The organism is Marinobacter oulmenensis (assembly GCF_014201735.1).
Classification (GTDB): Bacteria; Pseudomonadota; Gammaproteobacteria; order Pseudomonadales; family Oleiphilaceae; genus Marinobacter; species Marinobacter oulmenensis.
In genome coordinates this window covers 456058-513728 of record NZ_JACHFE010000002.1, presented here as the reverse complement: position 1 = coordinate 513728, position 57671 = coordinate 456058, and the positions used below count along the sequence as shown (strand labels likewise).

Sequence of the window (57671 nt, the reverse complement as noted above, 5' to 3'; positions counted from 1 at the left end):
ATTCCATGAACTGGAGGTTCAGATCGACCTGGGGATACTCCCGCCGGAATCGTCGTAACCAGTCGGGCAGGTGGTGCAGGCCGATGTGGTGGCTGGCAATCGCATGCAATTCCCCGCCGACGGTTTCGTTATTGGCGGTAATGGAATGACGGGCGTTGTGTATTTCATCGAGGATCTTCCGGGCATGGGGCAGCAGTCTGGCGCCCGCGTCGGTCAGGCGGATTTCCCGGTGGCTGCGATCCACCAACCGGGTGTCTAGCTGGTTTTCCAGGGTCGCCAGACGCTTGCTGATGGCCGGCTGGGTCAGGTGCAGGATTTCGGCCGCTTCCGAGAATGAGCCCTGGTCCACAATGCATAGAAACGCTTTTAGCGAGTTGGAGTCCATGTTTTCTTTACCTGTGAGTTGCCCTGATGCTCGTTAGCCTGCCAGCTTGGCGATAGTCGCGGTCTCAGGGGCCTTCTCCCAAAAACCGCTACGAGCACGTCCATGTGCGCTTCTCTCAGGCCATCCATGGCCTTCGAAATTTTTGGGAGAAGGCCCCTGAAACCGCTTGTCGCGCTTGGGTAATAGCGCACCGTTGCCGGGATAGTATTGAAGTCATGTAAGTCAGGCCTTCTGATACCAATCTCACCTCCAGTGAAGGATTAGAAAGTTTGGAGACGAGAGCGTTTTGCGCAATCGCCCAAGAGCGAGTTGGTGGGGATGCCTTGCCAAAAGTTTTGAGGGCCAGGGATGGCCCGAAACAAGCGCCCATGGACGGCTCGAGCGTCTTTTGGCAAGGCATCCCGCCGACTCGCGTCCGGCACGGAGCTGCAGTTAACCTGGCTTTGAGTCTCAAAAGAACAATGAAGAATTCCGGAATGGAATGCAATGAATAAAAAACATGAATTGAGGTTATCAAGCATGGGCGGGTAAACTTCAGGAAGTGCCATAAAACAGAACCCCCAAAAGAGTGAGAGAGCATCATGGCGGGCAAGACCTTATACGACAAATTGTGGGATGACCATCTGGTCAAACAGCGGGACGACGGTTCCGCGCTGATTTACATCGACCGGCAGTTGCTGCACGAAGTCACCTCGCCGCAGGCGTTTGAAGGCCTGCGTCTGGCCGGTCGTAAACCCTGGCGCATTGACGCCAATATCGCCACCCCGGACCACAACGTGCCGACCACCGACCGTGAGCGCGGTATCGACGGCATTGTTGACCCGGTGTCCCGGACGCAGGTGGAGACTCTCGATAAAAACTGCGACGAGTTCGGCATCCTGGAATTCAAGATCAAGGACATGCGTCAGGGCATCGTGCATGTGATCGGGCCGGAGCAGGGCGCGACTCTGCCGGGTATGAGTATCGTCTGTGGTGACTCCCACACCTCTACCCATGGCGCCTTTGGCTGTCTGGCCCACGGTATCGGCACTTCCGAAGTCGAGCACGTTCTGGCCACCCAGTGCCTGGTCCAGAAAAAGATGAAAAACATGCTGGTCAGGGTCGATGGCAAGCTGGCGCCGGGCGTGACCGGCAAGGACGTGGTCCTGGCCATTATTGGCAAAATCGGTACCGCCGGCGGCACCGGCTATGCCATTGAGTTTGGTGGCGAGGCGATCCGCGGCCTGAGCATGGAAGCCCGCATGAGTATCTGCAACATGTCCATCGAAGCCGGTGCCCGTGTCGGGATGGTGGCCGTGGATGACACCACCATTGACTATGTCAAAGGCCGTCCGTTTGCGCCCAAGGGCGAAACCTGGGACAAGGCCGTGGCTTACTGGAACACGCTGCACAGTGACGTTGATGCCGAATTCGACAAAGTCGTCGAGCTGGACGGTTCCGCCATTCAGCCGCAAGTAAGCTGGGGAACCTCTCCGGAAATGGTCACCGGTGTTGAAGGCAAGGTACCGGATCCGGAGCAGGAAGCCGATCCGATCAAGCGCGAAGGCATTGTCCGCGCCCTGAGATACATGGGGTTGAAGCCGAACCAGAATATCACCGACATCCAGCTGGATCGGGTGTTCATCGGTTCCTGCACCAACAGCCGCATTGAGGATCTGCGTGAAGCCGCCGCCGTGGTCAAGGGCCGCAAGGTATCCCCGAGCCTCAAGCAGGCCATGGTGGTGCCGGGTTCGGGTCTGGTGAAGGCCCAGGCGGAGCAGGAAGGTCTGGATAAGGTTTTCATCGAAGCCGGTCTGGAATGGCGTGATCCGGGTTGCTCCATGTGTCTGGCGATGAACGCCGATAAACTGGGGCAGGGCGAGCATTGTGCCTCTACGTCCAACCGGAACTTCGAGGGTCGTCAGGGCTTCGGTGGCCGTACCCATCTGGTAAGCCCGGCCATGGCAGCGGCAGCGGCCGTTACCGGCCATTTTATTGATGTCCGCGAATTGATGAACTGATCCACAGGAGAGACACCATGCGCGCATTTACGCAACATCAGGGCGTTGTCGCCCCCATGGACCGGTCCAATGTGGATACGGACATGATCATTCCCAAGCAGTTTCTGAAGTCGATCAAGCGCACCGGCTTCGGCCCGAATCTGTTTGACGAACTGCGTTATCTGGACGAAGGCAAGCCGGATCAGGATTGCTCCCAGCGCCCGATCAACCCGGATTTCGTGCTTAATCAGGATCGCTACAGGAACGCCAGCGTGCTTCTGGCCCGCTCCAACTTCGGTTGCGGCTCCAGCCGTGAGCACGCGCCCTGGGCGCTGGATGATTTCGGCTTCCGGGTGATTATCGCTCCGAGCTTTGCCGACATATTCTACAACAACTGCTTTAAGAATGGCCTGTTACCTATTGTTCTTAAAGAAGATGTGGTCGATAAACTGTTTCTTGAGACCGAGGAGAATGACGGCTATCAGCTCTCGATCGACCTGGAGGCAAAGACGGTGACCACGCCATCTGGCGAGTCTTTCAGCTTCGAGGTGGACGACTTCCGCCGTCATTGCCTGCTCAATGGTCTGGACGACATCGGTGTCACCCTGGAAGATGCCGGCCTGATCCGCGACTATGAAGAAAAACGCAGGCAGACCGCTCCCTGGCTGTTCAATTCCGGAAACTGAGAACAAGGAAATGATGATGTCCCGTACTGTATTGATGCTGCCAGGTGATGGCATTGGCCCGGAAATCGTTGCCGAAGCCGAAAAGGTGCTGAACCGTGTGAATGAAAAATTCTCGCTCGATCTGCACTTTGAGTCCGCCCTGGTTGGCGGTGCCGCCATCGACGAAACCGATTCGCCTCTGCCTGACGAGACCCTGTCCAAGGCGGAAAAAGCGGACGCTATCGTGCTGGGCGCGGTGGGTGGTCCGAAATGGGACAGTCTGCCGATGGCCAAACGGCCGGAGAAGGGGCTGCTCGGGCTGCGTTCAAACCTGGAACTGTTCGCCAACCTGCGTCCGGCCATTCTGTATCCGCAACTGGCCTCGGCATCGTCTCTGAAACCGGAAGTGGTGTCCGGCCTGGATATCATGATCGTGCGTGAACTGACTGGCGGTATCTACTTCGGCCAGCCCCGGGGTGTGCGTAATCTGGAGCACGGTGAGCGCCAGGGTTACAACACCTATGCCTATACCGAATCGGAAATTCGTCGTATCGGTCGGGTCGCCTTTGAAACCGCCCAGCAGCGCGGCAAGAAACTGTGCTCCGTGGACAAGGCCAATGTGCTGGAAGTCACTGTTATGTGGCGCGAAATCATGGAAGACCTGAAGCGGGAATATCCGGATGTGGAGCTGTCACACATGTACGTGGACAACGCGGCCATGCAACTGGTCCGGGCGCCCAAGCAGTTTGACGTGATTGTGACTGGCAACATGTTTGGTGATATTCTTTCTGACGAAGCGGCAATGTTGACCGGTTCTATCGGTATGCTGCCATCCGCGTCGCTGAACTCGCAGAAACAGGGTATGTACGAGCCCTGTCACGGTTCGGCACCGGATATTGCCGGTAAAGGCATTGCCAACCCGCTGGCCACCATTCTGAGCGCCGCGATGATGCTGCGTTACAGTCTGGAAGAGGAAGAGGCTGCCCTGGCAATTGAGGCAGCGGTCAGCGAAGTGCTGGATCAGGGCCTGAGAACAGCCGACATCATGTCGGAGGGCGCCACCCGTGTCAGTACCCGGGAAATGGGCGATGCTGTTCTCAATGCGCTTTAAAGACGGTTCCTGACCGGCAAACAAGACCCGACAGCGGCGGGACGCAGCCGCTGCGGGATCACCCATCCTGTCCCTGCCAGCGATAACGGTAGCGGGCGGGCATAAAACAACGAGGTTCAAAGGTCGCCCATGAAGCGAGTTGGACTTGTAGGCTGGCGTGGCATGGTTGGTTCCGTGCTCATGCAGCGCATGCGTGAAGAAAACGATTTTGCCGACATCGATCCGGTGTTCTTTTCCACTTCCCAGACCGGGAAGCCGGCTCCGGACGTAGGCAAGGACGGCGTTCCGCCACTGCAGGACGCGTTCGATATCGACACCCTGAAAAGCATGGATGTGATCGTTACCTGCCAGGGTGGCGATTACACCGGTGAGGTGTATCAGAAACTGCGTGACGCAGGCTGGGAAGGCTACTGGATTGATGCCGCCTCAACGCTGCGGATGGTTGATCACTCTGTGATCGTACTGGATCCGGTCAACCGTAACGTCATCGATGACGCTCTGAACCGGGGCGTGAAAGACTATATCGGCGGTAACTGCACTGTAAGCCTGATGATGCTGGCGCTGGGCGGACTGCTGGAGCAGGATCTGGTGGAGTGGGTCACGCCCATGACCTATCAGGCGGCGTCCGGTTCCGGTGCCAAGCATATGCGTGAACTGCTGAACCAGATGGGCGCGCTCAATGGCGCCGTGAAAGCGGAACTCGATGATCCGTCTTCCGCGATTCTGGATATTGATCGCAAGGTGACTGACACCATGCGTTCAGGTGATTTTCCGACTGACAACTTCGGCGTTCCGCTGGCAGGCAGCCTGATTCCGTTTATCGACAAGCCGCTCGATAACGGCATGAGCAAGGAAGAGTGGAAGGCGGGCGTTGAGACCAACAAGATCCTGGGTCGAAGCGACAACCCGATTCCCATCGACGGTCTGTGTGTCCGGATCGGGGCCATGCGCTCCCATAGTCAGGCGCTGACCATCAAACTCAAGAAAGATCTTCCGGTTTCCGAAATCGAAAGCATCCTGGCCAAGGCCAATGACTGGGTGAAAGTGATTCCCAACGAAAAGGATGCCACCATGGAGGAGCTCACGCCGGCGAAGGTAACCGGTACGCTGGGTATTCCCATTGGCCGGATCCGTAAGCTGACCATGGGGCCGGAGTATATTTCGGCGTTCACCGTGGGTGACCAGCTGCTGTGGGGTGCCGCCGAGCCCCTGCGTCGTATGCTGCGGATCCTTCAGGAGCGCTAAGGCCGGGGTTCAGGGGGCAGATTAATGCCAACTGTGTCCGGTTTTTGGAAGGCCAACAGGGGCGGATGCTGATTTCAGGGTCCGCCCCTGTTATTTTTCATAGAGTTAATAAAACTGCCATGAGTTTCGTAGGTTACTTAGGAAGTTCCGGCTAATTATTGAAAAGGCAGTGAAAGGATTGCAGCTGTGTGATTGATAAAAGGGATGTTATCAACAATACTTGCCAGATCTAACAGTATCTTTGCGACACAGGCGCAGGAAGAACAAGACGGTAGATAGCCAACCTCGTCCGATTCTGTCGACACACGGCAGTCAGGAATAACGGAGACTGGAAAGGAAGAAGCATGAAGGTACGCAAGCTTGCGGTTGCCCTGGCGCTGGCAGGAGGGCTCGGTTCCGGAATGGCGCATGCCCTCGGACTCGGGGAAATGGAGCTGCAATCGTGGCTGAACGAGCCTCTGGATGCCGAAATAACGCTGCGCCAGAGTCGGGGAATGACGCCGGATGACGTCATCGTCAACGTGGCGCCGGAAGCGGCCTATCGGCGGGTTGGCCTTGAACGGAACCAGTTTCTCAGTAATCTGAAATTTGAAGTGGTAACCGGTGCCGACGGCAGCCTGGTTATCGATGTCTCCTCCCGTGAACCTGTCCGCGAACCCTATCTCAATTTCCTGCTGGAACTGACCTGGCCCAATGGCCGTCTGCTGCGTGAATACGCAGTGCTGGTTGATCCGCCCGTTTACGCGGAGGAATCCGGCGTTGAGGAGCCGGTCCAGGCACCGGCGACGTCTTCCCAGCAGGCTGCGGCCCCGGAACGCTCCGCCGAATCCCGTCGTCGTCAGGCGCAAGCCGAGGGCTCGCTGTCCCGCAGCACCGGGCCGCGTACACTCGGGCCGACCGGCCCATCCGACACGCTCTGGGGCATTGCCGAGCAGGTGCGTCCGGATAGTTCCGTTTCCATTCCCCAGGTTATGCTGGCGATTCAGGATGAAAATCCCGACGCGTTTATGGGGGGCAATATCAATCGCCTGAAACGCGGCGAGGTGTTGCGTGTTCCCACGATGGAGCAGATGCGCAGCCGCAGCCGTGCCGAGGCCAGCAGACTGTTTGCCCGCCAGAATGAAGAATTCCAGTCCCGTCAGACTGTCGACGCGACGGCTACGGCCCAGTCCGGTGCGCCTGCCGGAGAGGCCGCCGGGGACGATAGCGAACTGAAGCTACTGGTTGCTGATAACGAAAGCGAGACGTCACGTTCTGCCGAGGAGGGCGGCTCCGCCGGTGGTGATGGTCAACAGCCTGGTGGTGCTGACGCCGGTTCGGCTGTGGCAGCCGAAGAGCTGGATGCGATCCGCCGTGAGAATGAAGAGCTCAGTAGCCGGATGGAAGATCTGCAGGACCAGGTGGAAACACTGCAGCGCCTGCTTGAGCTTAAAAACACGCAACTTGCTGACATGCAGAACCAGGCCGCCCAGGACGATGCGGTTGCCACCGACGCGCCTGCGGCCGAAGGCTCTGGCGGCCAGGATGCAAGCAGCACTGATTCAGAATCCCTGCCGTCAGAAGAGTCGGCCACGACTGAGGCCATGGATTCCGACGACGCCAGTGCCTCCGAAACCGTGGAGTCGACAACGCCCGAAGCGGGAGCTGCCCAGGCAACGGGTTCTGAACAGGACAGCGCTTCCGGCGAGTCTGAGACTGGTGACGCAGCTCAGGGTGAAGGCGATACCCAGTCCCAGGACGACGCTGAACCGGTTGCCGCCGAAGAGCCGGCGGCAACCGATGCCGTGGCTGAAGCTGAGCAGCCCGCGGCCATCGAGCCAGAACCAGAGCCGGAAGCCGAAGCGCCTGCTCCGGTACAGCAGGATCAGGAGCCGCCCCGTGAGAGATCTTTCCCGGGCAATATCATTGGCATGATCCTCGATAATCCGATGTATCAGATTGCCCTGGGTGGCGGGCTGGTACTGCTGCTTCTTGTGCTGATGCTGGTGATGCGTCGCCGGGCCCAGCAGGAAAAGGCGTTTTACGAGCAATTCACCAATGATGAGGACTCCGAGGTTGAGTCCGGTACGGGCGGCTTTGATCTCAGTCTCGATGGCGAGACCGACGAAGAAAAACCGGACGGTGGCGATCCCATCGCTGAAGCGGACAACTACCTGGCGTATGGCCGCAACGAACAGGCGGCCCAAGTGCTCGAAGAGGCCATTTCCCGGGAGCCGAGCCGCTCCGACCTGCGTCTGAAGCTGCTTGGCGTGTACGCCGACAGCCAGGATCGTGAGGCCTTTGAGCGGCAATACGGTGAGCTGGCAGCTTTTGAGGATGATGACGTGACAGCACAGGCGGATGAGCTGAAGCGCCGCCTGGACGAAGCCGAGGCCACGCCCAGCATCGATGACCTGGAGTCCCAGTTGCGCTCCGAATCCCTGGCAGGCTCAGGCTCCGATGAAGCTGAAGACGACTTGTCCTTCGACGATCTGCCGTCTTCCAGTGATGACCTTGAATCCGATGAATTTGAATCGGCGTCTGAAGAGTCTCTGGCACATGAGTTCGGAGAGCCAGCTTCAGAGGGCTCCGGGACGACCGATGCCCGCGATGAGGCCATCGAGTTCGATCTGTCCATGGATGATCTGGATGAGTCGACGGATGATGCGGGCGGTGAAAATGCGTCACCGGATGAAGGGTTCGATTACGACACTCTGGATTTCGACCTCGAAGATGGCAACGGCGATCAGGCTTCGACATCCGGAGGTGAAATAGAGAAGGATGACCTGGATCTGGGCGATACGCTGGATCTCGATATTGACGATAGCGAAACGCCGGAAGAACCTGTCGAAGGAGAGGATAAATCGGAATCTGATGACGAGCTGTCTCTCTCCGGCGAGGGCCTGGATGACTCCTTCCTTGATGACCTGGACTCGGAGCTGGACAAGGTCACGGGTGATGAAGGGTCGGTATCGGATGACGACGAGTCCGTCGTTGATGAGCTGGATGTCGATCTGTCCGAGGAAGACCTCGCGTTAATGAATGAATTCTCAGAAGGTAACGGCGGTGTTGATTCCGAGCCCGATGCAGAAGCGGAGCCGGATGATACCGAGATACCTTCTCTGGACGAGGAAGTGACGTCTCCGGATCTGCCAACCGAAGAGGCTGCAGAAACCGGCGACTCCACCGAAGCTCCACCCGAGGCGGCGGAAACCGGAGATCCTGCGCCTCTGGATCTGGACGAGGCGGATCTTGGGGATGACGACGACTTCGATTTCCTGGCAGGCACCGACGAGGCGGCCACCAAACTGGATCTCGCCCGGGCCTACATCGAAATGGGCGACAGTGACGGCGCCCGGGATATTCTCGAGGAAGTCTCACTGGAGGGTGACGACCAGCAGAAAGCGGAAGCCGAGGAGCTTCTTAAAAATCTGTCCTGATCCGTTATAATCCCACCAACCCAGAAAGAGCGCCGGCCACGTGGGCCGGCGCTTGTTTTTCAGGACACCATCAATAACGGATCGCAACTTGTTTCTCGAACCCCAGCCTCTGACGACGGACAACGCTATCGGCAATGGTCGCGTCGTTATTGTTTTTGAATACGATGGTCGCGGTTTTCATGGTTGGCAGTTCCAGAAGAGCGGGGTGCGTTCGGTCCAGGAGCAACTGGCCAAGGCCGTAGCCCGTGTGGCGAATCACCCGGTGGATCTGGTGTGTGCCGGCCGGACCGACGCGGGCGTTCACGCCAGTTTCCAGGTTGCGCATTTCGAGACGCCGTCAGTCAGGAATCTCCGGTCCTGGGTGATGGGCATCAACACAGCGTTGCCGGATGATATTGCGGTCCACTGGGCCGGCAATGGCGTTGGTGATTTCCACGCCCGTTTTTCTGCTGTCTACCGGCGTTACCGCTATGTGATTTTCAACCACCCGGTGCGTCCGGGCATTCAGCGCGGGCAGGTCAGTTGGACGTTCCGGCCGCTGGATGCTGAAAAGATGCATGAGGCGGCTCAGGCCCTGGTGGGTGAGCATGACTTTTCATCGTTCCGGGCGGCCGGTTGCCAGTCAAACACGCCGGTGCGTTTCATGGAGCGCATCAAGGTAACCCGGTCCGGTGATTTTGTCGTAATAGACGTCCAGGCCAATGCCTTTGTTCATCACATGGTCCGGAATATAGCCGGTGCCCTGATGGCTGTCGGGGCAGGGCAGGTGCCGGTTCAATGGGTGGCTGACGTACTGGCGGCGAGGGACAGGAGACAGGCCGGTGTGACCGCGCCGCCCCATGGGCTCTATCTGGTGGATGTTGGATTCCCGGGCCATTTCGGTATCCCCCGCGCCCTGTGCGGGCCAGCGTTCGTTGCTCCCTGGTTCAGCCGGGAGGATAATACGCCCATTGAACCCAGCCATATTCACCAGAAATCCAGGACAGCGACGTCGTGATTACCCGAGTCAAAATCTGTGGTCTGACCCGCCCCGAAGATATCAATGCGGCAGTCTCGCTGGGTGCGGATGCCGTCGGTCTGGTGTTTTATCAGCCGAGCCAGAGGTCGGTCACACTGGAAAGAGCTCATGCATTGGCCCGGCGGGTTCCAGCCTTCGTGTCCCTGACCGGTCTGTTTGTGAACCCGGAGCCCGAAGAGGTGGAGCGGGTTCTGCAGACGGTGCCGCTGGATCTTTTGCAGTTTCATGGTGATGAAACCCCGGAATTCTGCGCCTCTTTTGGTCGTCGCTGGATCAAGGCGATACGTGTGAAAGAAGCCGGGCAGGTCGAGCAGGCGTTCATGGACTACTCGGATGCCTCCGGACTGCTGGTCGATGCCTGGGATCCCGACCGCTATGGCGGCACCGGACGCTCGTTCAACTGGTCACTGATCCCCGCTGAGCGGCCCATGCCGCTCATATTGGCCGGGGGTCTGTCATCTGCTAATGTTGCTGGCGCTATCGAGCAGGTCCGTCCATGGGCCGTGGATGTCAGCGGTGGTGTGGAATCCGGCAAAGGCGTGAAAGACGCCAGCAAACTATCTGAATTTTTCAAAGAGGTACGCCGTGTCTGTAAAACTGACTGAAGATATGTTGAAGGCGTTTCCGGATGCCCGTGGGCATTTTGGTGACTTCGGGGGACGGTTTGTGTCAGAGACCCTGATGGATTCTCTGATGACCCTGGAGAAAGAGTATCTGCGCCTGAAGGAAGACCCGGAATTCCAGGCGGCCTTCGACAAGGATCTGGCCGATTATGTGGGCCGCCCCAGCCCCCTGTACTTCGCGGAACGCCTGACCGAGGAAACCGGTGGCGCCCAGATCTGGCTCAAGCGGGAAGACCTCAATCACACCGGCGCCCACAAGGTGAACAACACCATTGGTCAGGCCCTTCTGGCCAGTTTCCTGGGCAAGAAACGCATCATTGCCGAAACCGGAGCCGGTCAGCACGGTGTTGCCACTGCTACCGTGTGCGCGCGCCTCGGGCTCGAATGTCATGTCTTTATGGGCGCCGAGGACGTCCAGCGCCAATCCCTCAATGTATTCCGCATGAAGCTTCTTGGAGCCACCGTCCATGCCGTGGAGAGCGGCACGCGGACCCTCAAGGATGCGATGAACGATGCCATGCGGGACTGGGTAGCCAATGTGGACGACACTTTCTACATCATCGGCACCGTGGCCGGTCCTCACCCGTACCCGCTGCTGGTCCGGGATTTCCAGTCGGTAATCGGTCGCGAGACCCGTCGCCAGGCACTTGAGAAAACCGGTCGCCTGCCGGACGCACTGGTCGCCTGTGTCGGCGGTGGATCCAACGCCATCGGCATGTTCTATCCGTTCCTGTCTGACGAAACCGTGCAGCTGTACGGGGTGGAAGCCGGTGGCCTGGGCATCGATACCGGCCAGCATGCCGCGCCACTTTGTGCCGGCCGTCCTGGCGTACTTCACGGCAACCGTACTTACCTGATGGAAGATGAGAATGGCCAGATTGCCGGAACCCATTCGGTCAGCGCCGGTCTGGATTATCCGGGCGTAGGGCCTGAACACGCCTGGCTCAAAGATATCGGGCGTGCCAACTACGTGTCGGTGACCGATGATGAAGCCCTGGACGGGTTCCGTAAGCTGACCCATGTGGAAGGCATCATGCCTGCGCTGGAAACGGCTCATGCCGTTGCTTATGCCATCAAGCTCGCGGCTACCATGGACAAGGACCAGATGGTTGTTATCAACGTCTCCGGACGGGGTGACAAGGACATTCACACCATTGCCCAGTTGGATGGCATCGGGATCTGAAAAGGGCAGGAGCAGGCATGAGCCGAATTGAAGCCGTACTGAAAAATCTGAAATCCGAGAGTCGCAAGGCGCTGATTCCTTACATCACCGCCGGCGATCCGGCACCGGACCAGACTGTTGCTCTTATGCATACCCTGGTCAGGGCCGGTGCTGACATCATTGAGCTTGGTGTGCCGTTTTCCGACCCGATGGCGGATGGGCCCGTGATTCAACTGGCCTGCGAACGGGCGCTCAAGCATGGCACCTCGCTGAGGCAGGTGATCGCCATGGTTCGCGAGTTCCGTGAGACGGATACGGATACGCCGGTGGTGTTGATGGGGTACCTCAATCCCATGGAGGCCATGGGCTATGAGGCGTTTGCAGACGCTGCCGCCGATGCCGGTGTGGACGGTGTCCTGACTGTTGATCTGCCGCCCGAGGAAGCGGATCAGGTAGCCCCGCTGTTTGCGGAGCGGCAACTGGATCCGATATTCCTGCTGGCGCCGACCACCACCGACGAACGCATTCGTGCCATCAGTGAGCATTCCTCCGGTTACGTGTACTATGTTTCCATCAAGGGGGTGACCGGCTCTGCGTCCATCAATGTGGAGGAAGTGGCCTCCAAGGTGGCACACGTCCACGAGTTGACGGCGCTGCCCGTCGGTGTCGGTTTCGGTATTCGTGACGCGAAGACTGCCGCTGCAGTTGGCAGAGTATCCGATGGTGTAATTGTTGGCAGTGTGCTGGTCGATACAATAGCCCGAAATCAGGCAGATCCCGAGGCACTGAACCAGGCACTGACGGATCTGCTTCATCCGATGCGCGAGGCCCTGGATAGCCTGGCTCAATGAGCGTGGAAAACATCCGGACGTCAAAGAACAGGACGAAAGCATGAGTAACTGGCTGGATAAAATCATGCCGAGCAAAATTCGCTCGGAGTCAAAGCAGCGTACCGGCGTGCCGGAAGGGCTCTGGAAGAAGTGCCCGAAATGCGGCGCCTTTTTGTATAAGCCGGAGCTGGAGAAGAATCTGGATGTCTGCCCCAAGTGTAACCACCACCTGCGCGTAGGTGCGCGTCGGCGGCTCGATATTTTCCTGGACAAGGATGGCCGTGAGGAAATCGCCGCGGAACTCGAGCCCTATGACCGCCTCAAGTTCAAGGACAGCAAACGCTACAAGGACCGCCTGTCAGCCGCCCAGAAGACCACGGGTGAAAAAGATGCCCTGGTTGCCATGCAGGGCACCACCATGGGTGTTCCGCTGGTTGCCTGTGCCTTCGAGTTCAATTTCCTGGGTGGTTCCATGGGCCAGGTGGTCGGCGAGAAATTCGTCCAGGCCGCCAACGTGGCCCTGGAACAGCGGATTCCGCTGGTCTGTTTCTCCGCCAGTGGCGGTGCCCGGATGCAGGAAGCGATTCTGTCCCTGATGCAGATGGCCAAGACCTCGGCGGTGCTTGAGCGGTTGAAGCAGGAAGGCGTTCCCTACATTTCGGTGATGACAGACCCCGTGTTCGGCGGTGTATCTGCCAGTCTCGCAATGCTCGGTGACCTCAATATTGCCGAGCCCTATGCGCTGGTTGGTTTTGCCGGCCCCCGGGTTATCGAGCAGACCGTTCGTGAGAAACTGCCGGAAGGCTTCCAGCGCAGTGAGTTTCTGCTTGAGCACGGTGCCATCGATATGATTCTGCATCGTCACCAGATGCGTGAAAGGGTCGCTCATCTGCTGGCCAAGTTCAGTGGCCAGGAAAAACCGGGGATCGAGGAACCCATTGAGTTTGAAATCACTGAAAAACCGGATGCCGATGAATCCGAAGAGCAGTGATGCCACTCCCGCGCCGGCGAAAGCTCCTCTCGCCGGCGCGCCGGTCAACGACTGGCTGAATTATCTCGAAGCGATCCATCCCACCGAAATCGATCTCGGTCTTGACCGCGTGCTGGTGGTCCTGCGCAGGCTGTTTCCCACCCGCCCGCGCAGCCGCATCATCACGGTGGCCGGCACGAATGGCAAAGGCTCCACGGTTGCAGCCCTGGAGCGGTTGCTACAGGCTTCCGGACGCACCACTGGCGCTTACACGTCGCCGCACCTGGACCGGTATAACGAGCGGGTCAGGATCAATGGTGCCGATATCCCGGATGATTCGCTGGTTCGTGCGTTTGAGGCGGTGGAATCCGCCAGGGGCAGTGTTTCGCTGACCTACTTCGAGTTTGGCACCCTGGCGGCCTTCGTCGCCCTGGCGGAAGCCGGGGTGGAGGACTGGATCCTGGAAGTTGGCCTGGGTGGCCGACTGGATGCGGTTAACGTGCTGGATGCCGATTTCGCGATTATCACATCAATCGATATCGATCATGTCGGGTTTCTCGGGGACAACCGAGAGGTGATTGGCTACGAAAAAGCGGGCATCCTTCGCCCTGGCATTGATGCCGTCTGTGCCGACCCGCAACCGCCAGCTTCTGTAATGCAGCAGGCAGGGGCACAAGCGGTCCGGCTCCGGTTGACCGGCAGGGATTATCAGCTTACCCGGCAGGGCGCCGGCACGATGTCGCTGTCGCTGGGTGATGAAACCATTGAGTTACCCGATGGCCCGCTGCCGCTTGAGAGTCTCGCGGCAGCGGTGGTGGCCTGTCGGCACCTGGCGCCGGCGTTGTCGCCGTCACAGATCACCGGGGTTGTCGAGATGCTGGAACTGGCAGGGCGCTTTGAAACCCTCAGGAAACAGCCGCTGACGCTGGTTGACGTCGGGCACAACCCTCACGCCGCCCGCTGGCTGGCTGATCGTCTTGCCCGGAAACGTCAGCCAGGCGGACGGGTGTACGGTATATACGGCGCCCTGGCCGATAAGGATGTCGAAGGGGTGGTGGCTGCCATGGCTCCGGTCGTTGATCACTGGTATCTGGCCGGTCTCGCGGTACCCCGCGGGTTGTCTGCGTCCGGGCTTGGTGAGCGGGTTGCCGGGGCAGGTGTTGATGGTTTCGAGACCTCGACCACAGTTGCCGAAGCCCTTGAAGGGGCGCTGGCAGCGGCCAGCCCCGACGATATCATCATTGCTTTCGGCTCATTCTTTACCGTTTCCCAGGCCCGGGCGGCAAGCCTAACAGCCTGTTAACCCGCCGGCCTTTGTGTTCTTGAAGTGACACCGCTAGTATCATGCTGAATGCGACTTTGAACGGGGGCCTGTTCAGGTGGATGGATTGAAACAGAGAATTATCGGGGCACTGGTTCTGGTGTCGCTTGCGGTGATCTTCGTGCCGATGATTTTTGACGAGCCTCACTCGGAACGCCAGTCCACACCGATCAATATTCCCGAAGAACCGCCGTTCCCGGAAGTGGAAATGTCAGCCGACGAGCCATCAACTGCCACGGCTCCGGAGCCGCAGGGTGCCGATGATGTCGCGCCTGTGGCGGACAACCAAAGCTCCGAAGGGGAAGGCTACCGTATTGTCGAGGAGCCGGCCGAGGCTGAAGCCGCGGCAGCGCAGCCGGAATCCGAACCCGAACCCGAATCGACGGTGACAGACACCGGCCAGGGCAGCACAGACGCCGGTGACGAGACCGCCTCAGCGCCCGGGCAGACTTCGGAAGATGCCACCACTCCGGACGCCGGTCAGAAAGCGGATTTCTCGGATTCGCTGGCTGGAGCCTGGGTTGTCCAGCTGGGCAGCTTCGGTAAGGAAGATAACGCCCGTCGCCTGCGTGATAAAGTGGTCGAGATGGGCTATGGCGGTCACCTGCAGCAGGTGGGCGATGGCGAGTCCCGGCTGACCCGGGTGTTCAGTGGTCCCTTTGTCGACAAGTCCGACGCCCAGAAAGCCAAGGCACGCCTGGACGAGGCATTCGGCCTCAATAGCCTGGTAACCAGCGGGGACCGGGTTGCCGGTCAGTAAGCTGCGTGTCCGTCACAGGTATAATGCCCGGGCGGTTTGGCGGCGCCCGGTTTCCTGTTAGAATCCGCGTTTCCTTTTTGCTGCCGGGATATTCATGGAAACGCTGATCTGGATTGACTGGGTCATCATTGCCCTCATTACAGTTTCCACACTGATCAGTCTCAAGCGGGGTTTCGTCAAGGAAGCCCTGTCGCTGGTTACGTGGATCGGCGCGTTCATCATTGCCCGCACCTTCCATCCGCAGATGCAGGGACTCCTCGAATCAACGGTGGAAACGCCTCTGGTTCGGCTGGTTGCAGCCTTCGCCATTCTGTTTTTCGGAACTCTGATCGTCGGCGCCATCATCAACAACATGATCGGTCACCTGGTACGGGCCACTGGCCTGTCGGCAACGGACCGGGTCCTGGGAATGGGGTTCGGGCTGCTGCGGGGGGTGGTGGTTGTGATTGTGGCAATTGCTTTTACCCGCTATACGCCGCTGGCTCAGGACACCTGGTGGCAAACCTCAGTGATGATTGACCGCCTGGCGGTGGTCGAGGATTGGTCACGGCGAACGTTTGGGGACGAGTTTGGCCGTTGGCTTGGTCCGGCGCAGGAGACCGCCGAAGGATAACGGCAGGAGCGCGGATTACGGAGTGGCGTGGAACCCGCGCCCTGAGCCCGTTAACATTCAGTTTTACACTCGGAGAACTATCCACTCATGTGTGGCATTGTCGGTATTGTCAGCAGTTCAAACGTCAACCAGCTTCTCTACGATGCCCTGACGGTGCTACAGCACCGGGGGCAGGATGCGGCCGGTATCGTGACCTACCAGGATAACCGGTTCTTCCTGCGCAAGGACAACGGCCTGGTTCGAGACGTGTTCCATACCCGCCATATGCGCCGCCTGGTTGGCAATGTTGGGATTGGCCATGTCCGTTATCCCACGGCCGGCAGCTCCAGTTCGGCGGAAGCCCAGCCGTTTTATGTCAACAGCCCGTACGGCATTACACTGGCTCACAACGGTAACCTGACCAACGCCGATGAGCTCAGCAGCCATCTGTTCCGTACCGATCTGCGGCATATCAATACCAATTCTGACTCCGAGGTCCTGCTGAACGTCTTTGCCCACGAACTGCAGAAGCAGGGCAAACTCAACCCCACCAAGGATGAGATCTTTGAGGCCGTGCGGGCGGTCCATAAACGCTGCCGTGGGGCCTATGCCGCCATCGCGATGGTGACCGGTTATGGCATCGTCGGCTTCCGTGATCCCCATGGTATCCGCCCGGCCTGTTACGGTGTACGGGAAGGGGAGAAAGGCGAGAAGGAATACATGATCGCCTCCGAGAGTGTGGCCCTGAATGCCGCCGGTTTCACCGTGGTCCGGGATATCGCCCCGGGCGAAGCGGTGTACATCGAGACCGATGGCACACTCTACACCGAACAATGCGCGGAAGATCCCAAGCTTTATCCCTGCATCTTCGAACACGTTTACTTTGCCCGCCCGGATTCCATTATGGACAAGGTGTCCGTCTACAAGGCGCGACTGCGCATGGGTGAGGTCCTGGCGGACAAGATTCTCAGAGAGCGCCCGAATCATGACATTGATGTGGTGATCCCGATTCCGGACACCAGTCGGACATCGGCCATGCAGCTGGCCTATCACCTTGGCGTGAAGTACCGGGAAGGCTTTATCAAGAACCGCTACATTGGCCGGACCTTCATCATGCCCGGTCAGAAAATGCGCAAGAAATCGGTTCGCCAGAAGCTCAACCCGATCGATCTGGAGTTCCGTGACAAGAACGTGATGCTGATCGATGATTCCATTGTTCGCGGTACCACCTGCGAGGAAATCGTCGAGATGGCACGGGATGCCGGCGCCCGCAACGTGTATTTTGCGTCCGCGGCGCCGCCTGTCCGTTATCCCAATGTGTATGGCATCGACATGCCGTCGGCGAACGAGCTCATTGCCCATAACCGGTCGGTGGAGGAGGTTCAGAACCTCATCGGCGCCGACTGGCTGGTCTATCAGGATCTGGAAGACCTGATCAGCTGCGTGAACGATGTGAATGACGAGATCAACGACTGGGAATGCTCCGTGTTTACCGGCAACTACATTACCGGCGACGTTGACGAGGCCTATCTGACGCATCTCGAAGAACTGCGAAACGACGGTAAGCGCACAGAGGCGGCTATCCAGAGTGGCACCGACAATGCGATTATCGATCTGCACAATGACGAAGACTGACCGCTGGAGAGCCTGATGACATTCGGCCGTGACGAGCAAACCTGGATTCCCGAATCGGACCTTGAAGGCATGTCCCTGGAGACCCTGGCGGTCAGGGCGGGGCAGATCCGCACCGGACAGCTTGAACACAGTGACGCCATATTCCCGACCTCGAGTTTTGTCTACGGCAGCGCCGCCCAGGCGGCGGCACGGTTCGGCGGCGATGAGCCGGGCAATATATACTCCCGGTTCACCAATCCCACCGTGCAGGCATTCGAGTCCCGGATGGCAGCGATGGAGGGGGGTGAGCGAGCCGTTGCCACGGCCTCCGGCATGGCGGCGATTCTGAGCACCTGCATGTCGCTGCTCCAGGCCGGTGATCATGTGGTCTGCTCCCGGGGCGTGTTTGGCACCACCAATGTGCTGTTCCAGAAATACATGGCGCGCTTTGGCGTGGAAACCAGCTTTGTCAGCCTGACCCGGATGGACGAATGGCAGCAGGCCGTTCGCCCGGAAACCCGGATGCTGTTTATCGAGACACCGTCCAACCCACTGTGTGATGTGGCGGACATGGCGGCGCTGTCAGCACTGGCAAAAGCCAATGACGCGCTGTTTGTGGTGGATAACTGCTTCTGTACGCCGGTTCTGCAACGCCCGCTTGAGCACGGGGCGGATCTGGTGGTGCACTCGGCGACCAAATATCTGGATGGCCAGGGCCGTTGTGTCGGAGGTGTTGTTGTCGGTCCATCCCGTTACCTGGATGAAATCTACGGATTCATCCGTTCGGCGGGCCCAACCTTGAGTCCGTTCAATGCCTGGGTATTCCAGAAAGGCCTGGAAACCTTACCGATCCGTATGCGTGCTCACTGCGACAATGCGTTACAGTTGGCCCGCTGGCTGGATGCGCAGCCGACCGTGGCGCGGGTTTTTTACGCCGGTTTGGAGAGCCATCCCCAGCATGAACTGGCCAAGAAACAGCAGGACGGATTTGGTGGCGTTGTCTCATTTGAACTCGTTGGCGGTCGTGAACAGGCCTGGCGTTTCATTGATGCAACCCGGATGATTTCCATCACCGCCAACCTTGGTGACGTCAAGACCACCATTACCCATCCGGCGACCACAACCCATGGTCGTCTGTCCCCGGAAGTCAAAGAAAGGGCCGGCATCACCGAAGGCCTGATCCGTCTTTCTGTGGGCATTGAGGCCATTGAGGACCTTAAAACCGACCTCGGTCGGGGATTTGAGGCGATCGGCAACGAAACTCACTGACGGTTTTTGCATTCATGGCGGAATCAGGCAAAGCGACCAACACCACTGCTGAGATGACAGAGCAACAGCAACGCTTTCGCCGTCTGATGGCCCAGGGCGCCCGGGAGGGCGCGGTGCTGGCGCTGATTGTGTTATGCATCTATCTCGCCATGGCCCTGTTTACTTTCAGCACCTCCGATCCTGGCTGGGCCAGTATTGGCCATGATACCCAGGTCAACAACTACGCCGGGCGAACCGGCGCCTGGATCGCCAGCCTGCTGATGGATCTTTTTGGTCAGGTGGCCTGGCTGTTCCCAGCCATGGTGGCGGGTTATGCGCTATTGCTTGTGCGCCGCCGCAACCAGTCGTCGGATCTCCACTGGCCGTTGCTGCTGGTGCGTCTGGGCGGGTTTGTGCTGATTCTGCTGTCGGCCACCAGCCTGCTGTCGCTGTATTCCGTGTTCGGTCTTGGCGCGTCCTCCGGGGGGGTGCTGGGCACCGCGGTCTCCGAGGCGATGGTGCGTTTTTTCAACCTGCCGGCAACCACGCTGCTGCTGATCGCCATTTTCCTGTTCGCGTTGACGGTGACCACCGGCCTGTCCTGGTTCTGGCTCATGGACCAGGTAGGTGGTGTGGCCATGCAGGTGGCCCGGAAGGCCCAGGGCCTGTTTGCCCCCGGGAAGGCGAAGCCCGAGACAGCGAGCAAGGCAGCGCCCGGGCCGACGCCGCCGGTGGTCAAGGACCGGGTGGCAGAGTCCGAAGACAGCAAACCTGGCCTGCTCAAGCGCCTGTTCGGCCGGCGGAATAAGCCGGAGACTCATGACGATAAAGCGGACCGCAAACCCCGCCGGGAACCGGCCCTTGAGGCGCCGGCGAAGAAAATTCCGGAATCTGAGCTCGAGCCGATGGAAAGTTTCGGTGCCACCGATGACGATACCGTGGTGCCTGCCAAAACGGAGAAAAGTCAGGCTCGCTCGGTAAAGATCTCGCCGTTCCAGCGTAACGAAGAGAAATCCTCACCGAAAAAGTCGAAAGAAAAGCAGGGGTCGTTGCTGGAGGATATCGAAAGCGCGATTCCGCCGCTGTCACTGCTGGATCCCCCCGAGCAGAACAAGCAGATGGGCTATTCGGAGGAATCCCTTGAGCACATGTCGCGCCTGCTTGAGGAAAAACTGGCGGACTTCGGGGTCTCGATTGAGGTCGTCGAGGTTAACCCGGGCCCGGTAATCACCCGCTTCGAGATCAAGCCTGCCCCCGGTGTGAAAGTCAGCAAGATCTCCAACCTGGCGAAGGATCTGGCCCGCTCCCTGGCGGTACTGAGTGTCCGGGTGGTGGAAGTAATCCCCGGTAAATCCGTGGTGGGTATCGAGATTCCCAACGAGAGCCGGGACATTGTCCGCCTCAGTGAAGTGCTCGGTGCCCGTGTCTTTACCGATTCCTCGTCACCACTGACCCTGGCGCTGGGCAACGACATCGGTGGCAACCCCATGGTCGCCAATCTGGCCAAGATGCCGCACCTGCTGGTCGCCGGTACCACCGGCTCCGGTAAATCGGTGGGTGTGAATGCCATGCTGCTGAGCATGCTGCTGAAAACCACGCCCGAGGAAGTCCGCTTCATCATGGTGGATCCGAAGATGCTGGAGCTGAGCATCTATGAAGGCATCCCCCATTTGTTGGCACCGGTGGTGACTGACATGAAAGAGGCGGCCAATGCCCTGCGCTGGTGTGTCGCCGAAATGGAGCGCCGCTATCGCCTGATGGCCGCACTGGGTGTACGGAACATCGCCGGTTACAACAAGAAGGTCCGAGACGCCCGCGCCGAGGGTGAGCCCTTGCTGGACCCGCTATGGAAACCGGATGACCATCTGGCCAACGATGAGCAGGAGCGCCCGGAACTCGAGACGCTGCCGTTCATCGTGGTGGTGATAGATGAGTTTGCCGACATGATGATGATCGTCGGCAAGAAAGTGGAAGAACTGATTGCCCGGATTGCCCAGAAGGCGAGGGCAGCGGGTATCCATCTGATCCTCGCGACCCAGCGGCCATCGGTTGATGTGATTACCGGCCTGATCAAGGCCAACATCCCGACCCGGATTTCCTTCCAGGTTTCCTCCAAGGTGGATTCCCGGACGGTTCTGGATCAGGGTGGGGCGGAGCAGCTGCTTGGGCATGGTGACATGCTGTATCTGCCACCGGGCTCAGGGCTGCCGGTCCGGGTTCACGGGGCGTTTGTGGATGACGATGAGGTCCATCGTGTGGTGGAGGCCTGGAAAGCCCGGGGCGAACCCGAGTACGTCGATGATGTCCTCAACGGGGCAGAAGGGGAAAACCTGCCTGGCGTGCCGACCCTGTCCGATGGTGGCGGCGGTGGTGACGAGGGCGACGCCCTGTTCGACGAAGCGGTGGCCTTTGTCACCGAGAACCGCCGGGTGTCCATCTCCTCGGTCCAGCGTAAATTCAAGATCGGTTATAACCGCGCCGCCAATCTCGTGGACGCCATGGAAGCCGCCGGGGTGGTTAGCCCGGCCGGCCATAACGGTGCCCGGGAAGTCCTGGCGCCACCGCCTCCAAAAGACTAGGAGACGTTTTATGATCAGGCATGCCGCCTTCACCCTGTTTGCCGTGCTCTTGTCGATGGCTGTCATCGCCGGGCCGGCCAGTGCCCAGTCAGCATCCGAAAATGCGGCGCAGGAACTGACAGGGATTCTGCAGGACTACGAAACCTATCAGGCCGATTTCATCCAGATTCTGGTCAACGACAGGGGGCACCAGGTACAGGAGACCACAGGCCTTCTGAAAGCCAAGCGTCCCGGCTGGTTCTACTGGGAAACCGGTAACCCGCTGCCCCAGTATATTGTTAGCGATGGCGACAAGGTCGAGGTCTATGATCCGGACCTCGAACAGGTCACCATCCAGAGCCTTGATGAGCGGGTACAGAGTACGCCAGCCCTGCTGCTGACCGGTGAAGTGGACAACCTGAACGAAATGTACGAGGTCACCGAGAAGGATACATCGGTGGACGGGTACCGCGAGTTCACCCTGGTACCCAGGGCGCCGGATTCGCTGTTCACCTCGCTGCGTCTGAGCTTTCGGGAAGGGCAGTTGTCTGAAATGCGGATGGAGGACTCGCTGTCACAGCTCAGCATTCTCAGCTTTGACAATGTCCGGCTGAATGAACCCGTATCCGATGACGCCTTCCGCCTGGATTACCCGGAGGGCGTGGATATCATCCGGGACGGTCTCTGATGCAGGACAGCCTGTTTGAGTCGGAGGCCGGTTTTCAGCCGCTGGCCGCGCGCATGCGCCCGGAAACCCTGGACCAATACGTTGGCCAGGCACACCTGGTGGGGCCGGGAAAACCTCTTCGGCGGGCGGTGGAGCAGGGGCAACTGCACTCCATGATTCTCTGGGGGCCGCCGGGCGTTGGCAAAACCACCTTTGCCCGGTTGCTTGCCAATGTGGGGGACCTGTCTTTTGAAACCATCTCCGCCGTGCTCAGTGGCGTCAAGGAAATCCGGGAGGTGGTGGAACGGGCCCGCAACCGCAAGCACAGCCAGGGCCGCGACACCCTGCTGTTTGTGGATGAGGTGCACCGTTTCAACAAAAGCCAGCAGGATGCCTTCCTGCCTCACATTGAAGACGGCACCTTCATTTTCGTGGGCGCGACCACCGAAAACCCCTCGTTTGAGCTCAACAGCGCATTGCTGTCACGTACCCGCGTCTATGTCCTGAAAAACCTGGACACCGCCGATATCCTCGATCTGCTACGGCGGGCGCTGTCCAGTGAACAGGGCTTTGCCGGCCGCCTTGGGGTGGATGAGGATGTGCTCGAAACCATTGCCACTGCGTCTTCCGGCGATGCCCGGCGTGCCCTCAATATTCTGGAGGTGGCGGCGGATCTTGCCGAGCCGGATGCCGACGGTCAGGACAGGGTCGACGCCAGCACCCTTGAGCAGGTATTGCAGACAAGCCTGCGGCGCTTCGATAAGGGCGGCGATGTCTTCTACGACCAGATTTCCGCACTGCACAAATCGATCCGCGGCTCGAGTTCCGACGGGGCGTTGTACTGGCTGTGCCGGATGCTGGATGGTGGCTGCGATCCGCTTTACGTGGCCCGGCGTCTGGTGCGTATTGCCAGTGAGGACATTGGCAATGCCGACCCCCGTGCGCTTCAGATAACCCTGCAGGCCTGGGATGCCCAGGAGCGACTGGGCTCCCCGGAGGGCGAACTGGCCCTGGCCCAGGCGGTGACTTACCTGGCGCTGGCACCGAAGAGCAACGCCGTCTACAAGGCCTATAACCAGTGCATGGCGGATATTCGTCAGGACCCGGACCACGAGGTCCCGGTGCATCTGCGAAACGCGCCCACCAAACTGCTCAAAAGTATGGGCCATGGCGAGGAATACCGGTACGCCCACGACGAGCAGGACGCCTACGCCGCCGGGGAAGTGTACCTGCCCGAAGCCATCGCCGACCGGCGTTATTACCAGCCGGCGCCGAGGGGCCTGGAAATCAAACTGGGCGAAAAGCGCCAGCGGCTGGAAGCCCTGGATGCAGCAAGCGACCGCAAACGCTACACCTAGTGCCGCGCCGGGTGGCTTGCGCCGTCATGGCAGGTATAATGCCCCGATACACTCACTTGCTACCGTAGATTCAGGAAGAACATGCTCGACCCCAAACGTGTCCGTACAGAAACCGATGACGTCGCCCGCCGACTGGCGGTCAAAAACTTCGACTTTGATGTTGCCACTTTTGAATCCCTGGAACAGCGCCGCCGGGAAATCCAGGTGCGTACGGAATCACTGCAGAGCGAGCAGAACAAACGGTCCAAATCCATCGGCAAGGCCAAGGCTGCCGGGGAAGATATCAAACCGTTGCTGGATGAGGTCGAGAGCCTGAAGCAGCAGCGTGCCGACGCGGAAGAGGAACTGCGCTCGGTGCAGGAGTCCCTGAACGCCTTTTTTGCCGGCATTCCCAATATCCCGGACGAGGACGTGCCCGCTGGTGAGAGTGAGGACGACAACGTCGAGACCCGGGTCTGGGGTGACCGTCCTGAATTCACCTTTGAAGCCCGGGACCATGTGTCCCTGGGTGAGCAGCTGGGTGGACTGGACTTCGAGAAGGCCACCCATCTGGCTCACTCCCGGTTTGCGGTGATGCAGGGCCAACTGGCGCGCCTGCACCGTGCGCTGGCCCAGTTCATGCTCAACCTGCACACCGGGGAGCATGGTTATACCGAGGCCTATGTGCCGTACCTGGTCAATGCCAACACCCTGTTTGGCACCGGCCAGTTGCCCAAGTTCGAGGAAGACCTGTTCCGTACCGTGGGCGACAATCCGCTTTATCTCATTCCGACCGCGGAAGTGCCGGCCACCAACCTGGTGGCAGACACCATTCTTGACGACCGTGAACTGCCGCTGCGCATGGTCTGCCATACTCCGTGTTTCCGCAGCGAAGCGGGCTCCTATGGCCGGGATGTCCGGGGCATGATTCGCCAGCACCAGTTTGACAAGGTCGAACTGATCCACGTGGTGCGCCCGGAAGAGTCCGATCAGGCACTCGAGGAACTGACCGGCCATGCCGAGAAGGTCCTGCAGATGCTTGAGTTGCCGTACCGGGTGGTGACGCTCTGTGGTGGCGACCTCGGCTTTGCTGCGGCAAAAACCTATGACCTGGAAGTCTGGCTGCCGGGGCAGGGTAAATACCGGGAGATTTCCTCCTGCTCCAACACCCGGGATTTCCAGGCTCGCCGCATGCAGGCCCGCTGGCGCAATCCACAGACGGGCAAGCCCGAGCCGGTTCATACCCTCAACGGTTCCGGCCTTGCCGTGGGCCGTGCGATGATTGCGGTGATGGAAAACTATCAGCAGGAAGACGGCAGCATCCTGGTTCCGGACGTACTCAAACCCTACATGGGCGGCATTGAGCGCATTCAATGAGCGATGAGGAACGGGCGTTAGCGGGGCCGGATTCCACTGGCCCTGACGCGCCACCGAAGGACAGCCCCAACCCCGTAACCGGCAATCGCAATGATTCTGCCGGGGAGGTCGCCCTTGTGGGTGCCGGCCCGGGGGATCCGGAGCTGTTGACACTGAAAGCCCTGCGCCTGATCCAGTCCGCGGAGGTGGTGTTTTACGACCGCCTGGTGTCGCCGGAGATTCTTGCACTGATTCCTGACAGTGCCGAACGGGTTCACGTGGGCAAGGCTCGTTCCAACCACTCGGTTCCCCAGCCGGAAATCAACCAGATGCTGGTTGATCGGGCCCGAAAGGGGCATCGCGTGGTACGCCTGAAAGGCGGTGACCCGTTCATTTTCGGCCGTGGTGGCGAGGAGCTTGAAACCCTGAGCGCCGCTGGCGTCCGGTTTCAGGTGGTGCCGGGCATCACCGCTGCATCCGGCTGCGCCGCCTATGCCGGCATTCCACTGACCCATCGGGATTATGCCCAGTCAGTCCGTTTTGTGACCGGGCATCTGAAGAACGATACCTGCGATCTGCCCTGGCAGGACTTCGTCCAGAACAACCAGACGCTGGTGTTCTATATGGGGTTGGTGGGTCTGCCAATCATCTGTCGGGAGTTGATGGCCCATGGCATGTCTGTGGGCATGCCCGTGGCGCTGGTCTCGAAAGGAACGACACCGGAGCAGCAGGTCGTCACCGGCACGCTGGAGAGCATTACGGCAAAGGTTGAGAGCAGTGGCGTGAAGGCGCCAACGCTGGTGATTATCGGGCAGGTAGTGTCCCTTCGTGGCCAGTTGGACTGGCTGGGGGGCGATGCCGCCAGACCTTAGAGTCTGACGGCCGGCAGTCGGGACCCGAACCGGGACTGGTCGGGCCCTTTCCGTGTTATTTCACTCGCTTGGGCAGTACGTCCTTGAGCTTTTCGCGCATATCCCGCACGGCCTTTTCCGTGGTTTCCCAGTCAATGCATGCATCGGTGATCGAGACACCGTACTGCAGATCTTCCAGGTTGTCCGGAATGGACTGATTGCCCCAGTTAATATGGCTCTCCACCATCAGGCTCTGAATGGAGGTATTGCCTTCGAGGATCTGGTGGGTCACATCCTGCATGACCAGCGGCTGGATGGCCGGATCCTTGTTGGAGTTGGCATGGCTGCAGTCAATCATGATGGACTTGCGCAGTTTGGCCTTTTCCAGGGCCTGCTCGCACAGTGCCACGCTGACGGAATCGTAGTTGGGCTTGCCGCCACCGCCGCGCAGAACTGCATGGCCGTAGTCGTTGCCTTTGGTGCGGATGATCGCAACTTTGCCCTGCTGATCGATGCCCAGGAAGCTGTGAGGGTGCGAGGCGGATTTCATGGCGTTGACAGTCACATCCAGGCTGCCATCGGTGCCATTCTTGAAGCCAATGGCCATCGACAGACCACTGCTCATTTCCCGGTGAGTCTGGGATTCTGTGGTCCGGGCGCCGATGGCGGACCAGGCGATGGTGTCCTGCAGGTACTGGGGCGAGATCGGGTCGAGAGCTTCTGTCGCGGTTGGCAGGCCCAGTTCGTTGATGTCCAGCAGCAGGCGACGGCCGATGTGCAGGCCTTCCTCGATATTGAAGGTATCGTTCAGGTAGGGGTCGTTGATCAGCCCCTTCCAGCCAACCGTGGTTCTCGGTTTTTCGAAGTACACGCGCATGACCAGCAGGATGGTGTCACTGACTTCGTCCGCCAGTGCTTTCAGTCGATGGGCATAATCCATGGCGGCATCAACGTCGTGAATGGAGCAGGGGCCAATCACCACAAACAGCCGGTGATCCTTGCCGTCCATGACGTCGTAGATGGCCTGCCGGCCGTCGGCGACTGTTGCTGCGGCCTTGTCGGACAGCGGCATTTTCTCCTTCAGAGCTTCAGGCGTGATCAGTGCTTCCTGACTGGCGACGTTCAGGTTTTCCAGTTTGTTGCCGGACATTTCGTTGTGCTTCCCCGAAATCATGTTTCTATGCCTTCGGAACGGAAAGGATGATCCGTACCGAGGGGTGCGTGTAGACTCTCTCGAATGGCGCCGGTGCCCCGTTGCGGCAAACCCCGGCGAGTTGGTTATACTGCGTTATTTGCAGGCCCTTTTCAACGCTTCAGACCAGTGGGTACCGGATGACTCCAGCCGATGGGAAACCCGAGAAAAAGACAACAAAAATGGTGGTTTCAGAACCCGTCGACCGGATCATTTCCGGCATTCGCGTCCCCGAGCTTCCCTATCCGGCCACAAAGCTATCCGAAGAGTCCATTCCGGACTGGCAACCGCTGCTTTCCGGTTGCTGGGATCGGCAGCTGGACCAGCGGGTAACCCATATCCTGAACCAGCAGGATGAGACATGGTCAGTCCGTCAGGTCAACGCTGCCTATCTCTCTGACCGCATCATGGATGTGTTTCTGAAAACCAGTGGTCTGCATCCATCCCTGATCAGCCGGGTGGCGCGTCTGCGCTTCTGGCTGGCCTGGCGGTTGAACCTGGCCGGGGCCGGCGCATTCAGCCAGATACTGCTGAAATGGCTGGACAGTCTCCAGGAATGGCGAGGATGGAGCGATACCGGCGGCCGTTCCACACGAGCCATGCAGCAGCAGTTCGATGCTCTGGTACAGGCCGTGGCCCAGAGCTTCGCCCGGCAATCAGCGGAGTCGGTGGAGGCCTTCTGCCAGGAATGGCTGAAGGACGCAGAGAAACGGACGGGTCAGGTTCGCAAACTCAGTGAACGACTGCTGGAAACGGAAATGGGCGCCTCACGCCAGAGAAAGGCCGACCAGGTGGCCCGGGCTCTGATTGGCCGTGCGCTCTCCGGGCGTCAGCTGCCGTCGGCGATGGCCCGGTTCATACTGGAGCACTGGTACCGGGTGCTGAAACAGAGCGTCTGGGCTGACGGGGTGGACAGCGAGCTGTACCGTCATGCCAACAAACTGCTGGAATGGCTGGTGTGGGCAGGCGATCCCCAGCTGTCCGGCCAGGATAAAGGGCGGCTCTACCACGTCGGGGAACAGATAGAAGACCGGATCTGCCACGTATGGCAGCGCGCGTTTGATGAGGAGCCTCCGGAGGCGGCTTTGCACCAGGTGCAGGCCGAGATTGTTGCCCGGGTACGCGGGGATGAGCCCCGCCTGGTTAATGCGCTTCCTGAAGGCGGACGTTTCTCCTGGGATAGCGAATGGCTGTCGCTGGTGCCGATCGACCCTGAAGCCGCTACAGACTATCAGCATCGCTGGTACGTCCAAGGTGTAGGGGAAGGGGAACAGCGACGTTATTTTTTCGCGTTGCTTGAAGCCAGCCAGGAAGTGCTGTGGACCAATGGGGTTGGTGCCCGGTTGGGGCTCGAACCCTGGTCTGCCTTCCTGGCCGGTGTCGAGTCAGGGCGGTTACGGCCGTTGCCGGCACCAACACCGTTTGGAGAAGTTCTCGACGAAACGGTGACGGTCCTCGTGGGGGTCTGTGAGAAACAGCGCCGCAAGAGGGAACAGGCTGCCCAGGAAGCGAGGGAACGCGCTGAGGCTCTGCGCCGGAAGAAGGCAGAGGCCGAGCAACGGCGCAGGGAGGAAGAAACCCTGCGTGAGGCCGAGGTGGAACGCCAACGGCTGGCTGCGGAACAGCAGCGGCAGGCGGATGAGCAGGCCCGTCGGGAGCAGGAGCGCCAACAACTGGAATTTGCCGCCGCCCGGGCAGTGGACGGGCTGGGCCTGGGTGGCTGGATTGCGGTCGCGCCGGAGGAAGGACAGGAACCCCAACGCCTCAAGCTGGCGGTGAAGATCGCAGCCTCGTCCAAGTTTGTGTTTGTGGACCGGCTTGGCCTGAATCGACGGGAATACCGCCGGGAAGAGCTGGTGGCCGGCGTCGTGGATGGCCGTATCCGTCTGCTGGGCAGTGCTGCCGAGTTCGATGACACCCTAAGTCGGGTGGTTGGCCGTATCCGCGTTGGTCGAAACTGAGGAGCACAGATGTCAGATCAGGATTACGCCTTTGGCACAGGACAGGAACCGGACGAGGAGCATCGGACCGAATACCGTCTGACTGCAAAGGCCAGCGCCAGAATCAGGCTGGCGTCGGCAGATCCGGACACGGTCGCCAGCGATGAAGAGTTCACCTGTGGTATCCGGGATATCTCGGCCCAGGGTTTCCGGATTATGGCTGACACGGCGGTTACCCCGGGTTCACTGCATGAAACGGTCGTTACCCTGGATGGATTGGCACAGATGCAACTTATCGTAGAGGTTATCTGGTGCCGGCCAGCAGAGGATGGCGGTTACCTGATGGGAGTGAAAGTACTGGAGTCGGATGACACCGACTATCTGGACTGGCTGGAAGCCGTGGCGGACGCTCTGTCTGCGGATTAGCGAAACAGGGAGAGGAAGCAGGGCCGGCACACAGACCGGCCCCTCACTCGGCAGTACCGTGCTTCAGTCTTCGAGTTCACCCATGCCGGTGATATTGAAGCCGCCATCCACGTACATGATCTCGCCGGTAATACCGGAGGCCAGATCAGAGGCCAGGAACGCCGCTGCGTTACCCACCTCGTCGGTGGTTACGTTCCGGCGCAACGGGGCACGGCGGGCGTTTTCCGCCAGCATGCGACGGAAGCTGGCAATGCCTGAAGCGGCCAGGGTCTTGATCGGGCCGGCAGAAATGCCGTTTACCCGGATGCCGTCTTTGCCCAGGCTGGCAGCCATGTAGCGAACGTTGGCTTCCAGAGAGGCTTTAGCCAGTCCCATCACGTTATAGTTCTGCAGCACCTTCTCGGCACCCAGGTAGCTCAGGGTCACCAGGCTGCTGCCTTCGTGCATCATCTCCCGGGCGCCTTTGGCCAGGGCGACAAAGCTGTAGGAGCTGATATCGTGGGCGATCTTGAAGCCTTCACGGGTGGTGACGTCCACGTAGTTACCGTTAAGCTCATTGGCTGGCGCGTAACCAACCGCGTGGATGATGATGTCGATGTTGTCCCAGTGCTTTTTCAGTTCCGTGAAAACGTTGTCGATTTCCTCGTCACTGGCAACGTCGCAGGGGAAGGTGAGCTGGCTACCCCACTGGTCCGCGAATTTTTCCACGCGCGACTGGAGTTTTTCGTTCTGGTAGGTGAAGGCCAACTCGGCGCCTTCACGGGCAAAGGCCTCGGCGATTCCGTAGGCAATGGAGTGTTTGCTGGCGACACCGACAATCAGTGCTTTTTTGCCACTGAGCATACCCATGGGTTCTGGCTCCCTGTGTGTTTTCTTTGGTTTCAATAAATTATCCCCGACCGGCGGCGGTCCGGGTAACGGTCAATTGGTCGTAGTCTGGTAGAACAGAGCGGCCTGCAGCAGCTCCCGGGTGTAGGTATTTTCCGGGGTGTTGAAGATCCCCGACGCTTCCCCGTATTCCACCACCTGGCCATCCTGCAACACCAGCAACTGATGGCTGAGGGCGCGCACGACCGCCAGATCATGGCTGATGAACACGTAGCTTAGCCGATATTGCTGCTGAAGGCTGCGTAACAGTTCAATCACCTGCTTCTGGACGGTCCGGTCCAGGGCCGACGTGGGCTCGTCCAGTATGATCAGTTCCGGTTGCAGCACCAGAGCACGGGCAATGGCGATGCGTTGGCGCTGGCCGCCGGAGAACTCGTGAGGGTAACGGTGCCGGGCTTGTGGGTCCAGACCAACATCCGTCAGCGCCTGAATCACCCTGTCCCGATGCTGCGCCCGATGTTCCGGATCATGGATTTCCAGCCCCTCACGTACGATTTCCTCAATTGACATGCGCGGACTCAGGCTGCCGAACGGATCCTGGAACACGATCTGCACCCGCCGGCGCCAGGGGCGGAAGTCCTTCTGGCTCATCGGGCCGAGATCGGTCCCGGCAAAGCGGATGTGTCCGGTGGCCGGCGCCAGTTTCAGCAGGGCATGGCCGATGGTCGTTTTACCACTGCCGCTTTCTCCGACGATGCCAAGGGTTTCCCCGGGCCGTACCTGGAAACTGACCTGTCGTACCGCGTGGAACTGTTCCCGTGGCCGGCCGAAAAGCGAGCGGCGCAATACGAAATTGACGGACAGGTCCCGGACTTCAAGAAGCGGTTCACTATTCTCCGACAGACCGGGGGGCTGCTCGGGAGGCTCGGCATCAATGAGCTTGCGGGTGTAGGGATGGCTCGGCGCGCTGAACAGATCTCCGGTTACGCCTTCCTCAACCTTTCTGCCGTGCTCCATGACCACGACCCGGTCTGCATAGCGGCGCACCAGCCCCAGATCATGGGTAATCAGAAGCATGGCCATGCCCAGTTTCTTCTGCAGCGAGCGCAGCAGTTCCAGTACCTGTTTCTGTACCGTCACATCAAGAGCCGTGGTGGGCTCGTCGGCAATCAACAGCTCCGGGTCGTTGGCCAGGGCCATGGCGATCATGACCCGTTGTTTCTGGCCTCCCGACAGTTGATGGGGATAACTCTTCAGCCGGCGTTCGGGCTCGGGAATGCCCACCAGATTCAGCAGCTCGATACAGCGCTGGCGGGCTTTCGGGCCTCGCAACCCCTTGTGTAACTCCAGGGTTTCGCTGATCTGCTTTTCAACCGTATGCAGCGGGTTGAGCGATGTCATCGGTTCCTGGAAGATCATGCTGATCTTCCAGCCCCGGATCTGGCGCAGGCGTTTTTCTCCGGCCTGCAGCAGGTTTTCACCCTGATAATGAATGCTGCCAGAGGGGTAGCGGGCGTGTCGCTCATCCAGCAGCCTCAGCACCGACAGGGCAGAGACCGACTTGCCGGAACCGCTCTCACCAACCAGCGCCACGGTTTCGCCGGCCCCGACGGAGAAGGACAACTGCTCGACGACAGCCGGTTTGTCATCAAACCCGATGGTCAGGTCACGGACGGTCAGCAGATCGGTCATATCAGTTCTTCCTGGGGTCAAAGGCATCGCGAACCGATTCACCCACAAACACCAGCAGTGTCAGCATCAGGGCCAGGGAGACAAACGCCGAGATGCCCAGCCAGGGCGCATGCAGATTGGCCTTGCCCTGGGCGATGAGTTCGCCCAGCGACGGCGACCCCGAGGGTAGGCCAAAGCCCAGGAAATCCAGCGAGGTCAGGCCGGTAATGGCGCCGGTGAGAATGAACGGCAGGAAGGTGAGGGTGGCTACCATGGCATTGGGCAGGATATGCCGGAACATGATCCGACGGTTGTCCAGGCCCAGGGCCCTGGCGGCTTTGACATACTCGAAGTTTCGGGCGCGCAGGAACTCCGCCCTGACCACATCCACCAGCCCCATCCAGCTGAACAGCAGCATAATCCCAAGCAGCCACCAGAAGTTCGGCTGGACGATGGAAGAGAGAATGATCAGCAGGTAGAGCATGGGCAGGCCGGACCAGACCTCGATGAAGCGCTGGCCGAGCAGATCGACCTTGCCGCCGTAATAGCCCTGGACCGCGCCCACGATGATGCCGACCACACAACTGGCCAGCGTGAGGGTGAGGCCGAAGAGCACAGAAATGCGGAACCCGTAGATTACCCGGGCCATGACGTCCCGGCCCTGGTCATCGGTGCCCAGCCAGTTAACCGCACTGGGCGGGGCTGGTGAGGGCACGTTGAGGTCGTAGTTTATGGTGTCGTAGCTGAAGCGAATCGGCGGCCATACCATCCAGCCGTTGGCCCGGATTTCATCGGCAATGAATTCATCCCGGTAGTCGGCCTCGGTGGGCAGAAAGCCGCCAAAGGTTTCCTCCGGAACCGTCTGGACCACGGGAAAGTACCAGTTGCCCTGGTACGACACCACGAGCGGGCGGTCATTGGCGATCAACTCGGCACCCAGTGACAGCCCGAACAGTAGCAGAAACAGCCACAGTGACCAGAACCCTCGCCGGTTACTACGGAAGTTCGCCAGGCGTCGCTGCTGGATCGGGGTAAGCTGGGCCCGGATCATGCGCCCTCCCGGCTTTCAAAGTCGATGCGCGGGTCCACCAGGACATAGGTGATGTCGCTGATCAGCTTCAGTATCAGCCCCATCAGCGTGAAGATGTAGAGCGTGCCGAAAATGACCGGGTAGTCCCGGTTGAGTGCAGCTTCAAACCCCAGCAAACCAAGGCCGTCCAGTGAGAAGATCACTTCAATTAGCAGGGATCCGGTGAAGAACAGAGACACCAGAACCCCCGGCAGGCTGGCAATAACGATCAGCATCGCATTGCGGAAGACATGGCCGTAAAGCACCTGTTTTTCCTCCAGCCCTTTGGCCCTGGCCGTGACCACATACTGTTTGCTGATCTCGTCCAGGAAGGAGTTCTTGGTCAGCAGGGTCAGGGTGGCGAAGCCGCCGATGACGTTGGCGGTGACGGGCAGCGCCAGATGCCAGAAATAATCCCCGGCCTTCTGGTACCAGGTCATCTGTTCGAAGTCGGGGGAGGTGAGGCCCCGGAGCGGGAACCAGTCAAAATAGCTGCCGCCGGCGAACAGAACGATCAGCAGGATGGCGAACAGAAACCCGGGGATCGCATAACCCACGACAATGGCTGAACTGGTCCAGACATCGAAGCGGGAGCCGTCGGTCACCGCCTTCCGGACGCCCAGCGGAATGGAAATCAGGTAGATGATCAGGGTGGACCAGAGCCCCAGAGAGATGGAGACCGGCATCTTGTCGATGATCAGCTCCACCACGCTTCGGTCACGGAAGAAGGAGTCGCCGAAATCGAAAGTGGCGTAGTCGCCCAGCATCTTCAGGAAACGTTCGTGGGCGGGCATGTCAAAGCCGTACATCTCTTCGATGTCTTCGAGCATTTCCGGAGGTAGCCCGCGGGAGCCCCGGCTGTCGCCGGAACCGCTGGCCACCTCCCCGCCGGTGTCGCCACCGCTGGCCCGGGCAAGGGCGCTGCCGCCATGCCCCTCCATCTCGGCGATCAACTGTTCAACCGGCCCACCGGGCGCTGCCTGCACAATGATGAAGTTCAGCAGCATGATTCCCACCAGCGTGGGGATGATCAATGCCAGGCGTCGGAGTATGTAGATGCCCATCCAGGCGGAATCCTTCCTTTACGGTCGTCTTGCCGGGATCAGGGGTTGATCCACCAGTTGTCGATATCAACGCCATTCTTGGGTGTGGTTTCCGGGCGCTGCAGCTTGTTCCAGTACGCCACTCTGTCTTTGGCCAGATACCAGTGGGGGATCACATAATGGCCGTGGAGCAGGACGCGGTCCAGGGCTCGCGTGCGCTCTACAAGTGCTTTGCGGTCCGGCGCCTGGATGACCATCTCCACCAGTTCATCCACGACCGGATCACTGACACCCATGTAGTTCCGGGAGCCGGTTACATCGACGTTGTCCGAATGCCAGAAGCTGCGCTGTTCGTTGCCGGGCGAGTCCGACTGGGGGATGCGCTGGGTGATCATGTCGTAGTCGAAGTTGCGTACACGCTGGACATACTGGTTGCTGTCCACCAGACGCACTGTGACATCAATGCCGAGCTTGGCCAGGTTCTGTTTGAAGGGCAGAACAACCCGTTCAAAACTTTTCTGGAACAGCAGGATTTCGAACGCCAGCGGCGCTCCGGTGTCGGTGTTGACCATGCGCCCGTCCTGAATACGGTAACCGGCCTTGCGCAAAAGGGTCAGCGCGGTGCGCAGGTTGTCGCGCATACTGGTGTCTTTGCTGGTATCCGGTGGCGTGTATTCGCTGTTGAATACGGCGTCGGGCAGTTGATCACGGAACGGTTCGAGGAGCTCAAGTTCCCGTCCTTCGGGCAATCCCGAGGAGGCCAGTTCGCTGTTCTCGAAATAACTGGTGGTACGGGAGTATTGACCGTAGAACAGGTTGGTGTTGGCCCAGCGGAAGTCAAAACCATAGGCCAGAGCCTGGCGCACCAGCGGCTCCTGAAATACTTTCCGGCGAGTATTGAAGGCAAATCCCTGCATGCCCATCGGGCGGTGATGCTCGATGGCGGCCTTGGTGATCCGGCCTTCATCGAAGGCGTTACCGGTATAGGCGGTGGCCCAGTTCTTGGCGGAGAATTCGCGGCGGTAATCGAAATTACCGGCTTTGAACGCCTCCAGGGCGACGGTGTCGTCGTTATAGTACTCGTATTCAATACGCTGGAAGTTGAATCGGCCTTTACGCACCGGCAGATCTTCGGCCCAGTAGTCGTCGACCCGCTCGTAAGTGACTGAGCGGCCGGCCTCAAAGTTGGCAATACGATAGGGGCCGCTGCCCACGGGCACCGCCAGACCGCTGGACTCAAAATCACGGTCCTGCCAGTCGTGTTCCGGCAGTACCGGCAACTGGCCAAGAATCAGCGGAAGTTCACGGTTGCCGGACACGTCGAAATCGAAACGGATCCGGTGTGGCCCCTCAACGGTGACTTCGTCCACGTTTGCGTAATAGTTGCGGTAGAACGGATGCCCCTCGGTGGTCAGTATCCGGAACGAGAATTCCACATCCGACGCGGTGATCGGCTCGCCGTCCTGGAACCGGGCCTCCGGGCGGAGATTGAAGACGATATAACTGCGGTCATCCGGGACCTCGACGCTTTCGGCGATCAGACCGTATTCGGAGAAAGGCTCGTCGTCGGAGGGGACCATGAGCGTGTCGTAGACATAGTTGCCGATCCCGCTGGCTGATACACCCCGGACCACGAACGGGTTGAAGCTGTCGAAGCCGTTTGAGACCTCTGAAACCCGAAGGGTGCCGTTCTTGGGGGCGTCCGGATTGACGTAATCGAAGTGCCGGAAGTCCCGGGGATACTTGAGTTCGCCGTGCATGGCGATGCCATGGGAGGCTGCGGGAGCGTCACCACCCTGACTGTCGGCCTGGGTTACCGTTGAAGCGGTAACCAGGCAGGCAGCGCCGAGCAGGGTGGTCAGAAAAGACGGTGCTTTCCGGATTTTTGTCATGGTTCTCAAACGTTAGGGGCTGTTTCTGATGTCCACGTAGAGTACCAGACTTTGTCCGGGTTGCAGATAACGGTCGGTATTAAGATCGTTCCATGAAGCGATGTCGCCAACATTGACCGAAAAACGGCTGGCGATGGCGGACAGGGAATCGCCGCTGCGGACCCGATAGCCCACCTTGCGAACCATGCCGTCACTGCTGCGGGCTGCTGTCGACGAGGTGGCCTGCTGGGTTTTCGACCAGATCACCAGTTCCTTGCCCGGGATCAGTGGGTCCCCTGGCGCCATGCCATTCCAGGCAGCCACCTGACGAACGGTGACCCGGTGCTCACGGGCAATGTCCCAGAAGGTATCGCCACGGCGAACCCGGTAATGCACCTTGCTGCCCTGGCGTTTGCGGTCCTGGATGCGTTCAACCCGCTGGGACTGGCTGAGGGCATAGGCATCCGAGCCCTTGCTGGCAGATGGAATCAGCAGTTGCTGGCCGATCCGGATCAGGTCCGAATCCAGTTTGTTGACCTGCTGAATCACCCTGGGGGTGGTGGAGAACTTGCGGGCAATCGTGATCAGGCTGTCACCACTCTGCACGGAATAGTTGCGCCAGGACACACGCTCACCCTCCGGGAATTCAGCCAGGGCGGCGCGGAAGGTATCTGCGTTTTCCCGGGGCACCAGCAAACGGTGTGGACCGTCCGGGTTGGTTGCCCAGCGGTTGTAGGAGGGGTTCAGCAGATAGATTTCATCCACGTCAACGCCCGCCAGATCGGCTGCCTGGGCGAGATCCAGCTGAGAGCCGGTCTCAACGACTTCGAAATAGGGCTCGTTCTTGAGGGACGGCAGATCGATGTCGTAGGCCTCAGGGTTATCGATGATCTTGGCCAGTGCGATCAGTTTGGGGCCGTAGTGCCGGGTTTCCCGGGGCAGTGACAGAGACCAGAAATCCGTCGGCTTGCCGGCGTTACGGTTGCGGCGCATGGCGCTTGAAACCGTGCCGCCACCGGAATTGTAGGCCGCCAGAGCCAGCATGTAGTCGCCATCGAAACGGTTTGCCAGCCTTTCAAGGTAGGTGAGTGCCGCGTCGGTTGCGGCCAGCACGTCGCGGCGGTCATCGTGCCACCAGCTCTGGGTGAGCCCGAAGTATTTGCCGGTGGAGGGAATGAACTGCCACAGGCCGGCGGCACGACCATGGGAATAGGCAAACGGATCAAACGCACTTTCCACAATGGGCAGCAGGGCGTACTCGCCTGGCAGGCCACGTTCTTCGGTGGTCTCGATGATGTGATAGAGGTACCGGCTGCCCCGTTCCACCACCCGGTCGATGTAGCCGGGGTGTCTTACATACCAGTTCAACTGGGCCTGAACCCGCGGATTGTCGACGCTATGGTCCATGGCAAAACCGGAGCGCAGGCGATCCCAGAGATCGGCGTCTTCGGCTTTGGCTTCCGCCTGCTTCGGGGACTTTTCAAGGCGACGTCGGGAGTCTTCCGCCTGGGCCTGAAGTTCCGGGGAAATGGCGTCGTCCAGGCGGGTATTTTCCCCTTCAGGATTGTCATCGCCGGATTCCACGGAGGCTTTGAGTTCATCATCGCCGGTGGCGATCACCAGTTTGTCTGAGTCGACCGGGTCAGCATCGGCGGTGTCGTTGTCCCGGGGCAGAAGGCTGCAGGCTGACACCAGCATGGAGAACAGCAGCAGCCAGCAAAGTCGTTTAACCGTCATGGTAGTGATTCCGGAATAGCGTGATTGAACGGGGGTTTAGAAATTGTCCTTGCCATGGCGCACGGCGGCAAATACCAGTGCTGGGGTCCCGGTTTCCAGGTTGTGATCCGCGCTGTAAGTCTCGGCTGCGCGAATCACCTCGGGGTCGTCCCAGCGCAGGAACGGGTTGAGGGTCCGTTCCTGCTCCACGGTGGTGGGCAGGGTTGGCTGATTTTTCTCCCTCAGGCCCAGACAGTGGTCCTCGAAAGCGGCCAGCTCCTTGTCATCCGGCAGCCAGTGGCGGGAGAAACGGAGGTTGGCCAGGGTATATTCATGGGCGCAGTAGACCGCGGTTTCCCCGGGCAGCTCGCGCAGCGATGCCAGCGAATTGTACATCTGTTCGGGTGTGCCCTCGAACAGCCGGCCACAGCCGCAGGCAAACAGGGTATCCCCGCAGAAAAGCACCGGGCGCCCTTCAACCCGGGCCGCGGCAAAGTAGGCAATATGGTCCAGAGTGTGCCCCGGTACCGCCATCACGTCAAAGGTCAGTCCCTGCCAGACCACCTGGTCGCCGGGATGCACGGTGCGGTCGACCGCTTTGAAAGGGGAGTCTGCCGGCCCGACAACCCGGGTATCCGGATGGGCTTCCACCAGGTGGCGGATACCGCCGGTGTGATCCGGATGATGGTGAGTGACCAGAATGGTGTCCAGCGTCAGGCCCCGGGCCTCGAGAAACCGCTCAACGGGTTCGGCCTGGCCCGGATCCACCACCAGTACGGTACCGGACTCGGAATCGCAAAGGCACCATATGTAGTTGTCGGAGAAGGCGGAAACGGGATGAATACTGAACATGCAGACCCCATGTGCTCGTTGATTGTGCCTGTTATGATAATGCAACAGACGCGCTGTCCCAAGAACGGGGATCAAGTTCAGCTGGTCAGTCGGTATCCAATTGAGGGCTAACGGCTTGAAAAAAAAACCAACGGTGGACTATTCCGCCCGTCATGACAGTTTCGAAAGATGGTTCCAGACCCCGCTGGGCCGGTCGTTGCTGGCCAGCCAGCGGGCAGTGCTGGATCACGAACTGGGCGCGATGGCGGGTGCGCGGCAGCTGCAGGTGGGGGTCAGTCACCGTTTGCCGCTGGCAACCTCGACGGATTTTGCCCAGAAAATCATCACCACGCCGGCATGGCACCCGAACATGCCGGACGGTGCCGCCGTCTGCGACGCGGACGAACTGCCCTTCCCGGGTGACTCCATGGATCTGGTGGTTCTGCATCACACCGCCGATTTCTCGCCCTATCCGCATCAGGTACTGCGGGAGGCGGCACGTGTGCTCCGGGGAGAAGGGGTTATTGCCCTGATTGGCTTCAATCCTTTCAGCCTCTGGGGTGTCAGGCATCTGCTGTCTCGCCAGCGTCAGGGGCCCTGGGGCGGCCGTTTCCTGATGCGTTCGCGGATGGAGGACTGGCTGACGTTGCTTGGTTGTGAAATGGAAAGTTCATTCACCCATTTCTGCAGCCTTCCGCTACAGCGCCGGCACCGCCGTTCCGGTCCCGGCAGGGCGAAAAGGAAATGTAACGCCAACCTCCTGCCAGTGGGCGCCTATTACTGTATCCTTGCCCGCAAACGCGTGCCTGCCCGTATCGGGAAACGCAGATCCTGGCGACGGGCCAATGTATTGCCGATACCGGGTACCATTGGCGCTCCCACAGGATGTGCCGGACCATCCGGGCACGCAATAGGACAGAAACGCACAGGCCGGGAGAACGAATGGCAGGCAAAGTAGTGTTGTATACGGACGGGGCCTGCAAAGGCAATCCGGGGCCGGGTGGCTGGGGCGTCGTGCTGCGTTACGGCGGCGCCTGCAAAACCCTTCATGGCGGTGAGAAGCAGACCACCAATAACCGCATGGAACTGATGGCCGCGATCCAGGGGCTGAGAACGCTCAACCGGGCCTGTGAGGTTGAGCTCTACACTGATTCACAGTACGTGCGCAAAGGTATCACCGAGTGGATGGCAGGCTGGAAGCGCAATGGCTGGAAAACAGCGGCCAGAAAGCCGGTCAAGAATGCCGATCTCTGGCAGGAACTGGACCAGGAAGTGGCCCGTCACAGCATCAACTGGCACTGGGTCAAAGGCCACTCCGGCAACCCCGATAACGAACTGGCCGATGAGCTGGCCAATCGGGGTGTGGACGAACTTTCCGGCTGAATGCCAGTCAGCCGGGACAGAGACTGAACGGAACGAGTGCAATGAGACAGATCGTACTGGATACCGAGACGACCGGTATTGACCCCAATGATGGCCATCGCATCATCGAAATTGGCTGTGTCGAGGTCATGGAGCGTGAACTGACCGGGCGCAACTATCACGTTTATATCAATCCGGAACGTGAGGTGGACGCCGAGGCGATCACGGTCCACGGCATAACCAACGAGTTCCTTGCCGATAAGCCCAAGTTCGCCGAGATCGCTGACGAGTTTTTCGAATTCATTAACGGCGCTGAACTGGTCATCCACAACGCGGCGTTCGACGTCGGGTTCATGGATTCGGAGTTTGCCCGCCTCAAGTCCAAGCGGCGCACGGCCGATCATTGCGGCATTGTGGATTCCCTGGCCATCGCCCGAGCCAAGCATCCGGGCCAGAAAAACAGCCTGGATGCCCTGTGTAAACGTTACGGTGTCGACAACAGCAACCGTGAGTTGCACGGGGCCCTGCTGGATGCCGAAATCCTTGCTGATGTCTACCTGCTGCTGACCGGTGGGCAGACTGCACTGTCACTGGATGGCAACAGTTCCGAGGGTGGCGGCGCTTCTGGTATTCGTCGGGTGAGCGAACAGCGCGAACCACTGGCTGTGATCCGGGCGACCGAAGAGGAAGCCAGCGAGCACGACGCTTTCCTTTCAATGATGGCGGAGCAGGCCGGTGACACCGTATGGGCGAAGCTTGACGGAAAGGAATGAGAACCAGGTCAGGGTCTCCGGCATTTCCGGCCAGAGGTTCTTGAGGCGGTTGAATTTTATGTTATAAGTTAGAAGGATTATCAACAGGACGCGGTAGTTTCCGCAAAGTAACAGGAAGCGTTTATGGTTCAACCGTCTCTGGCAACAAGATCACACTCGTTTGATCTGGTCAGGAGTGAAATCGAGCAGACCATCAAGCAGGCTGAGTCCAGCCTCGAACGCTTCCAGGAAAACCGCACCAGCAGTGACGATCTTCAGAACTGTGTGGATTACCTCAATCAGCTGCGGGGTATCTTCATACTGGTCGAGCTCAAGGGCGCCAGTCGCCTTAGTCAGGAAGCGGTGGATGTTGCCACCGATTTTCCGGACAGCCCTGATGATCGAAAGAACACGCTGCTCACCGCGCTGAACAGTGCGCTCTTCATCCTCCGCCGGTACATCGAGTACTACCATCAGGAGCGCCAGGACCATCCGGAACTGCTGCTGCCAGCCCTGAACGAACTGCGTGAGGCGCATGGCAAACCGCCGTACCCGGAATCCTGGTTTTTTGATATAGAGCCTGCGCAGAACGTCAATTACTGCGCCAATGTTTCCCTCAAGCCTCTGGAAGGCAGTGAGTCCGAGCAGGAGATACTGGCAGGCAGAATGCGCCTGACGTTCCAGGTTGCCCTGCTTGCCATTCTGCGTGACCGCAACGAGGTGGTGAGTAAAAAGCTGATCGCCCGGGCCGCCCGGGGCTTCGCCCGACTGTGCCAGGGTACCGAGATGGGCCAGTTGTGGTGCCTGCTGAACATCGTGGCGAACACCATGGAAGACCGTGCCATGGGGTTTACCCGGGCCCGCAAGCGCCTGCTGATGGACATCCAAAAATACACCCGGGACCTGGTCTACATCGGTCGACGCTCTGAGTCCCGTGAGGTGCCACAATCGTTATTCCGTGACCTGGTTTACCTGCTGTACCGCAGCGGCTCCGCCAATCCGGAGGTTATTGACGTGCTGTCCAGCTACCAGCTGGCGCCGTCGAAATTCCCGGATTCGATGATGGAAGCCCATGCCCGCCGACTGTATGGACCGGGTTCCGATGTGCTGAAATCCCTGTCTGAAGCCCTTCAGGAGGAGCTCAACCTGCTCAAGGACAAGCTGGATATCATCGAGCGGGGCATTGAGCCCGATCTTGCCGAAATGACGCCTATTGCCGACGGCCTGGGCCGGATTGCCAACACACTGGTGATGCTGGATCTGGGCAAGCTGGCAGCGATCGCCCGGGAGGAGGCCGCCCGGCTGCGTTCCTGGGAGAAGGACAACCGTTTGCCCGATGAGGATGAGCTTTACCGGCTGGCGTCTTCAGTGCTGAGTGTTGAAGATGCCGTGATGCAACTGGTTAACCGGGGCATTACCTCTGAAACAGATGCCTTGGCCCAGCCTGATAGCAAGCGCGACAGCTCTCTGTATTTGCAGGAGGCCGTCTGGGTGGTGGCGGATGAGGCGCGCAGCGCACTGACACTGGCCAAACGGGCCATTACCGCCTTTATCGAGTCTGACTACGACAAGCTGCATCTGGCAAATCTGCCGGCGACATTACACAGTATCTGGGGTGGCCTGTATCTGACCGGGGATGATCAGGCAGCCGGGGTTATCGCACGGATTGCCAGCTCGATTCAGGAACAGCTTCTGGATGCCCGGGAGGCTCCGTCAGAGCAGGTTCTGGAGGCACTGGCGGATGCACTGACCTCGCTGGAGTACTACATAGAGAGCATGGGCAAGAGGGAAGACCGGAATACCGACCTCCTGCAACTTGCCGAAACTTCCCTGGATGGCGTCGGGCTTTAACCGGGGCGGACGTGACTTTCTTCCAGGCATAAAAAAACCTGCGACGAATCGCAGGTTTTTTTATGGGGCAGGGGTCAGCCCATATTGAACAGTTCACCAAGCTTGGTGGCCAGCATCATATCGCCTTCTGCGCGAAGCTGTCCGGCCATGAATGCCTGCATGCCGTCGGTTTCGCCGGAGACGATGCCCTGGAGCGTTTCGGAATTCATGATCAGGGTGACCGAAGGGTCATCGTGAGGGCCTTCCTCAAGCTTGCAGGTGCCGTCCTTGATGACGAGGTGGTAGGTCTTGTCGTCTTCAATGTCAAACTGGAAAACCAGGTCAAGGCCTTGTGCCGCGTCCGGGTTGAAATTCTGCTCGAGTTTTTCGAATACCTGGGCTACAGACATTGTCTATCCTTACTTGATGGTTGTCTTCGCATGTTGACGGCGCCGCGCTGTGCCGACATCTGGTTTGACTTTATGGGGAGCATCAGGCGCTGTCAAGAAAAATCAAACAAGTGTTTTAATTAACTTTGAGCGTCGCTTTATCAGGGCTCTGCTCAGAAGGTACACTCGTTGCTTTCCGACAATATCCGGTGGAGATGACATCTTGGAATTTCTCGCAGAATACGGCCTGTTCCTGGCCAAGGTAGCGACCTTTGTAGTGGCGGCGGTTGTCGTCATATCCATCATCGTATCGGCAACCCAGAAGGACCGTGATGAACACGCCCCGGACGGTGAGCTGAAAATCCGCAAGCTCAATGAGCAGTACCGCAAGCTGAAGGAATCCATCCAGGGGCGTCTGATGTCCCAGGACGAGCGCAAGGCCTGGCAGAAGCGCAAGAAAAAGGAAGAAAAAGCGGAGAAAAAGGCCAGAAAGCAGGGTGACTCTGCGGAGGATGACAAGCACTCAAGAATCTACGTGATTGATTTCGACGGCGACATCAAGGCGAGCGAAACAGACAGTCTGCGCCGTTCCATTTCGGCCGTGCTGAGCGTGGCCAACCCGGAAACCGATGAAGTTGTTGTTCGCCTGGAAAGCGGGGGCGGGCTGGTGCATGCATATGGTCTGGCGGCAGCCCAGCTGGATCGTATCCGCAACAAGGGCATTCCGCTGACCGCCTGCGTCGACAAGGTGGCCGCCAGTGGTGGCTACATGATGGCCTGTGTGGCGGACCGCATCATTGCCTCACCCTTTGCGGTTCTCGGCTCAATCGGTGTGGTTGCCCAGCTTCCCAACTTTCACCGTTTCCTGAAGAAAAACGAGGTGGATTTCGAAGTGCTGACGGCGGGTGAGCACAAGCGCACGCTGACCATGTTTGGAGAGAATACCGAGAAAGGGCGCCAGAAATTTCTGGAGGACCTGGAAGACACTCACGGCCTGTTCAAGGAGTATGTCAGTGAGCGTCGTCCGGACGTGGATATCCAGGCGGTGTCGAACGGGGATATCTGGTTTGGCCGGCGCGCGCTGGATGTCAAACTGGTGGACGAGATCAAAACCTCCGACGAATATCTTATCGATGCCTGTGACCGTGGCGACGTAGTCTCGGTGTCCTATCAGCGCAAACGGACCCTGCCTGAAAAACTCGGCCTGGCCACCAGCGCCGCTTTCGAACATTCGGTCTGGAAGGTGTTGAGTGCCTTCCGGAATCAGAAAATCCAGTAGCAAGTGAAAACGGGGGACAATCATGACAAGTAATACCGAATTCCAAGCCTGGCGTGTTGAAGATCATGACGGTGACTTTCAGGGCGCCGAGCAGACCCTGAACACGGCGGATCTGCCCGAAGGCGACGTCCTGATCCGGGTCAGCCATTCCTCCCTGAATTACAAGGATGCGCTGTCGGCCTCCGGAAGCAAGGCAGTGACCCGGAAATTCCCCCATACGCCCGGCATTGATGCGGCCGGTGAAGTCGTTGAATCCGCCACCGGTACGCCAGCGGTTGGCAGCCAGGTGATTGTCACCGGCTACGATCTGGGCATGAATACCGACGGTGGATTTGGCGAATACATCCGGGTGCCGGCGGACTGGTGCGTCACCATGCCCGACGGCTGGGATGCCCGAACGGCCATGATTTACGGGACCGCCGGTCTGACCGCCGGGCTCTGTGTCCAGAAGTTGCTGACCATGGGTGCCAAGCCGGAGCAGGGCAGGGTTGCGGTGTCCGGTGCCAGTGGTGCCGTGGGTACCGTGGCGGTGGAGATTCTGTCGAATCTCGGGTTTGAAGTGGTCGCCATCAGTGGCAAGGCCGACAAGGCGGCGGACCTGAAAGAACTGGGGGCAGCTGAGGTCCTCGGCCGGGATGCGCTGGCGGAAGAGAAGAAGCCGCTGCTCAAGCCGGTGTTCGCCAATGCTATCGATACCGTGGGCGGCACGCCCCTGGCGGAACTGCTCAAGCAGATCCTGCCCGGTGGCTCGGTATCCATCTGTGGCCTGGTAGCGGGAGCGCAGTTGAACACGACGGTGATGCCGTTCATCCTGCGGGGCATTAACCTGCTGGGCGTGGATTCGGTGGAAATACCGCTGGCGGACAAGGCCGCGGTCTGGCACAAGCTGTCCGGCGACTGGAAATGCGCGAAAACGGAAGCATCCGCCCGGGACATCGCACGCAAGGAGCTGGACTCGGCGCTCAAGGCCTTTCTGAAAGGAGAGTCGGCCGGCAAGATCGTCCTGGATCACGCCAAAGCCTGAGCCAATACAAAACAGCCCGGGCGAAATGCCCGGGCTGTCTCAGTCTGTTTGTGCGCTTAAAACCGGTGCTCAGGAGGCCCGGCGACGGAACAGAGGAAGGTCGTTATCCGTGGCGGCCTGGTAGCTGTTGCTGAAGACGTTCAGGCATTGCAGCGCCTTTCCGGAATCCTTGTCCGCCCGCAGTGTAAAGGCATCAAAGCCACAACGCTTCATGTAGTGCAACTGGTCCAGCAGCACATCGCCAATCGCCCGCAGTTCACCCCGGTAGCCCAGCCGTTCGCGCAGAATGCGGGCTATGCTGTAGCCGCGTCCATCCACGAATTTCGGAAAATTCACCGCAATCACCGGCAACTCGTTGACGCGTCCGGCCAGAATTTCCGGCTCTTCGTGGCTGTCGAACCAGGCGCCAATCCGGTCGTTGCCGGCATAGTCGCCGGCAAGCCACAGGTCAGCGGGAATCAACACCGGCTGATCGTCCGGCAGGGTCAGCACCTCGCCTTCAACCGGCCGCTCAATAACCTGCCACTGATCCTGGCGAATCTCGCCGTGGGTATTGATAACGTCAGGCATAGACCCGCTCCTTGAAAGGCTTGATACCAATGCGACGGTAGGTGTCGAGGAAGTTTTCCTCAGCCGTGCGCTGTTCCACGTACACATCGACGATGTTGGAGACCACATCCGGCACCTGTTCCCGGGCGAAAGAGGGCCCGAGGATCTTGCCGATTTCGGCATCATGGTGGGAGGAGCCGCCCAGACTGATCTGGTAGAACTCGTCTCCCTTCTTGTCCACGCCCAGAACCCCGATGTTGCCCACATGGTGGTGGCCACAGGCGTTCATGCAGCCGGAGATGTTCAGGTCGATGTCGCCCAGGTCATAGAGGTAATCCATGTCATCGAAACGGCGTTGGATTGCCTCGGCCACCGGAATGGACTTGGCATTGGCGAGGTTGCAGTAGTCTCCGCCGGGGCAGCAGATGATGTCGTTCAGTGTGTGAAGGTTGGCGGTGGCGAAACCCAGAGGGGTGATCGCCTGCCACAGATCAAACAACTGATCCTGGCGTACATCGGCCAGCACCACGTTCTGCTGATGGGTAACCCGGACTTCGCCAAAGCTGTACTGATCCGCCAGATCGGCAATTGTTTCCATCTGGTCGGCGGTGACATCACCCGGAGGGATGCCGGTCTTTTTCAGCGTGAGCGAGGCGATGGCGTAACCTGGTTTTTTGTGGATGTCCACGTTGTGGCTCAGCCACTGATCGAATTCCCGGTTTTCGAAACGCTGTTTCGCCAGCAGGTCCGTCGCGTTGTCGAGCGACTGGTAGTCCGGTTCTGTGAAGAAGCCTCGGATATGCTCGACCGCTTCATGGGTCAGCCGGGTAGGCGAGTCCTTGATGTGCTCCCATTCGGCTTCCACCTTTTCGGCAAAGCCTTCCGGTGTCAGTGCCTTGACCAGAATCTTGATCCGGGCCTTGAACTTGTTGTCGCGCCGGCCATAGCGGTTATAGACCCGCAGCACCGCTTCCATATAGGTCAGCAGGTCGAATTCGGGAAGGAAGTCCCGGATCACCGGCCCGACCATGGGCGTACGACCCAGGCCGCCACCCACGTGAACCCGGAAGCCCAGTTCGCCGGCCTCGTTGCGCACCATCTGCAGCCCGATGTCGTGCACCTGGATGGCTGCTCTGTCGGTGTGTTCGGAGGCGTTGACGGCCACCTTGAATTTCCGGGGCAGGAAGGCGAATTCCGGATGGAAGGTAGACCACTGCCGGATCAGTTCGCAATACGGACGCGGATCGGCAATTTCGTCGGCCTGGACGCCGGCAAACTGGTCAGTTGTGGTGTTCCGGATGCAGTTGCCGCTGGTCTGGTTGGCGTGCATTTCCACTTCGGCCAGATCGGCCAGGATGTCGGGCACGTTCTCCAGTGCCGGCCAGTTCAGCTGGACGTTCTGGCGGGTGGTGAAGTGGGCGTAGCCCTTGTCGTAGTCACGGGTGACCTTGGCGAGCCGGCGCAACTGCGCCGAGCGCAGCATGCCATAGGGAATGCAGATCCGGAGCATGGGGGCATGCCGCTGGATATACAGGCCGTTCTGCAGTCGTAACGGCAGGAATTCCTCTTCAGCCAGCTCCCCGGACAGGGCCCGGTCGGTCTGGTCCCGGAACTGGGCAACACGCTCTGCGGCCATTTGCCGGTCGTGCTCATCGTAAACGTACATAGACTAGTGTCCCGCCTTGCATCAGAAACGCTCATTCATTGACGGCGATGGTTACATGGACCACCCCTTATTCCTGGGCGAAAGGATATCACCAGGTTTTTATTCTCAAAATGATTATTTCAAAATATGATTATCGACTCAGGTGATAAGCGGCCAACAACTGGACGTGTGCGTATTCACTGCTTAACTGTAGTAAGAATCATGCAACAACAAAAAGCGACAGAACGGGAGGATTCTTATGAGCAAGTCAACGCGTCCAGACAGCCAGGTTGATGCCGTTGCCGCGGTGGTGCTGATTCTTATGGCCGTGGGTGCTGCGGTGCTCTGGGTGTCGGGCCAGTAGAGCTACTGGCTAGCCAGAACCAGCTTGACCACCAGAATCAGGCCGCCGACAAAGGCGGCTGTGAACAGCAGTCCGGCAGCGATGTAGGGCCAGGGGCTCTGGCTTGAGAAGTCTTCCTGCCGGCGACGATCGGACTGAACGCCGAACGCGCCGGCAGCAATGCCCTGGAGGATTTTCAGTACACCGGGGCGGCGGCTTTTATTGTTGTTACCGGCATCACTCATGGCTCTCGCCTTCTGTTACTCCGCTGGGTCGTAGGACAGGCTGGGCATCAGCCAGCGTTCCGCTTGCGCTTTTGTCCAGCCTTTGCGTTCAGCATAGTCCTCAACCTGATCCACGCCAATCTTGCCGACGGCAAAGTACTTCGAATCCGGATGGGCGAAGTACCAGCCGGATACCGCCGCAGTCGGGAACATGGCGAAGTGCTCGGTCAGTTCCAGGCTGGTATTGGCGGTTGCATCCAGCAACTCGAACAGTGTGGCCTTCTCGGTATGATCCGGGCACGCCGGGTAACCGGGTGCCGGGCGGATGCCCCGGTAGCGTTCCTTGATCAGGTCTTCGTTGGTGAACTGCTCGTCGCTGTCGTAGCCCCAGTACTCCTTGCGCACCCGTTCGTGCATCAGCTCGGCAAAGGCTTCGGCCAGGCGGTCGGCCAGGGCCTGGACCATGATCGCGCTGTAATCGTCATGGGCATCTTTGAATTCCCGGGTGAGCTCGTCCACACCAATGCCGGTGGTTACCGCAAAGCCGCCTACGTAATCCACTTTGCCGGAGTCTTCCGGCGCGACAAAGTCCGACAAGGCCATCATCGGTTTGCCCGGTGCCTTGTCATCCTGTTGGCGTAGGTGGTGCAGGGTGGTCAGCTCCTCGGTACGGCTGTCGTCGGTGTAGACCACGATGTCATCGCCCCGTCGATTGGCCGGCCAGAAACCGATCACGCCCCTGGCGGTGATGCGCTTTTCCTCGATCATTCGCGCCAGAAGTTTCTGGGCGTCGTCGAACAGGGTCCGGGCGGCTTCGCCCCGTTTGGGGTCGTCGAAAATGGCCGGGTATTTGCCGGCAATGTCCCAGGAAATGAAGAACGGCGTCCAGTCGATGTAGTCCAGCAGCTCATTCAAGTCATAGTCGTCGAATACCCGCACGCCGGTGAAGCTGGGGGCGGGCGGCTGATAGCCGTCGAAATCGATTTCCGGTCTCCGGTTTCGGGCCTCATCCAGTGACACCAGCTTGGTACGGTCACCCCGGTTTTTCCGGCGCTCGCGGATTTCGTCGTATTCCTGGTGCGCGGCTTCCACGAAGGCCGGTTTGGCCGTTTTGCTGAGCAGTTGGGAGGCCACGTTCACGCAGCGGGAGGCGTCCGACACGTACAGGGCGATGTCGTTCTTGTACTGCGGCTCGATCTTCACCGCGGTATGGGCCTTGGACGTGGTGGCGCCACCGATCATCAGCGGAATGTGGAAGTCCAGGCGCTGCATCTCGCGGGCCACGTGGACCATCTCGTCCAGTGACGGCGTGATCAGGCCACTCAGCCCGATAATATCGACGTTTTCTTCCTTTGCTTTCTCGAGGATCTTGTCGCAGGGCACCATCACGCCCATGTCGATCACTTCGTAATTGTTACACTGCAGCACCACGCCCACGATGTTCTTGCCGATGTCGTGCACATCGCCTTTCACCGTGGCCATCAGAATTTTGCCCTTGGCCTGCTGGCCCTCGGTTTTCTCCGCCTCGATGTAGGGGATCAGGTGCGCTACGGCCTGCTTCATGACCCGGGCACTTTTCACCACCTGGGGCAGGAACATCTTGCCCTCACCGAACAGATCGCCGACCACGTTCATGCCGTCCATCAACGGCCCCTCGATGACTTCGATCGGATGGGTCGCATTCTGGCGGCAGGCTTCGGTGTCTTCGGTAATATAGGTGGTGATGCCTTTGACCAGTGCGTGTTCAAGGCGTTTCTCCACCGGCCATTCGCGCCATGCCAGGTCTTCCTCTTTAGCCTGGCCACCTTTGCCCTTGAACTTTTCGGCAGCCTCCAGCAGCCGGTCAGTGGAATCCTCGCGGCGGTTGAGCACCACGTCTTCCACCAGTTCTTTCAGGTCCGGCTCAATTTCATCGTAGATCACCAACTGGCCGGGATTCACGATGCCCATGTTCATGCCGGCTTTGATGGCATGGTAGAGGAACACGGAGTGGATGGCCTCGCGCACCGCGTCATTGCCGCGGAAGGAGAAGGATACATTACTGACACCGCCGGAAATGGAGGCGTGCGGGCAGTGCTCGCGAATCCAGCGGGTGGCGTTGATGAAGTCCACCGCGTAGTTATTGTGCTCTTCGATGCCGGTGGCAATGGCGAAGATGTTCGGGTCGAAGATAATGTCCGCCGGGTTGAAGCCGATGCCCATCAGCACGTCGTAGGAGCGCTTGCAGATCTCGGTCTTGCGTTCGAAGGTGTCGGCCTGGCCGTCTTCGTCAAAGGCCATAACCACCACGGCGGCGCCGTAGCGCATGCAGTCTTTCGCGCGCTTGATGAATTCGTCTTCGCCTTCTTTCAGACTGATGGAGTTCACCACCGCCTTGCCCTGGATGCAGCGCAGGCCGGCCTCGATCACGTCCCACTTGGACGAGTCGATCATGATCGGCACCCTGGAGATATCCGGCTCCGAAGCCACCAGGTTCAGGAAGGTGACCATCACGTCTTTCGACTCCAACATGCCTTCGTCCATGTTGATGTCGATGATCTGGGCGCCGTTTTCAACCTGGTCCCGGGCTACGCTCAGGGCCTCTTCATACTGTTCTTCCTTGATCAGGCGCAGGAAACGCTTGGAACCGGTGACGTTGGTGCGCTCGCCCACGTTGATGAACAGCGTGTTCTCATCACCGGTGAACGGCTCCAGACCGGAGAGGCGCAGGGCCTTCGGGCGCTCGGGAATGGCACGGGGCGGGTACTTGGCGACCGCTTTGGCGACGGCTTCAATGTGGTCCGGACGCGAGCCACAGCAGCCGCCGATGATGTTCAAAAAGCCATCCCGGGCGAAGCCTTCGATGATGTCGGCCATTTCCTCCGGCGTCTGGTCGTATTCACCAAACTCGTTGGGCAGGCCCGCGTTGGGGTGGGCCGAAACGTAGGTTTCCGCTTTCGCCGACAGCTCTTCCACATAGGGGCGCAGGGCGTCTGCGCCCAGGGCACAGTTCAGGCCAATGGAAATGGGCTTGGCGTGGGCCACGGAGTTGTAGAAGGCCTCGGTGGTCTGGCCGGACAGGGTTCGGCCCGAGGCGTCGGTAATGGTGCCGGAAATCATGATCGGCAGTTCAATGCCTGAATCCTCGAAATACTGCTGAATGGCGTAGATGGCCGCTTTCGCATTCAGCGTGTCGAAGATGGTTTCAACCAGGATCAGGTCAACGCCGCCTTCCACCAGGCCGGAGACTGCCTCGTAGTAGTTGTCCACCAGGGTCTGGAAATCCACATTGCGGTAGCCAGGGTTGTTGACGTCCGGCGAGATAGAGGCTGTCCGGGAGGTGGGTCCGACCGCACCGGCGACAAAACGGGGCTTTTCCGGGTTCCTGGCGGTAAATTCATCGGCAATGTCCCGGGCCAGTTTTGCCGCGGCGACGTTCAGTTCACGGGCCAGTTCCTCCATGCCGTAGTCGGCCTGGGACAGACGGGTGGAGTTGAACGTGTTGGTTTCAATGATGTCAGCGCCGGCGTCCAGGTAATCGGCGTGGATGTTCTTCAAAAGCGCCGGCTGGGTCAGGTTCAGCAGGTCGTTGTTGCCCTGGACCTCTCGCTCATAATCCCGGAACCGATCGCCGCGGAAGGCCGCTTCATCCAGTTTCTGGTTCTGGATCATAGTGCCCATACCGCCGTCCAGAATGACTATGCGCTCTTTGAGGGCTTTCTGAAGCTGGTCCAGGCGGATGTTTCGGTCGGTCATAGGGTATTCTTCCGGCTATCGTGAAACGGGCGGTGTTGTTCAAAGTGGCGCGGGATCATAGCAAAAATGCCCGGGCACGTCCCGGCTGGTGCGACAATTGTCGGGTGATCGGGGTGCAGGTTACAACGGGAATTATAGGTAGAAATGACTAGCGCCATAAAGCCCGACCATTTTACTTGGTCTTTCAAGTTATGGCGAAGTCACATAAAATGGTGATAACACTTGATAACAGGTAGGAAGCATGGCTCAGGTAACTGTTACAGATTCAGCAAGAGACTATCTTGCCCAGCTTATTGAAAAGCAGGACGTTGAAGGCATGGGGGTCCGCATTTTCGTGACCCAGCCGGGTACTCGTAATGCCGAGACCTGCCTGGCCTACTGTCCGCCCAACGAAGTCGTGCCGACCGATGAGCAACTGGATCTCGAGAAGTTCACCCTCTACCTGGATCATAATTCCATACCCTTCCTGGAAGACGCGTATGTGGATTATTCCAAGGACCAGATGGGTGGCCAGTTGACCATCAAGGCGCCGAACTCCAAGGTGCCGCAGGTGTCCGACGATGCGCCGCTGCCGGACCGGGTCAACTATGTGCTGGCTTCGGAAATCAACCCGAACCTCGCTGCCCATGGTGGTGATGTGTCCCTGGTGGACATCGTCGATGAATCCGTGGCAGTGCTGCGTTTCGGTGGTGGTTGTCAGGGCTGCTCTGCGGTCAGTCTGACCCTGAAGCAGGGTGTGGAAAAGACCCTGAAGGAAACTGTGCCGGAGATCACCGAAGTCCGGGATGTGACGGACCACACCTACACCGAAAACGCCTATTACCAGTAACTGGTCCTGATCCTTGCCGATCGACTGCCCGGATTCAGAGGCAGTTGGTTGGCCGGGGCAGGCCGGCAATCCGGCACGCGGTTTTCGCCGGCGTGCCCGGAAACAGCTGCATCAGGTAAATGCTGTTTCCTTTTTCTTCCCCCAGTTTCTGACGGACAGCCTTCACGAACAGCCGGTTCGACGGCGGCGCCATTCCATGTTCCTGATAAAATCCTCGCAGGAACTCAATGATTTCCCAGTGATTTTCTGAAAGCTCAATGTTGTCTTCCGCGGCAATTGCCGTTGCCACTTCGGGTGCCCAGGCCTGTGGGTTCTCCAGGAAGCCTTCGTTATTGCGTTCCGGCAGGGAAGCGTCGTTCATGGTTATTACCAGCAAATGATTCGCGAATGTTGGACCGTCAGCTCGACCAGGGCCGCATGATCAATGAGCCTGGCATCAGGCGTCTTCTCTGAAAGCCCGCGGGCGCGGACGTCGTCTGCCAGGGCGAGGCAGTGCTCTGGTAGCGTCTGACCTTCGTCCGACAGGGCGATCACGCCATCTTCAATCAACACCAGTGTATCGGACGACGAAACCGACTGCAGGCAGGCCCGGAAACGGGGCTGGTCCGGCACTTTGTTGAGTATGTGAAGAACCGGCAGTGTCTGTTCGGGAGACTGGCTCATCGTTTACCCCGCAAAAAGAACGTGATCATGGTCGGCAATGGCTTCTGCGGCGGTGTCCACCAGGGTGACGCCGGGTAATCTGTCGGTCTCGGTCAGACTGTAGCGCTCGCAGTCCTTCCTGGTGGCAAGGAGGGTTTCAATACCAAACAGCGGTGCCGCTGACAGGTTTTTCTCAACAGATTTCTGCCCGATGGCGTCGGACGCCTGCCCGCGGCGCAGCCAGTTGACGCCACTGCCGGTAAAGAGCAACGCGACGGATTGATCAAAGGCGGACAGGGACAGTGCCATATCCAACGCTTCCCGGCCGCTCCACGAGCCATAGGGTGCCTGATCAATAATCATCAGGGTGGTCATGACTGGCCTCCATGGAAATACAGGACCCGGTCGGACTGCAACCGTGATTCCACCCACTCGCCAAGGCCTGCGATTTCGAAGGGCGCGCGCAGGTTGCTGGCCTCCAGGTGATAACGGGTCTGCTCTGTCCCGTTGACAATACCCCGGCGCAGGGCGGAGGCAATGCAGACAATGCCGGCAATGTCATGTTCAGCGAGAAACCGGCTCCATTCGACGGGCCAGTGTGTCTCATCGGAGGGCGGAGTTGCCAGTGAGGAAGCCAGGTGGACCCCATCGCCATAGAGAAAGACCCGGTCAATGCGGTGGCCGCCCTGAATGATCGCCTGCGCCAGGGCCAGGGCGGACTGGGGGGCCTGGGAAGCCCAGGGCGCAGCGGTGATTACCAGGGAATAGGACAGAGAAGCAGACATAACGTTCCGATGTGCCTTTTGAACCTGTTTCAGGGGGCTTCAACGCATGAACCCCGGCAGGTGCCGGGGTTCATGGTCAGGCGATGGGCAACCGGAATCAGTTGTCGCCGCTGAATGCCGCCAGCAGGTGCAGCAGGCTGACAAACAGGTTGTAGATGGAAACATAGAGACCAACGGTCGCGATGACATAGTTGCGCTCGCCGCCTTTGATGATCTGGCTGGTTTCAAACAGGATCATGATGGAGGCGAACACGGTAAAGCCTGCGGATACGGCCAGATGCAGTGCAGAGCTTTCCATGAAGAAGGCCAGCAGCATGGCGCCGATCAGAACGAAGGCACCGGCTGTCAGGAAGCTGGACAGGAAGCTGAAGTCCTTCTTGGTGATGATCGCGGTAGCCGACAGGCCAACAAATGCTACGGCTGTGAGGGTCAGTGCCTGGGCCACGATCTGGGACGCACCGGCAGCCACGAAGGCGCCGATGATCGGGCCGAGGGTGTAACCCATGAAGCCGGTGAGGGCAAAGGTGGTCACAATGCCCCAGGGGCTGTTCTTAAGCCGATAGGTGGCAAACAGCAGACCAATGTAGCCCACAATGGTGATCAGGAACCCCGGGTGGGAACCGTTCATGTTCAGGAAGGCTGTCAGGGCGGAAAACGCCAGGGTCATGCCCAGCAGCATGTACGTGTTGCGCAGGACCTTCATGGCGTCATCGCTGATGCCCGCCGTTGCCCGACCACTCTCGGTGGCCGGCGACTGATAGGCCGTCTGGTTGTTCTGAACGCCAAAACGTCTGTTGTCCATCATACTCTCCGTTCAATAAAGCTGGATGCTGTACTTCATGATAATGTTGAATACGCAACTTTCAATCATTTACGACAGCAAATACCGCCGTGGATTCCATTACGGGCACGTAATTTTCTGCTGCAGTCTCCGAAGCCATGGAATTTGCATCGTTTTTTCGGCTGGGCGTTGACAGTGGGGGCAAATCCGGTATCATTCCCACCGCTGTCGCAACGGCAGCCGGAGGCGGCGAAAATCGCTTTCGTGACAAGACGGTGGGCTGGCAGAGTGGCTGAATGCAGCGGTCTTGAAAACCGCCGACGGTTAGTAGCCGTCCCGGGGTTCGAATCCCTGGCCCACCGCCATTTTCTTCTTCTCCCTTTTCTGTGATCTCCTTCCCTGCACCTGTCAGCAAGCGCAAAGCACTTGTATTCTGCGCGCCGATCTCCATTATATTTCCAAGCTCATTCCCGAAGCATCTATCAGCAGGTGATGATCATGGCCGACAAAACCGATTCTGCGACTGTTTCCGACAGGTCTGACCGCCGCTTTGCGGTCTCCGCCAATCGCGGTCGTGCCAGCCATCGTATCCGGTATGTGGAAACGGGCGGGGCCGGTGTTGATACCGAAGACTGCACGTTGTGCCAGTCGGTTCCGGCCCCGGAAGACGAAGAAAGGAAAGAGGACGACGGCTAGACGTCGTCCCGGCCCGGATAGGTGGCCTGCTTGCGTTCTTCCGCCCGGCGAGCCCGGGCTTCAAGCTCTTCAGGATTGTTCTCTGGCGTTACCCAGCCCTTAAGGTTCTCCTCAACCAGCTGCACCAGTGCGTCGATGTGCCCCGGCGTTGCGTTCAGGCAGGGGATGTAGCCAAAGCCCTCTCCGCCTGCTTCCAGGAAGTAGCCCCGGTTTTCCTCGTTAATCTCTTCTATGGTTTCGAGACAGTCTGAGGAGAATCCCGGGCAGAACACATCCACCGATTTCACGCCTTTGCCGGGCAGCGCCTTGAGCGTTTCATCGGTATAGGGCTGCAGCCATTCCTCATTGCCGAAACGGGACTGGAATGTGGTCAGGTAGTTGTCCTGGCTCAGTCCCAGCCGTTCCGCCAGAAGGCGTGAGGTTTTGTGACACTCGCAGTGGTAAGGGTCGCCTTTCTTCAGGTATTTCAGGGGAACCCCGTGATACGACAGGATCAGTTTGTCGCTACGCCCGTGATTGGACCAGTGCGATTCGATGTGTCGCGCCATGGCCTCAATGTACGGCGGGTAGTCGTGATAATGGGAGACAAACCGGAAGTCCGGCAGCCAGCGCCGGCGGGTGAAGTCGGCGGCGACCGCGTCAAAGGTGGAGGCGGTGGTGGATGCCGAGTATTGCGGGTACAGGGGCAGAATCAGCAGCTTGTGCACACCCTGATCCTGCATCTCGTCCAGCACCTTGCTGATGGACGGGTTGCCATAGCGCATGGCAAAGCCGACCACCACGTTGCTGCCGTATTTCTGCTTGAGCGCCTCCCGTATGCCTTCAGCCTGCTTGGCGGTGTGAATCAGCAGGGGCGAGCCCTCCGGTTTCCAGACGCTGGCGTAGCCCTGCGCGCTTTTCTTCGGGCGGATTCGCAGAATGATGCCATGCAGGATCATCCACCAGATCGGCCGGGGCACCTCCACCACGCGGGGATCCCAGAGAAACTCTGCCAGATAGCGGCGCAGGGCCGGTGTGGTAGGGGCGTCGGGCGTTCCCAGATTGGTCACCAGAACGCCCAGGCGCTCGGGCTTGTTGTGGCTGAAGTTATCGGTGCCTTTGTAGGACATGGAATCCGGTTCCGGTCAGAAGGTGTTATTGCTTGCGGGCCTGCTGCAGCAGTCTTGGCACGAGCCCGGTGATGTCGTAACCGGCGTTGCGGGCCTGGGACAGAATGTCCTCGGGCTTCTGCTGGCCGGCATTGCTCAGGGCCCAGAGCACGGTGCAGCGGGTCCCGGAGCGGCAGAAAGCCAATACGGGTTTGTCGGCTTCCCGGATCATGGGGCCAAAGCGATTCACGTCGTCATCGGTGATGTTGCCGGATTCCACCGGCAGATAGACCCATTGCAGTCCATGCTCGCGGGCTGCAGCCTCGATCGCAGCCATGAGTGGCTGGCCGGGTTCTTCACCGTCCGGGCGGTTGGCTACGAGGGTGCGAAAACCAAGCCTGGCGATCTCGGCAACATCCTCGATGGCGATCTGCGGGGCTACGGAAATATTGTCGTCGATCTTTCTGATATCCACCGGCGTTCTCCAGTTCTGGGCCTGCCATGACTGAGTGCGGGGCAGGCTGGATGTACGCTGGCGATGATAACAAAAAAACCCGGCATGGGATGCCGGGTAGAGGCGTGCGAGTAGTATCCATGAAAGACTTCCAGACAACCCGGCACCACTGATGGATGCCGGTAACGGGAAGTATTGCCCAGATTCTGATCAGTTCAAGCGCGGCGCCGCTTCTGTTGAAAACGATTTTTCATATCTCACTGGCCCTTATACTCAGGCCAGTCATGGCGCGGCTTCAGGCGGTACCGAGTATGCCTGGCAATGGCCGGTCAGAGATCAAAACGGGCCCAGATCGGGCAGTGATCCGACGGTCTTTCCATGGCGCGGATGTCATAGGACACGCCGGATTCCCTGGCTTTGGGCAGCAGACTGTCGTTCGCCATGATCAGGTCGATACGCAGGCCACGGCGCGGGTCCCGTTCAAAACCCCGGCTGCGATAGTCAAACCAGCTGAAAGTGTTGTCCTCGTCGGGATGCAGGTGGCGGAACACATCGGTAAAGCCCCGTTGTTCGACCTGGCTCAACCATTCGCGCTCTTCCGGCAGGAAGCTGCACTTGCCGGAGCGCAGCCAGCGCTTGGCGTTATCCGCACCGATACCGATGTCCTTGTCGGTGGGGGAGATGTTCATGTCGCCCATGACAACGATATGTCCGTCCTCCCGGGACAGATCGTCCAGAAAAGCCATGAGGTCGGCGTAGAATTTTTCCTTGGCAGGGAACTTCACCGGATGGTCCCGGCTCTCGCCCTGGGGGAAATAGCCGTTGATGACGGTGAGCCGTTCGCCGTTAACGGTAAACCGCCCGGTGATCAGGCGCCGCTGGGATTCTTCGCCATCGGTGGGGTAGCCCTTGATGATGTCTTCCGGCTCGGCGCGGGACAGCAGGGCCACGCCGTAATGGGTCTTC

General features: G+C 59.3%; 51 protein-coding genes, 1 tRNA gene and 1 pseudogene (2 of these 53 only partly in view). 31 read left to right on the top strand and 22 right to left on the bottom strand.

The features are described from left to right. Positions 1 to 385, bottom strand: partial view of a LysR family transcriptional regulator gene (locus tag HNR38_RS05625; RefSeq protein WP_183700625.1) — the beginning only. 509 nt of this gene lie to the left of the window's left edge; 385 of the gene's 894 nt are visible here — the first part of the coding sequence; its start codon is at positions 383 to 385; its stop codon lies off the left edge, out of view. Between the two features lie 581 nt (positions 386 to 966). Here HNR38_RS05625 and leuC point away from each other — a divergent pair. From leuC to cobA, 20 genes and pseudogenes are all read left to right on the top strand, one after another. After that, a complete protein-coding gene (gene leuC, locus HNR38_RS05620; protein ID WP_183700623.1) occupies positions 967 to 2385 on the top strand; it encodes a 3-isopropylmalate dehydratase large subunit in 1419 nt (472 codons plus the stop codon). 17 nt (positions 2386 to 2402) lie between these two features. After that, entirely contained in the window at positions 2403 to 3050 is a 648-nt protein-coding gene (gene leuD, locus HNR38_RS05615) for a 3-isopropylmalate dehydratase small subunit (RefSeq protein WP_183700621.1), read from the top strand. A gap of 16 nt (positions 3051 to 3066) precedes the next feature. Then, complete coding sequence (gene leuB / locus HNR38_RS05610; RefSeq protein ID WP_183700619.1) at positions 3067 to 4140, top strand: 3-isopropylmalate dehydrogenase; 1074 nt, start codon at positions 3067 to 3069, stop codon at positions 4138 to 4140. Positions 4141 to 4269: 129 nt separating this feature from the next. Continuing rightward, positions 4270 to 5385, top strand: coding sequence for an aspartate-semialdehyde dehydrogenase (gene asd / locus HNR38_RS05605; RefSeq protein WP_183700617.1), 1116 nt, complete (start codon positions 4270 to 4272; stop codon positions 5383 to 5385). Positions 5386 to 5729: 344 nt separating this feature from the next. Next, positions 5730 to 8804: a FimV/HubP family polar landmark protein gene (locus tag HNR38_RS05600; RefSeq protein WP_183700615.1), complete on the top strand. Its 3075-nt coding sequence runs from the start codon at positions 5730 to 5732 to the stop codon at positions 8802 to 8804. A gap of 88 nt (positions 8805 to 8892) precedes the next feature. Further along, on the top strand, positions 8893 to 9801 hold the full coding sequence (gene truA / locus HNR38_RS05595; RefSeq protein WP_183700613.1) for a tRNA pseudouridine(38-40) synthase TruA: 909 nt from the start codon (positions 8893 to 8895) through the stop codon (positions 9799 to 9801). Next, positions 9798 to 10427: a phosphoribosylanthranilate isomerase gene (locus tag HNR38_RS05590; RefSeq protein WP_183700611.1), complete on the top strand. Its 630-nt coding sequence runs from the start codon at positions 9798 to 9800 to the stop codon at positions 10425 to 10427. Before truA ends, HNR38_RS05590 begins: the two co-directional genes overlap by 4 nt. Further along, positions 10420 to 11628 (top strand): tryptophan synthase subunit beta, encoded by a 1209-nt coding sequence (gene trpB / locus HNR38_RS05585; protein ID WP_246362483.1) that lies wholly within the window; start codon positions 10420 to 10422, stop codon positions 11626 to 11628. Before HNR38_RS05590 ends, trpB begins: the two co-directional genes overlap by 8 nt. A gap of 17 nt (positions 11629 to 11645) precedes the next feature. Continuing rightward, a complete protein-coding gene (gene trpA, locus HNR38_RS05580) occupies positions 11646 to 12458 on the top strand; it encodes a tryptophan synthase subunit alpha (protein WP_183700609.1) in 813 nt (270 codons plus the stop codon). A 40-nt stretch (positions 12459 to 12498) separates the two neighbouring features. Further along, the gene (accD, locus tag HNR38_RS05575; protein WP_183700607.1) at positions 12499 to 13428 is read left to right on the top strand and encodes an acetyl-CoA carboxylase, carboxyltransferase subunit beta; all 930 of its coding nucleotides are present in this window, start codon (positions 12499 to 12501) and stop codon (positions 13426 to 13428) included. Next, positions 13403 to 14710: a bifunctional tetrahydrofolate synthase/dihydrofolate synthase gene (gene folC / locus HNR38_RS05570; protein WP_183700900.1), complete on the top strand. Its 1308-nt coding sequence runs from the start codon at positions 13403 to 13405 to the stop codon at positions 14708 to 14710. The genes accD and folC overlap by 26 nt, the downstream gene beginning before the upstream one ends. 76 nt (positions 14711 to 14786) lie before the next feature. Continuing rightward, positions 14787 to 15488: an SPOR domain-containing protein gene (locus HNR38_RS05565; RefSeq protein WP_183700605.1), complete on the top strand. Its 702-nt coding sequence runs from the start codon at positions 14787 to 14789 to the stop codon at positions 15486 to 15488. A gap of 94 nt (positions 15489 to 15582) precedes the next feature. Beyond that, the gene (locus HNR38_RS05560; protein WP_183700603.1) at positions 15583 to 16101 is read left to right on the top strand and encodes a CvpA family protein; all 519 of its coding nucleotides are present in this window, start codon (positions 15583 to 15585) and stop codon (positions 16099 to 16101) included. Between the two features lie 87 nt (positions 16102 to 16188). Continuing rightward, the gene (gene purF / locus HNR38_RS05555; protein ID WP_183700601.1) at positions 16189 to 17715 is read left to right on the top strand and encodes an amidophosphoribosyltransferase; all 1527 of its coding nucleotides are present in this window, start codon (positions 16189 to 16191) and stop codon (positions 17713 to 17715) included. 15 nt (positions 17716 to 17730) lie between these two features. Next, positions 17731 to 18963 (top strand): O-succinylhomoserine sulfhydrylase, encoded by a 1233-nt coding sequence (locus HNR38_RS05550; protein WP_183700599.1) that lies wholly within the window; start codon positions 17731 to 17733, stop codon positions 18961 to 18963. Between the two features lie 14 nt (positions 18964 to 18977). Next, entirely contained in the window at positions 18978 to 21521 is a 2544-nt protein-coding gene (locus HNR38_RS05545) for a DNA translocase FtsK (RefSeq protein WP_183700597.1), read from the top strand. A 10-nt stretch (positions 21522 to 21531) separates the two neighbouring features. After that, complete coding sequence (gene lolA / locus HNR38_RS05540; RefSeq protein WP_183700595.1) at positions 21532 to 22188, top strand: outer membrane lipoprotein periplasmic chaperone LolA; 657 nt, start codon at positions 21532 to 21534, stop codon at positions 22186 to 22188. Further along, positions 22188 to 23525: a replication-associated recombination protein A gene (locus HNR38_RS05535; protein WP_281380363.1), complete on the top strand. Its 1338-nt coding sequence runs from the start codon at positions 22188 to 22190 to the stop codon at positions 23523 to 23525. Before lolA ends, HNR38_RS05535 begins: the two co-directional genes overlap by 1 nt. Positions 23526 to 23606: 81 nt before the next feature. Then, positions 23607 to 24881, top strand: coding sequence for a serine--tRNA ligase (serS, locus tag HNR38_RS05530; protein WP_183700592.1), 1275 nt, complete (start codon positions 23607 to 23609; stop codon positions 24879 to 24881). 74 nt (positions 24882 to 24955) lie between these two features. Next, a pseudogene (gene cobA / locus HNR38_RS05525) lies at positions 24956 to 25732 on the top strand (uroporphyrinogen-III C-methyltransferase); the annotation flags it as partial. Between the two features lie 55 nt (positions 25733 to 25787). On the opposite strand, the gene HNR38_RS05520 reads toward cobA, so the two are convergent. Further along, the gene (locus HNR38_RS05520; protein WP_183700896.1) at positions 25788 to 26861 is read right to left on the bottom strand and encodes a 3-deoxy-7-phosphoheptulonate synthase; all 1074 of its coding nucleotides are present in this window, start codon (positions 26859 to 26861) and stop codon (positions 25788 to 25790) included. 224 nt (positions 26862 to 27085) lie between these two features. Between HNR38_RS05520 and HNR38_RS05515 the strand changes: the two genes are divergently transcribed. Together HNR38_RS05515 and HNR38_RS05510 are read left to right on the top strand one after the other, a co-directional pair. After that, the gene (locus tag HNR38_RS05515) at positions 27086 to 28864 is read left to right on the top strand and encodes a DUF1631 family protein (RefSeq protein ID WP_246362389.1); all 1779 of its coding nucleotides are present in this window, start codon (positions 27086 to 27088) and stop codon (positions 28862 to 28864) included. A gap of 9 nt (positions 28865 to 28873) precedes the next feature. Continuing rightward, positions 28874 to 29269, top strand: coding sequence for a PilZ domain-containing protein (locus tag HNR38_RS05510; protein ID WP_183700586.1), 396 nt, complete (start codon positions 28874 to 28876; stop codon positions 29267 to 29269). A 63-nt stretch (positions 29270 to 29332) separates the two neighbouring features. Here the strand turns inward: HNR38_RS05510 and HNR38_RS05505 are convergent, their stop codons facing one another. The 7 genes from HNR38_RS05505 to gloB form a co-directional block, all read right to left on the bottom strand. Further along, on the bottom strand, positions 29333 to 30118 hold the full coding sequence (locus HNR38_RS05505) for an enoyl-ACP reductase FabI (RefSeq protein ID WP_183700584.1): 786 nt from the start codon (positions 30116 to 30118) through the stop codon (positions 29333 to 29335). A 72-nt stretch (positions 30119 to 30190) separates the two neighbouring features. After that, positions 30191 to 31789, bottom strand: coding sequence for an ABC transporter ATP-binding protein (locus tag HNR38_RS05500; RefSeq protein ID WP_183700582.1), 1599 nt, complete (start codon positions 31787 to 31789; stop codon positions 30191 to 30193). 1 nt (position 31790) lies between these two features. Continuing rightward, positions 31791 to 32819 carry an ABC transporter permease gene (locus HNR38_RS05495; RefSeq protein WP_183700580.1) on the bottom strand — a complete coding sequence of 343 codons (1029 nt, stop codon included), beginning with the start codon at positions 32817 to 32819 and terminating at the stop codon, positions 31791 to 31793. After that, entirely contained in the window at positions 32816 to 33901 is a 1086-nt protein-coding gene (locus HNR38_RS05490) for a microcin C ABC transporter permease YejB (RefSeq protein WP_183700578.1), read from the bottom strand. The genes HNR38_RS05495 and HNR38_RS05490 overlap by 4 nt, the downstream gene beginning before the upstream one ends. A 38-nt stretch (positions 33902 to 33939) precedes the next feature. After that, positions 33940 to 35772 (bottom strand): extracellular solute-binding protein, encoded by a 1833-nt coding sequence (locus HNR38_RS05485; protein WP_183700576.1) that lies wholly within the window; start codon positions 35770 to 35772, stop codon positions 33940 to 33942. Between the two features lie 12 nt (positions 35773 to 35784). Next, positions 35785 to 37488, bottom strand: coding sequence for a lytic transglycosylase (locus HNR38_RS05480; RefSeq protein WP_183700574.1), 1704 nt, complete (start codon positions 37486 to 37488; stop codon positions 35785 to 35787). A gap of 36 nt (positions 37489 to 37524) precedes the next feature. Further along, the gene (gene gloB / locus HNR38_RS05475; RefSeq protein ID WP_183700572.1) at positions 37525 to 38319 is read right to left on the bottom strand and encodes a hydroxyacylglutathione hydrolase; all 795 of its coding nucleotides are present in this window, start codon (positions 38317 to 38319) and stop codon (positions 37525 to 37527) included. A gap of 115 nt (positions 38320 to 38434) precedes the next feature. Here gloB and HNR38_RS05470 point away from each other — a divergent pair, with 115 nt between their 5' ends. From HNR38_RS05470 to HNR38_RS05455, 4 genes are all read left to right on the top strand, one after another. Beyond that, entirely contained in the window at positions 38435 to 39256 is an 822-nt protein-coding gene (locus tag HNR38_RS05470; RefSeq protein ID WP_183700570.1) for a class I SAM-dependent methyltransferase, read from the top strand. Continuing rightward, entirely contained in the window at positions 39241 to 39681 is a 441-nt protein-coding gene (gene rnhA / locus HNR38_RS05465) for a ribonuclease HI (RefSeq protein WP_183700568.1), read from the top strand. The genes HNR38_RS05470 and rnhA overlap by 16 nt, the downstream gene beginning before the upstream one ends. Before the next feature lie 41 nt (positions 39682 to 39722). Further along, on the top strand, positions 39723 to 40433 hold the full coding sequence (gene dnaQ / locus HNR38_RS05460) for a DNA polymerase III subunit epsilon (RefSeq protein WP_183700566.1): 711 nt from the start codon (positions 39723 to 39725) through the stop codon (positions 40431 to 40433). Between the two features lie 123 nt (positions 40434 to 40556). Then, complete coding sequence (locus HNR38_RS05455) at positions 40557 to 42263, top strand: FimL-related protein (RefSeq protein WP_183700564.1); 1707 nt, start codon at positions 40557 to 40559, stop codon at positions 42261 to 42263. Positions 42264 to 42337: 74 nt separating this feature from the next. On the opposite strand, the gene HNR38_RS05450 is transcribed toward HNR38_RS05455, so the two are convergent. Further along, entirely contained in the window at positions 42338 to 42652 is a 315-nt protein-coding gene (locus HNR38_RS05450; protein WP_183700562.1) for an SCP2 sterol-binding domain-containing protein, read from the bottom strand. Between the two features lie 202 nt (positions 42653 to 42854). On the opposite strand from HNR38_RS05450, the gene sohB reads away from it, so the two are divergent. Both sohB and HNR38_RS05440 read left to right on the top strand, forming a co-directional pair. After that, the gene (gene sohB / locus HNR38_RS05445; protein WP_183700559.1) at positions 42855 to 43910 is read left to right on the top strand and encodes a protease SohB; all 1056 of its coding nucleotides are present in this window, start codon (positions 42855 to 42857) and stop codon (positions 43908 to 43910) included. A gap of 22 nt (positions 43911 to 43932) precedes the next feature. After that, positions 43933 to 44934: a YhdH/YhfP family quinone oxidoreductase gene (locus tag HNR38_RS05440; protein ID WP_183700558.1), complete on the top strand. Its 1002-nt coding sequence runs from the start codon at positions 43933 to 43935 to the stop codon at positions 44932 to 44934. A gap of 69 nt (positions 44935 to 45003) precedes the next feature. Here HNR38_RS05440 and HNR38_RS05435 read toward each other — a convergent pair whose 3' ends face one another. The 4 genes from HNR38_RS05435 to metH all read right to left on the bottom strand — a co-directional run bounded on the left by HNR38_RS05435 (position 45004) and on the right by metH (position 51430). Continuing rightward, positions 45004 to 45504 carry a DUF934 domain-containing protein gene (locus HNR38_RS05435; protein WP_183700557.1) on the bottom strand — a complete coding sequence of 167 codons (501 nt, stop codon included), beginning with the start codon at positions 45502 to 45504 and terminating at the stop codon, positions 45004 to 45006. Further along, positions 45497 to 47149 (bottom strand): nitrite/sulfite reductase, encoded by a 1653-nt coding sequence (locus HNR38_RS05430; protein WP_183700556.1) that lies wholly within the window; start codon positions 47147 to 47149, stop codon positions 45497 to 45499. The genes HNR38_RS05435 and HNR38_RS05430 overlap by 8 nt, the downstream gene beginning before the upstream one ends. A gap of 345 nt (positions 47150 to 47494) precedes the next feature. Further along, complete coding sequence (locus HNR38_RS05425; protein WP_183700552.1) at positions 47495 to 47716, bottom strand: DUF2970 domain-containing protein; 222 nt, start codon at positions 47714 to 47716, stop codon at positions 47495 to 47497. 15 nt (positions 47717 to 47731) lie between these two features. Then, positions 47732 to 51430 carry a methionine synthase gene (gene metH, locus HNR38_RS05420; RefSeq protein ID WP_183700550.1) on the bottom strand — a complete coding sequence of 1233 codons (3699 nt, stop codon included), beginning with the start codon at positions 51428 to 51430 and terminating at the stop codon, positions 47732 to 47734. Between the two features lie 241 nt (positions 51431 to 51671). Between metH and nfuA the strand changes: the two genes are divergently transcribed. Continuing rightward, a complete protein-coding gene (gene nfuA / locus HNR38_RS05415) occupies positions 51672 to 52259 on the top strand; it encodes a Fe-S biogenesis protein NfuA (RefSeq protein WP_183700548.1) in 588 nt (195 codons plus the stop codon). 34 nt (positions 52260 to 52293) lie between these two features. On the opposite strand, the gene HNR38_RS05410 is transcribed toward nfuA, so the two are convergent. From HNR38_RS05410 to HNR38_RS05390, 5 genes are all read right to left on the bottom strand, one after another. Beyond that, complete coding sequence (locus HNR38_RS05410; protein WP_183700546.1) at positions 52294 to 52620, bottom strand: TusE/DsrC/DsvC family sulfur relay protein; 327 nt, start codon at positions 52618 to 52620, stop codon at positions 52294 to 52296. 5 nt (positions 52621 to 52625) lie between these two features. Continuing rightward, the gene (gene tusB / locus HNR38_RS05405) at positions 52626 to 52922 is read right to left on the bottom strand and encodes a sulfurtransferase complex subunit TusB (protein ID WP_183700544.1); all 297 of its coding nucleotides are present in this window, start codon (positions 52920 to 52922) and stop codon (positions 52626 to 52628) included. 3 nt (positions 52923 to 52925) lie between these two features. After that, entirely contained in the window at positions 52926 to 53276 is a 351-nt protein-coding gene (locus tag HNR38_RS05400; protein WP_183700542.1) for a DsrE family protein, read from the bottom strand. Continuing rightward, positions 53273 to 53686, bottom strand: a complete 414-nt coding sequence (gene tusD, locus HNR38_RS05395; RefSeq protein ID WP_183700540.1) for a sulfurtransferase complex subunit TusD — start codon at positions 53684 to 53686, stop codon at positions 53273 to 53275. Before tusD ends, HNR38_RS05400 begins: the two co-directional genes overlap by 4 nt. Before the next feature lie 97 nt (positions 53687 to 53783). After that, a complete protein-coding gene (locus tag HNR38_RS05390; protein ID WP_183700894.1) occupies positions 53784 to 54488 on the bottom strand; it encodes a Bax inhibitor-1/YccA family protein in 705 nt (234 codons plus the stop codon). A 253-nt stretch (positions 54489 to 54741) separates the two neighbouring features. Here HNR38_RS05390 and HNR38_RS05385 point away from each other — a divergent pair. Together HNR38_RS05385 and HNR38_RS05380 are read left to right on the top strand one after the other, a co-directional pair. After that, positions 54742 to 54832: transfer RNA gene (locus tag HNR38_RS05385), tRNA-Ser, on the top strand. A gap of 133 nt (positions 54833 to 54965) precedes the next feature. Beyond that, a complete protein-coding gene (locus HNR38_RS05380; protein ID WP_246362386.1) occupies positions 54966 to 55163 on the top strand; it encodes a hypothetical protein in 198 nt (65 codons plus the stop codon). On the opposite strand, the gene hemH is transcribed toward HNR38_RS05380, so the two are convergent. The 3 genes from hemH to xthA form a co-directional block, all read right to left on the bottom strand. Then, positions 55160 to 56272 (bottom strand): ferrochelatase, encoded by a 1113-nt coding sequence (hemH, locus tag HNR38_RS05375; protein ID WP_183700536.1) that lies wholly within the window; start codon positions 56270 to 56272, stop codon positions 55160 to 55162. The genes HNR38_RS05380 and hemH overlap by 4 nt on opposite strands. 25 nt (positions 56273 to 56297) lie before the next feature. Continuing rightward, positions 56298 to 56726: a TIGR01244 family sulfur transferase gene (locus tag HNR38_RS05370; protein ID WP_183700534.1), complete on the bottom strand. Its 429-nt coding sequence runs from the start codon at positions 56724 to 56726 to the stop codon at positions 56298 to 56300. 308 nt (positions 56727 to 57034) lie between these two features. Beyond that, on the bottom strand, positions 57035 to 57671 hold the 3' portion of the coding sequence (gene xthA / locus HNR38_RS05365; RefSeq protein WP_183700532.1) for an exodeoxyribonuclease III. The gene runs 176 nt beyond the window's last position; only the last 637 of its 813 coding nucleotides appear in the window; the start codon falls outside the window, past its right edge; its stop codon occupies positions 57035 to 57037.

Excerpts from the sequence above, each read along its gene's own strand:
- HNR38_RS05390 (WP_183700894.1), bottom strand. The coding sequence starts at position 54,488 with ATGGACAACAGACGTTTTGGCGTTCAGAACAACCAGACGGCCTATCAG.
- HNR38_RS05430 (WP_183700556.1), bottom strand. The coding sequence starts at position 47,149 with ATGTACGTTTACGATGAGCACGACCGGCAAATGGCCGCAGAGCGTGTT.
- leuB (WP_183700619.1), top strand. The coding sequence starts at position 3,067 with ATGTCCCGTACTGTATTGATGCTGCCAGGTGATGGCATTGGCCCGGAA.
- accD (WP_183700607.1), top strand. The coding sequence starts at position 12,499 with ATGAGTAACTGGCTGGATAAAATCATGCCGAGCAAAATTCGCTCGGAG.
- HNR38_RS05410 (WP_183700546.1), bottom strand. The coding sequence starts at position 52,620 with ATGAACGACGCTTCCCTGCCGGAACGCAATAACGAAGGCTTCCTGGAG.
- asd (WP_183700617.1), top strand. The coding sequence starts at position 4,270 with ATGAAGCGAGTTGGACTTGTAGGCTGGCGTGGCATGGTTGGTTCCGTG.
- hemH (WP_183700536.1), bottom strand. The coding sequence starts at position 56,272 with ATGTCCTACAAAGGCACCGATAACTTCAGCCACAACAAGCCCGAGCGC.
- HNR38_RS05545 (WP_183700597.1), top strand. The coding sequence starts at position 18,978 with ATGGCGGAATCAGGCAAAGCGACCAACACCACTGCTGAGATGACAGAG.
- HNR38_RS05480 (WP_183700574.1), bottom strand. The coding sequence starts at position 37,488 with ATGACGGTTAAACGACTTTGCTGGCTGCTGCTGTTCTCCATGCTGGTG.
- tusB (WP_183700544.1), bottom strand. The coding sequence starts at position 52,922 with ATGAGCCAGTCTCCCGAACAGACACTGCCGGTTCTTCACATACTCAAC.
- HNR38_RS05490 (WP_183700578.1), bottom strand. The coding sequence starts at position 33,901 with ATGGGCATCTACATACTCCGACGCCTGGCATTGATCATCCCCACGCTG.
- HNR38_RS05520 (WP_183700896.1), bottom strand. The coding sequence starts at position 26,861 with ATGTCCGGCAACAAACTGGAAAACCTGAACGTCGCCAGTCAGGAAGCA.
- HNR38_RS05535 (WP_281380363.1), top strand. The coding sequence starts at position 22,188 with ATGCAGGACAGCCTGTTTGAGTCGGAGGCCGGTTTTCAGCCGCTGGCC.
- HNR38_RS05425 (WP_183700552.1), bottom strand. The coding sequence starts at position 47,716 with ATGAGTGATGCCGGTAACAACAATAAAAGCCGCCGCCCCGGTGTACTG.
- HNR38_RS05380 (WP_246362386.1), top strand. The coding sequence starts at position 54,966 with ATGGCCGACAAAACCGATTCTGCGACTGTTTCCGACAGGTCTGACCGC.
- HNR38_RS05440 (WP_183700558.1), top strand. The coding sequence starts at position 43,933 with ATGACAAGTAATACCGAATTCCAAGCCTGGCGTGTTGAAGATCATGAC.
- lolA (WP_183700595.1), top strand. The coding sequence starts at position 21,532 with ATGATCAGGCATGCCGCCTTCACCCTGTTTGCCGTGCTCTTGTCGATG.
- HNR38_RS05400 (WP_183700542.1), bottom strand. The coding sequence starts at position 53,276 with ATGACCACCCTGATGATTATTGATCAGGCACCCTATGGCTCGTGGAGC.
- HNR38_RS05450 (WP_183700562.1), bottom strand. The coding sequence starts at position 42,652 with ATGTCTGTAGCCCAGGTATTCGAAAAACTCGAGCAGAATTTCAACCCG.
- metH (WP_183700550.1), bottom strand. The coding sequence starts at position 51,430 with ATGACCGACCGAAACATCCGCCTGGACCAGCTTCAGAAAGCCCTCAAA.
- rnhA (WP_183700568.1), top strand. The coding sequence starts at position 39,241 with ATGGCAGGCAAAGTAGTGTTGTATACGGACGGGGCCTGCAAAGGCAAT.
- dnaQ (WP_183700566.1), top strand. The coding sequence starts at position 39,723 with ATGAGACAGATCGTACTGGATACCGAGACGACCGGTATTGACCCCAAT.
- nfuA (WP_183700548.1), top strand. The coding sequence starts at position 51,672 with ATGGCTCAGGTAACTGTTACAGATTCAGCAAGAGACTATCTTGCCCAG.
- gloB (WP_183700572.1), bottom strand. The coding sequence starts at position 38,319 with ATGTTCAGTATTCATCCCGTTTCCGCCTTCTCCGACAACTACATATGG.
- trpA (WP_183700609.1), top strand. The coding sequence starts at position 11,646 with ATGAGCCGAATTGAAGCCGTACTGAAAAATCTGAAATCCGAGAGTCGC.
- HNR38_RS05495 (WP_183700580.1), bottom strand. The coding sequence starts at position 32,819 with ATGATCCGGGCCCAGCTTACCCCGATCCAGCAGCGACGCCTGGCGAAC.
- folC (WP_183700900.1), top strand. The coding sequence starts at position 13,403 with ATGCCGATGAATCCGAAGAGCAGTGATGCCACTCCCGCGCCGGCGAAA.
- HNR38_RS05500 (WP_183700582.1), bottom strand. The coding sequence starts at position 31,789 with ATGACCGATCTGCTGACCGTCCGTGACCTGACCATCGGGTTTGATGAC.
- HNR38_RS05560 (WP_183700603.1), top strand. The coding sequence starts at position 15,583 with ATGGAAACGCTGATCTGGATTGACTGGGTCATCATTGCCCTCATTACA.
- HNR38_RS05510 (WP_183700586.1), top strand. The coding sequence starts at position 28,874 with ATGTCAGATCAGGATTACGCCTTTGGCACAGGACAGGAACCGGACGAG.
- HNR38_RS05455 (WP_183700564.1), top strand. The coding sequence starts at position 40,557 with ATGGTTCAACCGTCTCTGGCAACAAGATCACACTCGTTTGATCTGGTC.
- serS (WP_183700592.1), top strand. The coding sequence starts at position 23,607 with ATGCTCGACCCCAAACGTGTCCGTACAGAAACCGATGACGTCGCCCGC.
- HNR38_RS05435 (WP_183700557.1), bottom strand. The coding sequence starts at position 45,504 with ATGCCTGACGTTATCAATACCCACGGCGAGATTCGCCAGGATCAGTGG.
- purF (WP_183700601.1), top strand. The coding sequence starts at position 16,189 with ATGTGTGGCATTGTCGGTATTGTCAGCAGTTCAAACGTCAACCAGCTT.
- leuC (WP_183700623.1), top strand. The coding sequence starts at position 967 with ATGGCGGGCAAGACCTTATACGACAAATTGTGGGATGACCATCTGGTC.
- HNR38_RS05485 (WP_183700576.1), bottom strand. The coding sequence starts at position 35,772 with ATGACAAAAATCCGGAAAGCACCGTCTTTTCTGACCACCCTGCTCGGC.
- HNR38_RS05515 (WP_246362389.1), top strand. The coding sequence starts at position 27,086 with ATGGTGGTTTCAGAACCCGTCGACCGGATCATTTCCGGCATTCGCGTC.
- HNR38_RS05505 (WP_183700584.1), bottom strand. The coding sequence starts at position 30,118 with ATGGGTATGCTCAGTGGCAAAAAAGCACTGATTGTCGGTGTCGCCAGC.
- HNR38_RS05550 (WP_183700599.1), top strand. The coding sequence starts at position 17,731 with ATGACATTCGGCCGTGACGAGCAAACCTGGATTCCCGAATCGGACCTT.
- tusD (WP_183700540.1), bottom strand. The coding sequence starts at position 53,686 with ATGTCTGCTTCTCTGTCCTATTCCCTGGTAATCACCGCTGCGCCCTGG.
- leuD (WP_183700621.1), top strand. The coding sequence starts at position 2,403 with ATGCGCGCATTTACGCAACATCAGGGCGTTGTCGCCCCCATGGACCGG.
- HNR38_RS05600 (WP_183700615.1), top strand. The coding sequence starts at position 5,730 with ATGAAGGTACGCAAGCTTGCGGTTGCCCTGGCGCTGGCAGGAGGGCTC.